Source organism: Streptomyces sp. NPDC034103, assembly GCF_055575395.1.
In genome coordinates this window covers 226,810-283,246 of record NZ_JBVISS010000007.1, presented here as the reverse complement: position 1 = coordinate 283,246, position 56,437 = coordinate 226,810, and the positions used below count along the sequence as shown (strand labels likewise).

The following is a 56,437-nucleotide window of genomic DNA, read 5'->3' as shown; positions in this document are numbered from 1 at the left end:
GTCGTCTTCAACGTCGCGACCACGGCCATCGCCCTCGTCGCCGTGGTGACCTCCGTGGTGTTCAGCGCGCGGCAGGCCCGCATCGCCCACCACGCCAACCACATATCGGTGGTGATCGACCTGCTCGCGGAGTTCCGGTCCGCCGAGTTCCACGAGCAGCACGACTACGTGTGCCTGCGGCTGGGGGCGGAGCAGGACCCGGCGGACGGTGTGCGCGGGCTGCCCGACGAGGCCAAGCAGGCCTTCTTCGGCGTCGTGTACTACTACCAGTCCTTCGCCAACCTCGCCGTCTTCGGGCTGCTCGACGACACCCTGCTGGTGACGATCCTGCGCACCCGGATCATCTCGGTGTGGAAGGCGGTCCGGCCGTTCGTGGAGCGGGAACGGCAGCTGCGAGGCGAGGCGGGCGGCGGCAACTACATGACGATATTCGAGGAACTGGCCCGCCTGGCGGAGGAGCTGCCGGCCGACCACGTCCGCGACCGCATGAGTGAGATCCGGCGCCGCCGCTCACGCCTGGGACTGATGAGCTGAGTCCCGCCCGGACAGCTGCACGACCAGCAGCACGACCCCGCTCAGCACGAACACCCTGAGCGCCGCGTCCAGCCCGTTCCAGTCCTCCGACTGCCACATCGAGAACCACTCCCCGCCGATCGCGATGAACCCGGCACCGAAGAGCAGCATCACCATCAGCAGGCCGTACGTGGAGAACCGGCGCGCCCGTGCGTCGTCGCGCCGGAACCACAGCCAGGTGCCGTAGCACAGCACCAGCGCGGAGAGGGTCTCCCACACGATGATCGCGACGTACGCGGTGTCCTGAAGTGCCTGGCTGGTGATCGCCCGCCACATCAGGTCGTCGTCCTTGAACGTGGTGTCCATCGCGAGCACATGCCGCACGAACGCCTGGTTGGTGCCGAAGTCGGTGATGTTCCCGAAGGCGACCAGGGCCATGTAGAGGGCGACGGTCGCCGTGAGCAGGGTGCCGGCGAGGTGGAGTGCGCTGCGTGAGGATGTCGTGGCCATGGCGACCATTTTTCCCGGCGGGGCCCGCGGTACGCCGCCCCCATCGAGCCAGAATGTCCACCGCGTTCGCATACAGTGCTGAGCGTCGTACGTACGGACGGTCGCCGTGGGAGGTCTAGTGGGTGCGACAGCCGGGGCCGTGTGGGGGCGGGTCGAGCAGCAGGACTTCCGCAGCCGGGTGCGCGGGGCGCTGCTCGGGGTCGCCGTCGGGGACGCGCTGGGCGCGCCGGTGGACGGGCTCGCCCTGGCGGAGATCCGCGCGGAGTACGGCTCCGAGGGCCTGGTCGACCTGGGGTTCGGGTACGGCCGGCGCGGCACCATCAGTCATCTCACGCAGCTCACCCTCTTCTCCGTCGACGGGCTGATCCGCGCCCAGGTGCGGCGGGACACCGGCGCCTGGCACCCGCCGACCGATCTGCACCGGGCGTATCTGCGGTGGGCCGCCACCCAGCGGGACTGGGGGCCCGACGAGCGGCGCAAGGACGACGGGTGGCTGGCCCGGGAGGAGTGGCTGTACGCCCGGCGCGACCCCGCCCGTGCGCTGCTCGTCGGGTTGGGCGACGAGCACATGGGGACGCTGGAGGTGCCCAAGAACCCCGGTGAGGCGGGTCCGGAGGCGGCCGCGCGGTCCGCGCCGTTCGGGCTGCTCGTCGGGTGGGAGCCGGAGCTCGTCGTCCAGCTCGCGGTGGAGTGCGCGGCGCAGACGCACGGGCACCCGGTCGGGTACCTGTCCGCCGGGGCGTACGCCGTGATCGTGCACGCGCTGGCCCGTGGCGACAGCCTCGACGGGGCCGTGCAGCGGGCGCTGGCGCTGCTGGCCGCCCGGCCGGGGCACCAGACCGTCTCGGATGCCCTCCAGCACGCCCTGGGTGCCGTACGGCAGGGCATTCCCACGCCGGAGCGGGTCGAGGAGCTCATGGGGGAGGCGACGACCGCCGAGGGGCTGCTCGCGGTGGCCGTGTACTGCGCCCTCGTCGGGGAGGACGTCCGCCACGGGCTCTGCCTCGCCGTGAACCACGCCGGCCCCTCCGCCGCGGCCGGCGCCCTCGCCGGCGGCCTGCTCGGCGTCCTGCACGGCGAGACCGCCCTGCCGCCGGCCTGGCTGGCCGAGCTGGAGGGGCGGCCGACGATCCTGGCGCTGGCCGACGACTTCGCCATGGAGATGACCCAGGGCCCCGCGCTGCACGGCCCGGCGGGCGCGGCCCCGGGGTGGCTGGCCCGGTATCCGCGGGCCTGAGCGCCCCGGTGCCGGGCCCGCGTGAGATCGACGCCGAGCCGCGGGAGCCCCGGGACCGGTCCGCCCCCGGGGCTCATGCGGTCCGTCAGTCCTTCACCGCCGTACGGCCCACCGCGTCCTCCACGCCGCCCGCGGGCGTCGGGATCGCGGCCGCCGCGGAGCCCGTTCCGTCGTCGTCCGTGTTGATCTTCTCGATGATCGCGAGGCGTTCCGGGGTGTCCTCCGGCTTGAGGAAGCCGATGAGGATGTAGAGCACCAGGGACACCGCGAGCGGGATGGAGACCTGGTACTGCAACGGGACGCCGCCGTCGACGTTCCAGTTGATCGGGTAGTTGACCAGCCAGAAGGCGAACAGGCCCAGCGACCAGCTGGTGAGCGCGGCCGTCGGGCCCGAGCGGCGGAAGGGGCGGAGCAGGCCCAGCATCATCGGGATGGCCATCGGGCCCATCAGCCCGGCCACCCACTTGATGACGACCGTGATGATGTCCTTGAAGGCGGGCGAGTTGACCTGGGTCGCCGCCGCCATCGACAGCCCGAGGAAGACCACCGTCGCGACCCGGGCCACCCGCAGCCCCTGGCCCTCGCTCCACGTCCGGGCGCGCTGCCACACCACCGGGACGCAGTCACGGGTGAAGACGGCCGCGATGGCGTTGGCGTCGGAGGAGCACATCGCCATGGTGTGGGAGAAGAACCCGACGATCACCAGGCCCAGCAGACCGTGCGGAAGGAGCTGTTCGGTCATCAGGCCGTAGGAGTCGGAGCCGTCCGGCTTCTGGGACTCCACCAGCAGCGGGGACATCCACATCGGGAAGAACAGGACCACCGGCCACACCAGCCACAGGATCGCCGACAGCCGCGCCGAGCGCTCGGCCTCGTGGGCGCTCGCCGTGGCCATGTAGCGCTGGGCCTGGTTGAGCATGCCGCCGTTGTACTCGAAGAGCTTGATGAACAGGAACGCGAGGAGGAAGACGGTGCCGTAGGGGCCGACCAGCTGCTCACCGTGCCCCTCCAGCTCCGGGCGGTCCCAGGCCTCGAGGAAGCCGATGCCCTTGTCGTTCAGCTCCGCGACCACGGCGATGAACATCGCGACACCGGCGAGGAGTTGGATGACGAACTGGCCCAACTCGGTCAGCGCGTCCGCCCACAGGCCGCCGATCGTGCAGTAGACGGCGGTGATGGTGCCGGTGATGAGGATGCCCTGGTTCAGGGAGATGCCGGTGAACACGGACAGCAGGGTCGCGATCGCGGCCCACTTCGCGCCGACGTCCACGATCTTCAGCAGCATGCCGGACCAGGCCAGCGCCTGCTGGGTCTTGAGGTCGTAGCGGTTCTTCAGGTACTCCAGCGGGGAGGCCACGTGGAGACGTGAGCGCAGCCGGTTGATGCGCGGCGCGAACAGCTTCGAACCGATCGCGATGCCGAGCGCGATGGGGAAGGACCACGTCACGAAGGAGGTGACGCCGTAGGTGTACGCGATGCCCGCGTACCCGGTGAACATCACCGCGCTGTAGCCCGACATGTGGTGCGAGATGCCGGAGAGCCACCAGGGCATCTTTCCGCCGGCGGTGAAGAAGTCGCTGACGTTGTCCACGCGTTTGTGCGACCACACGCCGATCGCGACCATCACGCCGAAATAGCCGATGAGCACGGCCCAGTCGAGACCGTTCATGTGCGTCCTCCCAGGGGTTCGACCCGGCGCTCATCGTGGGTGCTGTCGCGTGAACACGACAAGTGAGCGGAAGGTCAAGGGGAGGTAAAAGTATTCGGCATGATGGCCTTGGTTCATCCATGTGAACTCAACGCATCAGCTCCCCGGCGTTGACCAGCAGTGATTGCCCCGTGATCGCCCGCGCCCGATCCGACGCCAGGAACACCGCCGCGTCCGCCACATCCCCGTCCGTGGCGAGATCGGGCAGGGCCATGCGCTCGGTGAGCCTGCTGAGGACCTCCGGCTCGCCCACGCCCTCGGTCTGGGCGGTGAACCGCACGTACGCCCGCACCGGCGGCCCCCACATCCAGCCCGGCAGCACGGTGTTGACCCGGATGCGGTGCGGGCCGAGCTCCCGGGCCAGGGAGTACATCGCGCTCGTCAGCGCCCCCTTGGAGGCCGCGTACGCCGCCTGCCGCACCTGCGAGGGAGCGGCCACGGCCGACTGCGTCCCGATGAAGACGACCGAGCCGCCACCCGCCCTCAGCGCCGGCAGGCACGCCCGGGTCATCCGCAGCGAGCCCAGCAGGTTCACGTCGATCACCGACTGCCAGGTCGTGAAGTCCGCGTCCTCCAGGCCCCCGAAGTAGCCGTCCCAGGCGGCCACATGGACCACCGCGTCGATCCGCCCGAACCGCTCGGCCGCCAACTCGGCCAGCGCCACGCACTGTCGCTCGTCGGTGATGTCCGTCGGCCGGTACGCCGTGTGCGCCCCGTCCGGGTCGATCTCGCCCGCGCTCTTGGCGAGGTTGGCCTCGGTGCGCGCCCCCAGCACGGCGTTCCCGCCGTCCCGTACGACGGCCGCGGCGACCTGGTGGCCGAGTCCGGCGCCGACGCCCGACACGACGACCGTCTTGCCCGCGAGCAGTGACATATGGGCCCTCCCTGGCTCTGGCGCTCTATCTGACGGGGCGTCAGAGTATGGGCGAGCCACCCAGGAAGGGGAAGAGCATGAGCGAGGAGACCCGCAGTCAGACCTACGCCGAACTGGCCGCCGTGGGCCCGTACGGCGTCCGCCCCGGCCACGCGCTCATCACCATGGTCGAGCCGCACCCGGGCCACGAGTACGCCTACAACCGCTGGTACGAGGACGACCACTACTACGCCGGCGCGATGGCGATGCCCTGGATGTACGCCGGGCGCCGCTGGGTCGCCACCCGGGACCTCCAACTCCTGCGCTACCCCGAGAAGTCGGCGGTCGCGCAACCGGTCACCACCGGGTGCTACCTCTCGACGTACTGGATCACCGAGGGCCGCTACGACGACCACATGAAGTGGACCGTCGGCATCAACAAGCGCCTCAACCGGGACGCCCGGGTCTACCAGGACCGCACCCACGTCTTCACGGCCTTCCAGGACCACGAGACGACCGTGTACCGGGACGGGGCGGTGGGCCCCCGCGACTTCCACGCCCTCGACCATCCCTACGCGGGGCTGGTCGTCGAGGTGATCGACGCCGAATCCGCAGAGCGGCGGGCCGAGTTGCTCCAGTGGCTGCGAACGCGGCACCTGCCCCGGCGGGTCGCGGGGTCGCCGGTGGCGATGGTGACGGTCTTCCGGCCCACACCGCTGCCGGGGGACCGGATGACCTATGTGAAGCAGGTCGAGGGCGTCGACACCCGGCTGACGCTGCTGTGGTTCCTGGAGGCCGATCCGCGGGACTGCTGGGAGGCGTACTTCACGGGGCTGGCGGAACCGGTCGAGGCGGCGGGACTGGGGAGGGTGGAACTGGTGGCGCCGTTCATCCCGACGCTGCCCGGCACGGACACGTACGTGGACCGGCTGCGGTAGACCCGCTCCCGGGCACAAGCCGAGCCCCCTCGGCAAGGACGGCGAGCTCGACGAGAGGGCTCTTCGGTGGTGCTTGTGGAGTTGTGTAGTGCTGTTCGATCACTCGATCGGCTAAGCCTTCACCGAGCCGACGAAGGCGTTCCACGCGTCCGCGGGGAAGGCCAGTGTGGGGCCGTTCTGGACCTTGGAGTCCCGGACGGCCATCGCCGACAGGACAGGGGACTTGATCTCCACGCACGCGCCATTGCCCTGGGAGTACGAGGACTTGACCCACTTGTCCGCGGCGCCCTGCTTGATTGCCATTTTCGCTCCGATAGCCAGTTGCTGAGTTGCTGTCGCCGTGGCGTGCGGGTGTCTAGATCCGCACGGCACGGGTTTGCGCCAAGGTTGTTATCCGATGGCGTGATCGACGCTACTCGCCAACATCGGGCAGCGGAGGGAGTATTCACCCGGGCGGGTGGCATATTCCAGTGGGGTCTTCCATCACTGGCAGGCGAAGGTGTACCTTTCGGCGCCCTGCCTCGCGGAGTGGCTCAGCGTGCGTAGTCCTTGGCGATGCTCGAGATGAACTCGCGGCTTTGGTCCACATTCAGGGCCTGTGCCCGCAGATGCTCGTACATGACGCTGTACTTCTGCACGTCCTGCGCCTTCTCCAGGTAGAGGTCGCTCGTCACGCCCTCGATGTAGACCACGCTGGAATCGGCGGCGTCGGGGAACTCCAGGATCGCGTACTGCCCGCTGACCCCCGGGTGCGCGCCCATCGTGAACGGGATCATCTGCACCGTGACGTGCGGCAGCTGCGACATCTCGATCAGATGCTCCAACTGCTCGATCATCACCTGCCGGTTGCCGACCTCGCGGCGCAGCGCCGCCTCGTCCAGGACCGCCCACAGCCGGAGCGGGTTCTCGGCGGCGGAGACACGTTCCTGCCGGCGCAGCCGCACCTGGACGCGCTTGTCGATGTCGGTCGTCGTCGCCTCGGGCAGCGCGCCCGAGATCAGCGACTCCGCGTAGGTACGGGTCTGGAGGAGACCGGGGACCACCTGGGGGTCGTACACGCGCAGGCTCGCGGCGTCCGTCTCCAGCCCGATGTAGACGCTGTACGGGATGTCGCCGAAGGAGTGCCACCACCCCTGCTGGCGGCTGTCCTTGGCCATCTGCATCAGGGAGTCGACGATCCGGTGGTCCTCGACCTCGTACACCCCGCACAGGTCGCGGACGTCGCGCTGGCTGATGCTGCGCCGGCCGTTCTCCAGCCGGCTGATCTTCGACTGCGAGACCAGAAGCCGCTCGGCCACCTCTTCGGCCGTCATGCCCTTGAGTTCACGGAGCCGGCGCAACTCCTGGCCGAGCCGGCGTCGCCTGACGGTGGGATTGACATTGGACGCCACGGGACGTGCACCTCCGGCTGCGTGCCATCAAGAACTGCCACTATGCGTATCTGCTGTTGAGCAGACTGCCACCAAGGTGCTTTCTACCGCTGGCAAACCGTGGATATGCGCAGCACAGACGCCAGTTCGCCATGATCGAAAGGCGGTTGGGGCCCGCGGGGCACAAAAAGCCGCGCGGGGCGGCGAGGCCGTGGTGTCGTCCGGACACACGGTCCCGCCGCCCCGCGCGGACCAGCGGCTCCCGTCACCGGGTCTGGGGTACGCCGGAGCTGCGTGTGGTGCGGTGGTGCCTGTACTGCGGCTCTGTGGTCGCTCGTGTCGTGGTGCCGCGGCTCAGTGGGCCACGACACGCGCCATGGAACCGCGGTGCGGCTGCACCGGAACGCCGCGAGCGGGCTCCGCTGCCTGCCTGACGCCTGGTCCGGCCGGACGGCCGGCCGGGGCCGGGCTGCGGCGGGGCTGTGCCGCCACGCCGTTCTGGACGTCCATCACGGCGTGCGCGACGAGACCGCCCATGGGGTCGTGCCTGATCAGGTCCCGCAGCCGGGACCTCGAGGAGCGACCCTCGTTGCCCGGATACAGGTGCTTGCCGAGGCCGACCGCGTGCGCCAGGGCGGCGAGCGCCGCGGTCCGCGGGTCCGGTGGCACACCGGTACGGATCGCGGAGTCCAGTCGGGCTCTGATCTCCCGGCTGATCTCGGTCTGACTCGCCTGGTAGCGAGTCGTCGGCAGTACTCCGCACATCTGGCCCGCCACGGCATGCACCATGCCGCACCGCTCCAGATGCGAGAGGTAGGTCTGGCGGAGCCCAAGACGCGGCCCGCCGATCCAGTGGACGGCTCGCACCGGAGCGCCACGCCTTCGCAGCAACTCCAACGCGCAGTCCAGTGTCGGATCTCCAGTCGGCCGTGGGGACACCACGGCGATACGATCCCCGTCAGGGGCTATCCGTCCGGCCAGCGCCAGCTCCACTAGCTGTGCTCCGGCCAGACCGAGGTCGAGCGACTGCGGCTGTGCGGTGGTACCCGTGGCCGGGTCCAACGCCAGCAGCAGAAGCTCCTCCGGAAGTGTTCTGCGGCTCCTGCCCATCCATGCCTCCCCGCGTGGATGAAAGACAGGGTGACCCCTCTCACATTGGTCTGTCGAGGGTGCGTGACCTGTTTGTAGTGGAACCAGTAGGTATGTCGTTCTCGTCTACCGCAGGAGCCAAGCCCTCACAGCGGGACACTGGTACATGGTTCGGACAGCGCGGGGGAGCACTGTCAGGGCACGGCGGTTCAGACGGTCCACGGTTTAGGAGGCATCGGTGGCGGGCGAGTCCCCCGACAGGTCGAAGCAGCGCGAGTCGTCGGCAGAACCGACGTCGGGGAGCGCGAGTCCGGTTCCCGAGGCCCGGAGTGAGGTACGCGACCCCCGCCTGGCGGTCGCCCGCGACACGGACCGGCCCACACCGCGCCGCAACGTCGACACGGCCACGCGGGTCTTCTCGACCCAGGACGTGGCAAAGGCCCGCGCGGCAGCGGAGCCGGTCCCCGCGGAGCAGCCGGTGGAGGAGCCCGCGGAGGCCGCGGAGGCCGCCGACGCGGGCGGGGACGCCGGGGGCGCGCGTGACGCCGACGCGGCGGAGGGCACCGGGGCGCGTGACGCCGGGGGCGCCGGAAGCGGCGGGGTGCGTGACGCCGGGGGCTCCGAGGGTGCCGGAAGGGCTACGGCGGGTGACGCGGCGGACGCCGAGAGGGCCGGAGCGGCCGGGGTGCGTGGCGCCGGGGACGCCGAGGGCTCGCGTGACGCGGCCGAGGGCGCTGACGGCTCGCGTGACGCTGACGCGGCCGGGGGCGCCGGAAGGGCCGGGGTGCGTGGCGCCGGGGGCTCCGAGGGTGCCGCAGGGGCTACGGCGGGTGACGCGGCGGACGCCGAGAGGGCCGGAGGGGCCGCAGTGCGTGACGCCGGGGACGCTGAGGGTTCGCGTGACGCGGCCGAGGGCGCTGACGGCTCGCGTGACGCTGACGGGGCCGGGGGCGCCGGAAGGGCCGGGGCGCGTGACGCCGGGGACTCTGAGGGTGCCGCAAGGGCCGGGGCGGGTGCTGCCGGGGGCGCCGAGGGTGCCGACGGCTCGCGTGACGCCGATGCGGCCGTGACGGGTGACGCCGGGGACACCGCGGGGGCAAGCCGCTCGCGCCCCGCCGATGCCCCCAGGGGTGCCGGAGGGGCCGCCGCGGGCGGCTCCTGGGGTGCCAAGGCTGAACCGGCGGGTGACGCCCGGTTGCGTGCCGCGGTGGCCGCCTGGGTGCGGACCGGCGACCCGGCGCCGACGTCGGACCCGCGCGCCGAGGCCGTTGTCGCCGAGACCGCTGAGCGACCGGACAACGCCGTGAAGCCCGACGCGGACGCGGAGCCCGAGGCCCGGGTGACCGACGCGGTGGCGGAGTCCGCCGAGCCCGAGGACCGGGTGGCCGACGCCGTGAGGCCCGATGCTGACGCCGAGCCCGAGGACCGCGTGGCCGAGTCTGCCGAGCCCGAGGACCGGGTCGCGGACGCCGTGAGGCCCGACATGGACGCGGAGCCCGAGGACCGCGTGGCGGACGCCGTGAGGCCCGACGCGGCCCCCGAGCCCGAGGACCGCGTGGCCGACGCCGTGCCGGAGCCCGCAGACAAGGCGGCCGACGCCGAGGACGCCGCCCCCGACCACACCACCGCCACCGCTCCCGCCGAGCCGGACGACGAACACCCGGAGTCCGGCAAGCAGCCCGCCGACTCCGCCGAGACGGCGCCCCCCGGCAGGGCGAACACCACACCCACCGGCGAGCCGGCCACATCGACGGACAAGCCCGCAGAACCGACCGCCAAGCCCGGCACCGCGGCCGACAAGTCCGCCGCCCCCGCCGACAAGCCCGGCACCGCGACGGACGAGCCCGGCACCGCGGCCGACAAGTCCGCGGCACCCGCCGCCAAGCCCGGCACCGCGACGGACGAGCCCGGCACCGCGGCCGACAAGTCCGCGGCACCCGCCGACAAGCCCGCGGCACCCGCCGCCGACTCCGGCACCGCGGCTGACAAGCCCGCCGCCCCCGCCAAGCCCCCCACCGACACCCCCACCTCCACCCTCACCCCCCGGGTCACCCCCGCGCCGCAAGCCGCCGACGGCGGGGACGCCCCGCAGGGGCCACCCGCAGACGACGACGAGAGCCGCACGGGTGGTGCGGGTGGGGGCGACGGGAAGCGCGACGGCGCAGCCGAGGCGCCCGTGGACCAGCCCACCACCATGCTCAAGCTGCCGCCCACCCAGAGCCCAGCTCAGAGCCCAGCTCAGAGCCCCGCGCAGGGCCCGCGTCCCGCCGAGCACCCCGCCGAGCGGACCAGCAAGTTCGTCGCGCTGAAGCCCGACATGACCGCCGCCGTCCCGCAGGTCGGCCCCGAGCGGACCACCCAGCAGCCCCTGCCGCCGAAGCCGCCGCTGGATCTGCTGGCCGAGCTCACCAACACCCCGCCGCCCCCGGAGACCCCGCTCCGCACCACCGTCCGCCGGGTCAAGATCTGGACGCCGCTCGTCCTGCTCGTCCTGGTCGTGTTTGCGGTCGTGCAGTCCATGCGCCCGCTCCCGGCGCCGACCCTGGAGCTGACCGCGAAGGACAGCTACTCCTTCGACGGCGGCAAGGTCGACATCCCGTGGCCGGCCGACGGACAGGCCGCCCTCGACGTCCAGGGCATCGGCAGCTTCGGCTCCTCCGGTGAGCAGAAGTCCGTGCCGATCGCCAGTGTCGCCAAGGTCATGACGGCGTACCTCGTCCTGCGCGACCACCCGCTGAAGAGCGGCGCCGCCGGTCCGAAGATCAAGATCGACCAGGCCGCGCAGCAGCAGGGCGAGAACGCCGGCCAGGAGTCGACCGTGAAGGTGACCGCCGGTGACTCGATCACCCAGCGCGAGGCGCTGGAGAGCATCCTGATCGCGTCCGCGAACAATGTGGCCCGGCTCCTGGCCCGCTGGGACGCCGGCTCGGAGAAGGAGTTCGTCGAGAAGATGAACGCCGCCGCCGAGGACCTCGGGATGACGAACACGACGTACACCGACCCCTCCGGGCTGAACAACACCACCGTCTCCACCGCCGTGGACCAGGTGAAGCTCGCCAAGAAGGCGATGGAGTACCCCGCGTTCCGCGAGGTCGCCGCGATGATGTCGTACGACGACTACAAGGGTGAGAACCACTCCAACTGGAACCAGCTCGTCGGCAAGAACAACGTCGTCGGCATCAAGACCGGCACCACCACCTCCGCCCTCGGCAACCTCGTCTTCGCCGCGAAGAAGGACGTGAACGGGGAGACCCGGACGATCGTCGGCGCCGTCGTCCGGCAGCCCGCCGGTGGCGTGGAGAACACCATCCTCAGCGCCGCGCTGACCGCGGGCGACCAGCTCATCCGGGCGGCACAGGACGCGCTGAAGTCCTCGACGATCATCAAGAAGGGCGAGGTCGTCGGGTACGTCGACGACGGTCTCGGCGGCCGGACCCCCGTGATCGCCACCAAGGACGTCACGGCCGTCGGCTGGTCGGGGCTCACCGTCAAGCTGACGTTCGCTGGCGACGACGTACCGCACACCGCCAAGGCCGGCACCAAGGTGGGCACGCTCACCGTGGGTGACGCCTCCGCCGGTGCGGTGAAGGTGCCGGTCGCGCTTCAGGAGGACCTCGTCGAGCCGGGCTTCGCGGCCAAGCTCACGCGCATCACCTGACCCGTACGGCGGCGACCGGCGCGTACGGCTGAACCGTGGCGAGAGGTCGTGGGCACCTCGTCACCCGGGTACCCGTCAGGGCGCCCGTCGGTGACGGGGGCCCTGACGCTCGGGCGAGGCCGAGAGCGGGGGAGCGTGCTAGCGTCACGAATCGGGGCAGGTCGCCGGTCCCGGTGACGCGGCCGTGAACCTGGCCGGAACGGGACGGGGCCGAGAAAAGAAGACGGGACACGGGGAGTGCCTGAAGGTGGCCACAGCCGAGCCGACACGCGCCGACGACGCCGATCCGGACCCGGGAGCGGGCCCGCGAATACGGGTGCCCGCGCCGCGTGACGGCGCGGAGCGCGAGAGCGCTCCCGCCCAGCAGCGACAGCAGTCGGCGGCGTACACCGCCTTCCTCGCTCTGCGTGAGCGGCTGCTGAGACACCCCGTCCTGTCGATCACCGCGCTCTCCGGTGTCCTGCACATCGTCTGGTTCTTCACCTTCGCCAACAGCGGCGGCGACCTCGCCGCCCAGGACGCCTGGGCCGAGTTCGTCGGCCGGCACCCGGACTCGGCGTACAACCTGGCCTGGTACGGCGGGATGCACCCGGTGTCGTACAGCGTGGTGTCGCCGTATCTGATGTCGGTCCTCGGGGTCCGTACGACGATGATGATCGCGGGGACGATCTCCGCCGGGCTGCTCACGATGGTCCTCATCCGCAGCAGGTCGGTGAAGAACCCGTTGTGGGCGGCGCTCGCCGGGGTCTTCGCGTTCCTGTGCAACGCCGCCTCCGGGCGGGTGACCTTCGGTCTGGGCACGGTGTTCGCGCTCGGCGCGGTCGCCGTCGTGTTCTGCTGGCCGCACCGCTGGCGCTACAAGCGGTGGGCGAAGGCGCTGTGCGCGGCGCCGCTGGCCGCGCTCGCCACGATGGCCTCGCCAGTGGCGGGACTCTTCGTCGGGCTGGTGGCCGCGGCGCTGTTCCTCCAGAAGCGGCGCCCGGGCGCCTGGGCGCTGGGACTCGCGCCGAGTGCCGTGGTGGCGGTCTCGGCGTGGCTGTTCCCGTTCTCGGGCACCCAGCCCATGAAGATCGGCTCGGTGATCCTGCCGTTCCTGTACGGCGTGCTGGTCTGCGTGCTCGTCCCCAAGGGGTGGAAGACGGTCCGGCTGACGGCCGGGGTCTACGCGCTCGGGGTCCTGCTCGTCTGGCTGATCAGCTCCCAGATCGGCACCAACATCTCCCGGCTGCCCATGCTGTTCGCCGGGGTCACGCTGGTGGCGGCGCTGCCCTACGCCGTCCCGCGCAGCCGCAAGTGGTACGCGATCGCCCTGTCCATCGCCGTGTTCACCGGCTGGATCGGCTTCAAGTCGGTCGATGACGTCGTCCACACCACCCCGGCCGCCTCCTGGGCCCGCGAACTGGCCCCGCTCGTCAACGAGCTCCAGGAGGTCGGCGCCGAGAAGGGCCGCGTCGAGGTCGTCCCGGCCGCCTCCCACCGCGAGGCCTCCGCCCTCGCCCCCTACGTCAACCTCGCCCGCGGCTGGAACCGCCAGGCCGACATCAAGCGCAACCCGCTCTTCTACGACGACACGCTGAACTCGGCGAACTACCACGAGTGGCTCAAGCGCTGGGCCGTGCACTTCGTGGTCCTGCCGAAGGACGAGCCCGACGACGGCGGGGAGCGCGAGCGGGCGCTGGTGCAGCGCGGGATGCCGTATCTGAAGCAGATCTGGGGGGACGCCAACTGGCAGCTGTTCCAGGTGACCGACCCGACGCCCCTCGCCGAGCCCAACGCGGTCGTCGACCGGGCCGCGCAGGGTGAGATGACCCTCCAGGTCAGGGAGCCGGGCCGGATCCTCATCCGGATCCCCTACTCGCCGTGGCTGAGCATCGTCGACGCCGACGGCAAGAGCCTGGAGGGCCCCCAGGAGACGGAGGCGTCCAGGGACCGGGCCGACGGCGAGCCGAAGACGTACGACAACGTCAACGGCTGCCTGACGGAGACCGAGGAGGACGTCCACGGCGACCGGTGGACCGAGCTGCTGGCCCCGAAGGCGGGCACGTACCGGCTGGCGGCGCCGTACCAGCTGCCGCGGGGCACGCCCTGCCCGGACGAGCTGAAGTAGCTACCTGACCGGGAACGCCACGTCGCACACCGCGTCGTCCGGTCCCGCCGCGTCCCAGTCGGCGAAGTAGATCTCCCGGCAGGGCCCCGCCTGTTCGAGGCCCTGCCCGGCGATCCACTGCTCGACCGCCTCGAACGCGGCCAGGATCTGCGGGTGGGCGACCTGGGCCTTGGTGATGCGGGTGTACGCGAACCGCTGGGCCGGGTCGACCCGCAGCGCGGTCCCCCGGGTCCGCCCCGGCCCGTCCGCCCAGGCCCGTGCCGCGCTCTCGTCGGCGACCGGTACGCAGGCCTCGACGGGGCCGTCGCTCTCCATGGACACCTCGGCGCGGTAGACGACGAACGGCGGCGCGCTCACGCCCCCGCACTCCCGCGAGGCCGCCACCAGGCGATCCAGGGCCGCGCCGATCCACGTCGGCAGCTCGTCCGCCAGGATGTGCCGCTTCTCGGTGATCACCACCCGCTCCGGCAGTTCCACCGTCTCCACCACGAACTTCCCGTACATCTCGGAGCTCCTCCCCGACAGTCGTCCACGGAGGTACTCGGCGAGCGTCCGCTGTCCCGCCACCCGCGCCTCGACGTCCGCCCAGTACGTGGCGAGCCGCTCGGCGCCCTCGACGCCCCCCGCCTCGACCACCTCGGCGATCCGGGCCAACGGCATGTCCAGCTGCCGGAGCAGCGCCACGAGCCGGGCGCGCTCGGCCTGCTCGGCGCGGTAGTAGCGGTAGCCGCTGACCTCGTCCACGTGGGCCGGGGACAGCAGGCCGAGCCGGTCGTACAGCCGCAGGGCCTTGGCCGACAGGCGGGAGCGGGCGGCGAACGCGCCGATGGTGAGCAGGTCGTCGGTCACCGGTTCATCCTCCGTCACCGGACGGCGATGTCCGCCCGGTGACGGGAGGTTCGGCTCTGCCCCAGGGGCAAGGTCAAGCGGCGAGCTGCGCCTCGACGGCGGCGACCAGCTCGGCGGCCTCCGGCTCGGTCTGCGGCGAGAAGCGGGCCACGACCGTGCCGTCGCGGCCGATGAGGAACTTCTCGAAGTTCCAGCGGATGTCGCCGCTGTGCCCCTCGGCGTCAGCGAAGCCGACCAGTCGCTCGTAGAGCGGGTGCCGGTCGTCCCCGTTCACGTCGACCTTCTCGGTCATCGGGAAGCTCACGCCGTACGTCGCCGAGCAGAACTCCGCGATCTCCTCGGCGCTGCCGGGCTCCTGCCCGAGGAACTGGTTGCAGGGCACCCCGAGGACGGTGAAGCCCTTCTCGGCGTACTCCTTCTGGAGCTTCTCCAGGCCCGTGTACTGCGGGGTGAGCCCGCACTTGGAGGCCACGTTCACGACGAGGACGGCCTGGCCGGCGTACTGGGAGAGGTCGGCGGCGCCGCCCTGGAGGGTGTTGATCTCGACGGAGAGGGGGGAGCTGCTGTCAGAAAGCGTCATAAGCGGATGCTAGGCGCTCCGCTGGGCGCAGCCGAACGAAGGTCGCATTACGGCTGCGGGCCGTCCGTGGCTGGTCGCGCCGTTCCCCGCGCCCCTTTGGGGCGCGGGCTGGCACCCGGCGCCTCGACCAGCACGTCTCCCGCCGCGGTCCGCTCGTACAGCACTGACCGACCGGCCCGCCGCCGCTCCACCAGCCCCGCGTCCAGCAGCACCCGCAGATGGCGGCCGACCGAGCCGAGTGACTGGCCGGTGACGGCGACGAGCTGGGTGGTGCTCATGGGGGAGCCGAGCAGCGTGAGCACCGTCGCCCGCGCGGGCCCGACCAGCGCGCCGAGCCCCGCCGGGACCGGCCGCCGGTCGTGGTCCTCGGCGAGCACCCCGGAGCACGGGTAGACCACGGCGTATCGCTCCCGCCCCTCCCACGACACCCAGCCGCGTCCCGTCGTCACCGGGACGAAGGCCAGCTCGGCGCCGGGGGCGATCTCGCGGGGCGGGTACGCGTGCAGGTTGACCTGGAAGCGGCTCTCCCCGAGCCAGCGGGTCCAGGGCCGCAGCGAGTCCAGTACGGCGACCCAACCGCCCTGGCTCACCCGCGCGGTCCGGGCCATCACGTCGGCCTCCAGGACCCGGCGCCGACGGTCCCAGTACGGCCGTACGGTCTCCTCCCAGACGTAGGTGAGCAGCGCGGTCGCCCGCTCGGGCAGGTCGTCCCGCTCCAGGACGGCGGGGAGCGGCCCGGCCAGGGAGACGCGCAGGTGGGCGCGGGCCGCGTCGGGGGCGGTGGCGCGGACCCGGGCCACCGTCTCCTCGAAGGGCTCCCCGGCGCGCGGGGTGGGGCAGACGAAGTCGGCGATCCAGGACCGCAGCGCGGCGTCGACGAGCGGCCCGGTCACCGGGTCGGCGGCGAGGAGCGCGCGGTAGCCGGGCAGGTGCGCGCGCAGCCAGGTCTCCTCGCCCGGGTGGGTACCGGTCGCCCGGTGCAGCAGCCACAGGTTCGCGAAGGTCTCGGCGAACGGCGAGACCAGGAAGCGGCTGCGGGCGAGGGTGTCGGCGCCGATCAGCCACTGGCCCATGCGTCCCAAGTCCCTTCCGGCGCGCCCCCGATGAGGCCGTACGACCTTTCGCGTGTCGGCGAAAGACTAACGACCGGCCGGTGATCGCTCCGAGACTCCCGTCCATGCGCAGCTACCGCGACCTGTTCCGCACCCCGGAGTTCACCCCCTTCTTCCTCTCCTACGCCGCCTTCAACGCGGCCCTGACGATCGGCGGGCTGTCGCTCGCCACGCTGGTCCACCGGGCCACCGGGTCGCCGCTGCTGACGGCGCTGAGCATGTTCGGACCCCAACTGGCGCAGGTGCTGGGCGCGACCTTCCTGCTCTCCGGCGCCGACCGGTTGCGGCCCCGGGCGACCCTGGCCGGCACGGGACTCGCCTTCGCGGCCCTCACGGCGGTGCTGGCGCTGCCCGGGCTGCCGGTCTGGGCGGTCTTCGCGGTGGTCTTGGTACAGGGCCTGATCGCGTCACTGGGCGGGGGAGTGACCGGCGGACTGCTGAACGAGATCCTCCCCAAGTCCGGCTTCGTGCTGGGGCGTTCGATGTTCAACATGGCCTCGGGCCTGATGCAGGTGCTGGGTTTCGCGATGGGCGGCGCGCTCCTGGCACTGCTGTCCCCGCGCACCTGCCTGCTGCTCGCGGCGGCCCTGTACGCCGCCGAGGCGCTGGGCTACCGCCTGGGCCTGACCGACCGCCCGGCCCGCGCCAAGGGCCGCCTCTCGGTACGGGCGACCTGGCGCAGCAACGCCTTCCTGTGGTCCTCGCGCCCGCGCCGGCTCACCTATCTCGGCCTGTGGATCCCCAACGGCCTGGTCGTCGGCTGCGACGCCCTCTACGTCTCCTACGCTCCCGACGCCGCCGGCGTGCTGTTCGCGAGCGGGGCGCTGGGCATGTTCGCCGGTGACGTGTGGGTGGGCCGCTTCGTACGCCCCGCGCTGCGCCCCCGGCTGGCCACCCCACTGCTCCTGCTGCTGGCGACGCCCTACCTGCTCTTCGCGTTCCACCCACCGGTCGCTGTCGCGGCCCTGGCGGTATGCCTCTCCAACATCGGCTTCGCCGCGAGCCTGGTCCAGCAGGAACGCCTGATGTCCCTCACCCCGGACGACATGGCGGGCCACGCGCTCGGGTTGCGGTCCGCCGGGATGCTCACCATGCAGGGCGTGGCCGCGGCGCTGGCGGGCACGGTGGCCCAACTGACGTCCCCGGCAACGGGGATGACGGTGATGGCGACGGGGTCGATCGCGGTGACGCTGGCCCTAGCGGCGGCCGGCAAGCGTGAGGAACGACGTCCAGGTGTCGGGCGTGACGGTGAGGGCGGGGCCGTCGGTGTGCTTGGAGTCGCGGATGTGGATGGTGTGGGGTGAGGTGGCGACTTCGAGGCAGTTACCGCCCTGCTCGGTGCTGTAGCTGGACTTGAACCACTCAAGTGCGGTGCTCATCGCTCTCCTAGCAGACGATCCAACAGGTCTCTGGACTCCTGGGGGTTGAGAGCCTGTGACCGCAGCATCGCATATTTGAGTTCCAGGACGGACACCTCGTCGGGGTCGGCGATCATCCAGCCTTTGCGCTGGCCCTCGACGTAGGCGAGGTGCTGGTGGTCGAGAGTCTCGATGAGAACGAAGGGGCCGGAGAGTCCGGCGTGGAAGTCCCGGCCCACTGGCATGACCTGGATCGTGATCCCTGGCAGGACGGCCCACTCACGCAGGCGCCGCAGCTGTCCGCGGCGCACCTCGTCCCCACCCAGCCGATCCATGAGAGTCATCTCGGAGAGGATGAAGGTCGCGGTCGGTGGGACCTTTCGGGTCAGGACCTCCTGACGCTCGATGCGCGCCGTGACACGCTGCTCGATCTCGCCCTCGGTCAAGGCGGGCACCTCGTTCAGGAAGACCGCACGGGCGTACGCCGGGGTCTGCAGGAGGCCCGGCACGGCCTGGTTCTCGAACGACGACAGCGCCAACGCCTCCCGCTCCAGGTCGATGTACTGCTCCGCCCACCGCGGGAACAGGTCGACCTCGGGCATGTTCGCCAGCGCCACGCCCAACGCGCCCTTGGTGTCCAGGAATCCGTCCAGCAGCGCCGCCAGGTCCTCCTTCAGCGTCCGTCTGCCCTGCTCGATCGACGCGATGGTCTCCTCGTCCACACCCACCCGCTCGGCGAGCGCCACCTGCGTCAGTCCGGCCGCCCGCCGGAACGTACCGACGAGACTCCCGACCATCTTCACGGCGGACGCGTTCTTCCTCATCCGCGAGCTGCGGCTCTTGTTGCTCATGCGGAGGAACTGCCCATCAGAGGACGTACGTTCACCGGTTGTCACCCGTACAAGAATTTTGTACGGGCTCAACGGGGGCGAAGGGCCCGGGCGTGGGCCAGATTGCGGCGGGCGACCTGGGTGTTGGGGTGGGCGTCGCCGAGGACGTGCTCGGCCTGGGCGAGGACGGTTTCCAGGAGGGAGATGCCTCGTTCCAGGTCTCCGGCGTTGGTATATGCGCGGGCGAGCTCGTGGCGGGCGGTCGGGATGTGCACGAACTCGGCGTCCGCCATCTCATGTCCCCCGGCGTTCTGTTTCACGGTCCCGGTATCTCTTCCTGCCGGGGCGGCCAGCCCGGAATCACGTAAGCCGACTGGAAGTTGGCCACCAGCCAGTCACGGCCCACCCTCCTCATCAGCAACGGGAAACCCTGCGTGGACTCGTCGGCCGGAGCCAACACCACGATCTCGTAGTCGAGGCCGACGCGCCGAGGCGGCCCGGGGACGGCCCAGGTGTCCGGATCCCACCCGGCGTAGTGAGCGCGCAGCGCCTCGATCCTGCCGTCCAGCATCGGCTTGGCGAGCTCACGACTCGGCTTCGGCTGGGCCAGGGCCCTCGCCAGCAGGTCCCGGTCCTCTCCCTGGACCACGGGGTGTTCCGCGTTGGCGATGATCCAGTCCTGGGCGAGCGCCAGCCTGAGGTTGTCGTCGAGTCTCTTCCAGACCTCGGCCGCCTTCCATTTCCGGCGCAGGAGGTTCAGCCAGCTCTGAGCGGCGGCCACGGGTCCGTGCTCGCCGTAGTGCGTGTTCCATTCCGCGGACACGATGTCCTTCAAACCCAAGGAGCACGCGCGCAGATCGGTGTGGTGCGTGTTGTCGAGCACCCACTGGAAAGACCCCAACGCCTGGCCCAGGTCGCCGAGTCGGTGACTGAGAACCCCGAGAAGGTACACAGCCTGGGCCTGTTGTTCCCCGCGCAGCCGGGCGCAGGCGTGCCGGAGCTGGCGCAGGGCGTCCTCCACGTTTCCCTCCCGCGCCTTGGCGAGTGCCGCCGCGATCTCCGGGGGTGAGGTGACATCCTTGAACTGGCCGGGGGAGTCGGCTGCGGAGGAGAGGGAACCGAGGGCGGCGGGAACGGCGGCGGGGCTGGCGTGCAGGACTCTTACGAGCTTCCAGAAGTCGGCGTCCTCGCCCTCGCCGATCACGTACGAGGTGGTCAGATTCAGCGGTGTCGGGATCAGCCACTGGTCCTCCCGCCGGAGGACCACGGGCAGGAACTTCGCCTTGTCCTGCCGCCCGTGATACAGGTCCGCCGTGATCCATGTCCCCTCCCACCGGACGCCGGACCCGACCCCCAGCGGAGACTCTCCGTTGAACCGCTCCCGGTAGTTCGCCGTCACCACGACCAGCACGAAGTCGGCCTTGTCCAGCTCCCGCCGCATCCAGGTCGGCCATGAGCCGGGCGGCCGGTGCTCCTCGAACTGGTCGATCCAGGCGTCGACACCGGCCTCGCGCAGCCGGTTGGTGAGGGCCAGCACCGCTTTCTGGTGTCCCTCACTGTCGTGCGAGTACGAGATGAGCACACGGACTTCGGGAACGGGCACGGCCATGAGGTCAATGTAGGGGTCGCGCAAACGCGGAGGGAACGGAATCTCCCACTCCGTGCGGTTCCGTTGCGACAGGCACTCTTGACAGGCTGCGTACTGTTTCGCGACGTTTGAGCCTCACCGCACTCTGTGCGCGTGGCAGGACGCGGTAGACGCGTCGTGGGGGGAACTGGGGGGAGCGGTCGCCCATGCGATCCACGAGCAACTCCATGAGAAACCGGATCACGATCCACAGACCCGAGGAGCTGGGCGGAGAGCTCCGTGCGGCCTGGCACCGGGTGGCGGACGAGTCGCCCGACTTCGGAAACCCGTTCCTGGCACCGGAGTTCGCGGCCGGGGTCGGAAAGTACCGCGGCGGGGCGCGGGTGGCGGTGCTGCACGAGCACGGGGAGCCCGTCGGCTTCTTCCCGTACGAACGCAACGCCCTCGGCGTCGGCCGGGCCATCGGTCTCGGCCTCTCCGACTGCCAGGCGCTCGTCCACCGGCCCGGAGTCACCTGGGACATGGGGGAGTTGCTGCGGGCCTGCGGGCTGTCGGTCTTCGAGTTCGACCACCTGGTCGACGAGCAGAAGCCGCTGGGCCGGTATGTCACCGGGTCCTTCGCCTCCCCGGTCGTCGACCTCAAGGCCGCCGACGGCGACTATCCGCAGTGGCTGCGCGGCACCTACCCGGGACTGGCCAAGACGGTCCTGAAGAAGGAACGCCGACTGGCCCGCGATCATGGGCAGTTGCGGTTCGTGTTCGACGAGCGGGACCCGCGGGCGCTGCGGCAGCTGATGCGGTGGAAGTCGGCCCAGTACCGCCGCACCGGCCGCATGGACCGCTTCGCACGGCCCTGGATCGTCGCCCTCACCGACCACCTCTTCCAGATGCGCGAGGAGCACCTCACCGGCGTCCTGTCGGTCGTCTACGCCGGTGACCGGCCGGTCGCCGCCCACTTCGGCCCCACCTCGCGAACCGTGTTCGCCGCCTGGTTCACGGCGTACGACCCCGAACTGCGCTACTACTCACCGGGGTTGCTCATGCACCTGCGGATGGCGGAGGCGGCGGGACGGCGGGGCGTGCGCGTGATGGACCTGGGGCGCGGCGACAAGGAGTACAAGGACTGGCTCAAGACGCGGGAACTGCGCGTCGGCGAGGGCTTCGCCTACCGGCCCCACCCGGTCGCGGCGGCCCACCGGCTGTGGCGCAGACCGGTCCGGGGCCTCAGGAACACGGTGCTGGCGCACCCGCGGCTGCGGGAACCGGCCGACCGCCTGCTGAAGACGGTCGGCGCGCTGCGCGCGAAGACGCCCTGAGCGTCGCCTCGTACGGCATCTGAGAGCGCGAGACAGCTGCCGGGTGCCTCTTCGGAGATCCCTTCCACGGGACTCCGCCCCTCCATCACTCCTTGCGGGAAGAGGTGACGATGCCGTACGGATCGCGGCTCGCCGCGACGATGACGCGGCGGCTCGGACGGGAATGCGTCTACACGCCCTCGGCGCGACTGGCCCTCTATCTGGCCCTGCGGCGCTGGTGCCGCCCCGGCGCCAGGGTCCTGATGTCCCCGGTGAACGACGACGTGATCCTCTTCGTCGTCCTGGCGGCCGGCCTGCGCCCGGTCCAGGCCCCGGTGTCCCCCTGGGACGGCAACATCGACCCGGCGGCCGTCCCCGAGTCCACCTGGCGCGAGGTGGACGCCGTCCTGACCACGAGCCTGTACGGGATGCCGGACCGTATCATCCAACTCCGGGACCGGTGCGCACAGTTGGGCATCCCGCTCATCGAGGACGCGGCGCACGCGATCGGCACGCACGTGGACGGACAGCCGATCGGCACCTTCGGCACGGCCGCGGCCTTCAGCCTGTCCAAGCACGTGGCGGCGATGGCGGGCGGCTTCCTCGCGGTCGAGGACGCCCGCACGAGACGGGAGTTGGAGCTCCTGCGGGACGACCTGCTCACCCCCGCGCGGCTCACGGCGGACCTGGCCGCCGGCCTGCGCCCCCTGGCCCGCTCCACGGTCCGCGCCCTGCACCTCGTGCGCCCCACCTGGCGCACCATGCAACGCCTGGGCCTGATGGAACGCGACGACTTCCGGATGGCCCTGCACGCCCCGCGGCTGTCCCTCAGCGCGCACGAGGCCCCGAGCCTCCTGCCGTACGACCCCTGGATCCGCGTGGACCTGCACGACTACCGCGCCCGCCACGGACGCCTGCTCCGGGCGGGCCTGAACCTGCGCCTGAACCTGCTGGACGACAACCTCTCCCACCGCCGCCAGGGGGTGACCCTGCTGTCCGGCACCCCCTGGGCGTCCCCGGCGCTCCGGGACCGGGCGGCCCACCACGGCCCCCTCCCGCTCTTCCGGGTACCGCTCCTGGTGGAGGGCCGCGACGAGCTGGTGGAACGCCTGGTGGGCCACGGGATCGTCACCGGGTACATCTACGACCCGCCTCTGGACGACTACGCGGGCGCGGAGTTCGTGGAACCCTCCCCGGATCCGGGGCCCGCCCGCTGGTTCGCCTCCCATGTCCTGCCGGCGGACCCGCTGCTGGCCCGCATGGTCACCAAGGCCCTGACGAAGGAGCGGGTGGCCACCGCCCGCCCGCCGGCCCCGGCGCCCCCGAAGGCCGTCCCGGACACGACCCCGCCGGCGCCCCTCGGCCAGTGAGCGGGTCTCAGGCAGGACGGGGCACGATGCTCACCGCGCGGTAGTCGTACCCGTCCTGCTGGAAGCCGGGGGCCTCCCACTCCAACTCGACCTGCTGGCCGGGGGAGAGGGTGCGAAAGCCGGGGCTCTGGATGTCGGCGTAGTGCCCGGAGCAGCCGCCCGGGGTCTCGGGGCTGTCGAGCACGCCCCAGCCCTCCTCGTCCCGCCACTCACGGACCGTCGCGATCACCCTGCGGGGAACCCTCCGCGACCTGGTTCCCATCAGCGTACGTCGACGTAGTCGCCGGTGGCCTTGACCGCGGCGGTGGTGGTCGTACCGCCGAAGTTCCAGCGCCAGTAGCCGTCCTGGGAGGCCGTGACGGTCGCGCGCAGCTTGCCGGTGCCGTCCGTCGTGACTGTCTTGACCGTGGTGTACGTGCTGCTGTTCTTCGGGCGGAACTGGAGCTTGACCGGCTGCGAGGTGTAGCCGGCGTAGACGTACCGGTCCCAGTCGGCGCGGGCCAGCTTGCCGGTGACGGCGATGCTCCTGCCCTTGGTGACGGGCTCGGGCGAGGCGTCGACACCGAGGGTGGCGCGGCGCTTGACGGGGTGGGTGCCCCGCTCGCCGCCGTAGTAGTCGCCGTCCTTGGCCTGGAACTGGACGTACACGTCCCAGGGGCCCGCGAGGGTGTTGCGGGGCAGGTCGATGTCCTTCTCCAGCCGCACGGTGAGCTTGCAGCTGGACGTGGTCGAGCTGGTGGCGGTGCACGTGGGCACGCCGTGGAAGGACCAGTAGTCGTCGCCCTTCTCGCGCTCGATCGCCAGGAACGCGAGGTCCTTGCTGATGCCGGAGTCGTCCGAGACGGTCACCGCGATCGTGAACGACTCCGTGCGGGAGGTACCGAACACGATGGACCTGCCACCGTTGACAGACACCTTCTCGATCACCACCCCCGTCTCCGCCGCGTACGCCGCAGGCGCGGTGAGGGCGGTGCCGGAAAGGAGGAGGGCGCCGCCGAGAGCGGCGCCCAGGACTGCTGTACGCATGGATCCCCATCTTGCCTCGTGCCGGCCGCGGACCCTGGAACCCCCCAGGTCACGGGCACGGCGGGTGCGGCGAGGATACGGCATCCGCGCGTACCGCGGTCGTCCGTCAGCCGGGGGCCACGGCGCGGCCGGTCTGCGGGGAGATCATCCCGGCGCACAGACCGCGGGCGGCCAGTCCGCGGGCGATCCGGGGGACCGCGGCGAGGGAGTTGGCGGACCAGTCGTGCATGAGGATGACCTGCCCGTTGGTCAGCCGTCCGGCCGCCGCCACGATGGCGTCCGTACTGGCCCCGTTCCAGTCCTGCGAGTCGACCTGCCACAGGACCTCGGTCAGCCCGTACCTGGCCTCCACCGCCCGGACGGTGGCGTTGGTCTCGCCGTACGGTGGCCGGAACAGCCGGGGTGTGCCGCCGCCCGCGTTCGCGATCGCCTGCTGGGTGCGGGAGATCTCGGAGTCGATCGTCGCCTGGCTCTGCTGGGTGAGGTGCGGGTGGGTGTAGCTGTGGTTGCCGACCCACATCCCGGCGCTGACCTGGGCGCGTACCTGGGCCGGGTTGGCGGCGGCGTACTGGCCCTCGTTGAACATGGTGGCCCGCAGCCCGTTCTGCCGCAGCGCGTTCAGCAGGGCCGGGGTGTTGCCGGACGGGCCGTCGTCGTACGTGAGACCGACGTAGCCGGTGCAGGCGGCGGCCCGCGCGGGTCCGGCTGCATGGGCGGGTTCGGCGTGGACGGCTTCGGCGTGGACGGTGAGGGTGCCGGCGGCGACGGTCGCGAGGACCGCGAGCCGGGCGGCGAGAGAGCGGGAGGAGAGCCGGGTGCGGGTCGGCCGGCTCATGCGGCTCATGCGGCTCATGCTCAGGCCACCGTGATGCTGGAGCTGCCGCTGCTCTGGTAGCCCTCCGTCGCCATGATCATGTAGTAGCGGAAGCTGCCGAGCGTCATCCCGGCCCGCGCCCAGGCGTCGAAGTGGTTGCCGGTGGTGATGGACCCGCCGGTCCGCCGGGACTGCCGGACGCTCCAGTACTGGTTGAAGGTGCGGGTGCCCTCCACGGACGGGGCGTTGTAGCGGGTGGTCTGGTAGATGTCGTACGTGCCGCCGTCGCTGGTGACGCTGCCCTTGTACGTCCCCGTCGGCCGGTAGGTCCCCCAGTTGTCGACGATGTAGTACTCGACCAGCGGGCCCGAGGTCCAGCCGTACAGACACAGGTAGGCGTTCCCGGACGGGCTGAAGGACCCGGAGTAACTCACGGTCCTGCGGCTGCCGTTGGCCCACCCCTTGCCGGCGACGAAGTTGCCGGTGTTGCGCCACGAGGTGCGGTAGGAGCCACCGGAGGCGAGCGTCATGGAGACGGTGCCCGGGGCGTCGGTCCAGAACGAGTAGTAGTACCCGTTGTTCGTGCCGGTCTGGTTCGTGGTGACGACGGTGTCCGCGTGCGCGGTACCCGGCAAGGCCACCCCGGTCGCGACGGCCAGCGCCGTGGTCCCGACACCGCTGACGAACGTCCTGCGACTGATGCGGTTCATGTCGTTCATGTGCCTGCCTCCTCGTGGTCGAGTAGCGCGGTCATCGGCAGTTTTGGAGTGTCCCTGTCAGCTGTCAACGGTTTCGGCAATTGTTTCGAAACATTCGGATGCGGGTGGGGGTGAGGTGGGGCTCAACCTCCCAGCTCGCAGGGCACTTTGCGGGCGTGCCTCGTAGCCAAGTTGGACGGGTGTCCGTACGCAAGATCATCTGATGGATCGAATCTTTACGAATGTTTCGAAGCGCTTCCGATGATGCTGTTTCTGTAACCGATCCTGTTCGGACCGTTGACACCTTGCACACCTACCCCTACTGTCACGCCAATCTTGCGAACGTGTGACGGTATTTCGAACGTTCGCCGTTGAACCCTGTGTGCACGGCTCTGCCTGGAGTCCGGTCTGACCAGCCGTCACCCCCTCAATGACGAGAGGCACAAGGAACCATCACCATGCTCAATCGAAGAGCCGTCCTGGCCGGAGCGGCGTCCCTCGCCCTGACCCTGTCCGCCTGCGGCAAGGAGAACGAGGGCAGTGCCGGGAGCGGCTCGGGGGGCGGCACCGTCGGGATCGCCATGCCGACCCGGGCCTCCGACCGCTGGCTCATGGACGGCAAGAGCGTCGTCGACCGCCTGAAGGACATGGGCTACAAGAGCAAGCTGGTCTACGGCGACGACGACCCCAAGGCGCAGGTCGCGCAGATCGGGCAGTTGGTCAAGGACGGCGTCGACGCGCTGATCATCGCGGCGATCGACAACAAGTCGCTGAACGCTGTGCTCCAGCAGGCCGCCGACGCGAAGATCCCGGTGATCTCCTACGACCGGCTCATCCTCGGCACCAAGAACGTCGACTACTACGTCTCGTTCGACAACGAGATGGTCGGCCGGATGCAGGCCCGCCACATCATCAAGAAGCTCGGCCTGGAGGACGGCAAGGGCCCGTTCGCCATCGAGCTGTTCGCCGGCTCGCCCGACGACAACAACACCAAGTACTTCTTCGACGGTTCGATGGCGCTGCTGCAACCCTTCCTGGAGAACAAGCAGTTGGTCGTCCCGTCCGGCGAGACCGAGCTCGAGCAGATCACCACCCTGCGCTGGGACGGGCCCACCGCGGAGAAGCGCATGACCGGCCTCCTCGCCAAGTGGTACCGCGACCGGCGGCTCGACGCGGTCCTCTCGCCGTACGACGGCATCTCGCGCGGCATCCTGACCGCGGTCACCTCCGACGGCTACGGCACCGGCGCCAAGCCGCTGCCGATCGTCACCGGCCAGGACGCCGAGCTGGAGTCGGTGAAGTCGATCATCGCGGGCCAGCAGTCCCAGACCGTCTTCAAGGACGTCCGCCGGCTCGCCACCGCCGCCGCGGAGGTCGTCGACGACGTCCTCAGCGACCGGGACCCGTGGGTGGACAGCGCGGTCGCCTACAAGAACGGCGTCAAGGCCGTTCCCGCGGTCCTGCTCCAGCCGACGAGCGTCGACAAGTCCAACTACGACATCCTGGTCAAGGACGAGTACTTCACGGCGGACGAGCTCAAGTAGCGGCACGATCGACGACACCGCGCGCACGGGCCCCGGACCGGGATCGGTCCGGGGCCCGTGCGCGCGGTGCCAGGGGGCTGTCGCGGCTCCCCTCCGTCTCAGGCCCCCGCTGCCGTGGGCTCAGGCGGGTCCGTGCGGGTACGAGACCCTCTGCGGCTCGGCCGCCTCGGACACGGGACGCTCCTCGGACAGGTCGAAGAGGTTGCCCCGCTCGACCACGCACAGGGCCCAGATGATGAACCCCGACAGGGCGATCATCACGACCGACCAGACCGGGTAGTACGGCAGGGAGAGGAAGTTGGCGATGATGACGAATCCGGCGATGACCACGCCGGCGACACGCGCCCACGTCGCGGTCTTGAGCAGGCCGATGCTGACGATCACGGCGACCACGCCCAGAGCGAGGTGCACCCAGCCCCAGCCGGTCAGGTCGAACTCGAACACGTAGTTGCGCGTCGTGACGAAGATGTCGTCCTCGGCGATCGCCATGATGCCCCGGAAGATGTCGAGCAGGCCGACGAGGAAGAGCATCACGGCCGCGAAGGCCGTCAGGCCACCGGCCCATTCCTGCTTCGCCGTGTGTGCCGGAGCGGTGTGTGTCGCGGTCATCTCGCGCCTCGTTTCGTGTGATCCGGATGCTCAGCGTTGGGCGGCCCGGGCAGGGGAGCCCGCGGGCTCCGCCGGGCCGTGGCCGGCCAGGACCAGGTCCTTGGCCCTGCGGAACTCGTCGTCCGTGATGTCGCCGCGGGCGCGGATCTCGGACAGCTTGGCGAGTTCGTCGATGCTGCTCGGTCGGCTCTCGGCCGCGGTCTGCCGGATGTAGCTCTTGAACTCCTCCTGCTGCGCGCGCGCCTGGGCGACCTCCCGGTGGCCCATGTTCTTGCCGCGGGCGATCACGTAGACGAAGACGCCCAGGAAGGGCAGCAGGACGGTGAACGCCAGCCAGCCGGCCTTCGCCCAGCCGCTCAGGTCGTCGTCACGGAAGACGTCGACGACCACGCGGAAGAGGAGGACGAACCACATGATCCACAGGAAGAACAGGAGCATGCTCCAGAAGACGCTCAGCAGGGGATAGTCGTACGCCAGGTACGTCTGCGCGCTCATGTCTCTCCTCCGTCCCGGGCGTCGCCCGGCCGCGGTTGCGTGCTGTCCTCAGCGTGAACACCGCGGGGCCAGGTCGTCCTCACCCGATGCGGGTGAGTGTGCGGCGGTCCGGCGGCCCCGCCCGGAGCCCTCCGGCGCCGGATCAGCCGTCGCCCTCGCCACGGCCGCGTCGTGGAGCCGCCGTCCGGTACCAGGCGCTGGAGGCGATGTACTCGCCGACAGCCAGACCGGAGACGGCCACCAGGAAGACGGCGATCAGCCAGGAGAGGAACGTGAAGACCGGACCCAGGGGGCCGAACTCGGCCAGGCTGCGCTCCATGGCCGTGGGCACCAGCAGACGGGCGGACAGGCTCAGCAGGACCGTGCCGGTGCCGGCCAGCAGGGCGCCCGGCAGCAGGCCCCGCCAGCCGATCCTGCCGCCCAGCAGCAGATGCTGGGACCACCACCACAGCAGGGTCGTCGAGCACAGGGACAGCACCAGTCCGGTCACCGCGCCGACACCGAGCCCACCGCGCAGGGGCGCCTGGAGCAGCAGGAAGGCCAGCCAGACGAGCAGCCACAGCAGCCAGCGCCAGACCGCGGTCCGCACCGGGGCACGCGGCAGGTGCCAGCACCGCTCGCACACCGCCTGAAGCGCCCGGCTGAACGCCGTGGCCGACACCAGTGTCACCACCACGCCGACGGCGCCGGTGGTGCTCCGTGTCGTGCCCGTGGCCGAGAAGACCTCACGCAGCTCCTCCAGGGTCTCGCCGCGCACCCCCAGAACCGCCCGGAGAGAGTCGGCCAGCAGATCCTGCACTCCGGCGGGGGCGAACGCGGCCACGGTCATCAGCAGCGGGAGCGCCGTGAGGAACGCCTGTGCCGCGAGGCGCACGGCGCCCTCCACGACGTTGAGTGCCGACAGGCGGGACAGCACCCGGGCAGCGGCCCGGGACCGCAGCACCGCCGCGCCCCGCGCCGCCGTGCGTCCGCGGGACGCGGGCCGGGGTCCGGCTCTCCTGACCATGGCTCACGGAGCCGTCCGTCCCGCCGCGACGTGGGCCGGTTCGGCGGTCGCGGCGAGGGTCGCCAGGAGGAGCAGTACGGCCACGGCGATGCCGAGGACCAGGGCCACGGCCGCGACCGTGGGGTGGTTCCAGAGCACGAGGGTCAGCGCTCCCGCCGCGATGACGCCACCGACGGTCCATGCCCGGTGGTCCGACAGCCAGCGGCCCGTGGACCCGGTGTGCACTCCGGCGCGGCGCAGTCCTCGGCCGGCGGCCGTGGTGCTCCGGTCCGCCGCCGCACGGACGGCACGGGCGGGGCGTCCGGGACCGTACAGGTACGCGATCAGTGCCGTGATCACAGCGATGACCAGCAGGGTGCGCGTGCTGTCGCGCAGGAAGCGGAGGAACGTGTCGAAGATCGCGGCGGCCGCGTCGGTGGGCAGCGCGTCGGGCGGGACCGAGTCCAGATAGACCCGTCTGACGACGGCGAACGCGACGAGCAGGACCACCATCATCACGCCGACCCCGATCGAGGTGATCATCAGCATCACCCGGTGTGCCGGAGCGGTCCACACGGCGAGGGCGGCGAGTGCGACGGTCAGCACGGGCAGCCAGGTGCCGAGGACGTCCAGCAGCCGCATCGCGTCCTGGGCCTTGCCCAGCTTATCCGTCTCGAACAGCGTGATCGTCCGGTCGCTGTCCGGGATGGCGGCCGCCTTGTCGAACCCCGCGTCGACGAGCCGCTGTCGTACCTGGTCGACGACCTCTCCCACATCCAGCCGGACGGTCTCGCCGTCGGCGCTCACGGCGCCCTCGCGATCTCCGGTGAGCATGTTCACCACCGCTGCGTGCGAGCGCCGGTTGGCGCCCTCCCACACCTGCTGGAAGGCGTCGCCGGTGATCACGCGGGTGATGACACGGTCGACGACGGCGCGGACCGCGTTGCGCAGCGGACCCTCCAGGGACTCGGCGCCCTGCACGGCGCGGGGCGGTGCCCCGGAGTCCTGGAGGGCCTTGACGAGGGAGTCCGTCACCGCCTCGATGTCCGCGTTGGCCACCACCCGGTCGGTGAGCCGGTTGATGACCACCTCCTGCACGGCGGGCTCGGAGGCCAGCGGCGCCACGGTCTGCACGTACCGGTCGGTGTCGGTGACCGTGTCCTCGACCCAGGCCGCGACGACGGCCAGCGGAGCGAGCAGCAGGGTCAGCAGGAGGAGGACCGAGGAACCGGCCTGGCGCAGCCGCCGGTGGCGCACCGTCGCGTGCCGGCGCAGTCTCTCGTACTCCGCTCGTTCCTCGACGGTCATGGCGTGTTCCTGGTGCGGGGATCCGCCGGGGTTCGCCGGATCCGGGGTCGCGGCCGGGTTCATGGATGCTCCCTTTCCGGTGTGCCGCTCCGGCCGTGACGGCCGCCGCTCGGGAGGGCGAGGAGGCGACCGCGGGTTCCGGTGCGTGTGCCGCGCCCGCCACGAGCGGCGGGCGCGCTGTGTCAGGCGGCGGCGGAGTGCGGGCCCGCGAGGAGCGTCTTGCGAAGGGCGGCCCGCCACGCGAGGGCGACCGCCGCCTCGCCCAGGGCGAGCAGGACCAGCCACAGGCCGAGCAGCCGGGTCAGGGCGCGGGCCGACCCGGTCGGCAGCGCGAGCACCACGACGCCCGCGGCGACGGCGAGCACCGCGGCGCCCAGGACGACGCCGCGGTGCGGCAGGTCCTTGGTGGCGAGGGCCGTGTAGAGGGTGAGGATGCCGGACACCAGCCAGACGAGCCCGACGATGAGTGAGAGCGCGGCGATCGTCTGGAGCGGGTGGCGCAGGCACAGCACCCCGGCGAGGACGTACAGCACGGACAGGAGTAGTCCCGGGAGCCGTTCGTGCCCGCCGCGGGCGAAGACGTCCACGAACCGGAACGCCCCGCTCACCAGCAGGTGCAGACCGATCAGGACGGCCAGGACGTGCAGGGTCGCCTCCGGCCAGGCCAGTATCAGGACACCCAGCACCAGCGTCGCGACCGCCGAGGCCAGCAGCCAGGTCCAGGAGCGACCGAGCCGCTCCAGTGTCCGCGCCGGGTCGCCCATGGGTTCGGGGGCCGCCCCGTCGGGCTCGTGTTCTCGTCCGGTGCGCGATGCCGGACCACGCGACATGGTCATGGCTCCTCCTCGCGGTGATCGGGCGGTCGCTCCGGACGGCCGACGGGGCGGTGCTTGAGGGGCGGCGTGGAGGGACCGGAACCGCTCCAGGGTCACGCCGGTCGCCGGGGCGCCGGATCACCCATCACGGGTGATCGGCGGACGGTCGCCGGAGCGGGACGAGGAGACACGGCGCGGCGATGCGAGCACGGTCAGCCCGGACCGTGTCGGTCCACGCGGCACGCCGCCCGTCCCTCACTCCGGCAGCCGCCGTACCTCCACCACGCACAGTCCCAGTGACTGGCAGCGTGCCAGCAGCCCGTACAGGTGGGCCTCGTCCACGACGGGGCCGAACAGGACGGTCTGGCCGGCCATCACCACATGGCCCAGCTCCGGAAAGGCCTTGACCAGCGTTTCCGACAGGTGTCCCTCTACTCGGATCTCGTAGTGCATGAGCTGTTCTCCCCCATGCAGTGCAGGGACTGGTGGACCGTGGACCGTGCCCTTACCCCTGCGATCGTCCGCTTCCGTGCCCCTTTGGGCCTCACCCGGTACAGGTGACCGTCGCCCGGAGCCCGGAGCCCGGACTCAGGGATCAGTGGGTCAGTTTGCGCCACCCAGAACACCACGCCGGTGAGCAGGAGCAGCAGCACCAGCTCGGCGCGGGGAAACGCACCCAGGGAGCCCGCGCCGATCACCACGGAGGCCGCCAGCAGGGAGCCGTAGACGCCGCCCGTGTAGTCCGTGCGGACCCGCCGCCCACCGCGGGCGGCGGCCGGGTCGGTCCTGATCCTCGGCATGGGTGTCTTCCTCCCTCGTCAGCGCGCCGATCCGGTCGCCCCGGCCGCGGCGTCGGCATCCGGCCGCCGTGGACGGCTGTCCCGGGCGGTCGGCAGGTGGGGTGTGACCAGGAAACTGGCGAGCGCGACACCGCCGGTGGCCAGGATCGCCGCCTTCAGACCGGCGAGCTGGGCCGAGGCGTAGGAGTCGGTGACGGCCTCGACCTGGGACGGCGGCAACCCGGCGCGCTCCGCCGCCGAGCGCACCTGTTCGGTGGAAACGAAGGTGATCCCGGCGTCCAGGGCGACACCGACCTCGTCACGGGTCTGCGCGGACAACTGCGGATCGTCGCCCACCCGCGTGGTGAAGGCGTGCGCCAGCGCACCGATCAGGATGGACCCGATGAGCGCGGTGCCCAGCGCCGAGCCCAGGTTCTGTGCCGTGAACTGAAGTCCTCCGGCCTCGCTGCGTTCGTCCTCGCCGACGCCGGACTGGACGACATTGCTCAGCTGCGAGGCGAGCAGGCCCACGCCCACGCCCAGCAGGGCCATGGCACCGGCGAACTGCGCGTCGTCGATGACGGGGTCGATGGTGGCCAGCAGCCAGACCACGGACGCGGTCAGGACCGTGAGCGCCAGCCGGACCACCCGGCGCGGCCCCATCACCCGCCCCAGCGAGGACGCGGACAGGGAGGTCACGAGCATGGTGGCGGAGACCGGCAGCAGACGCAGGCCCGTCTCGAAGGCGTCGAACCCCTGCACCACCTGGAGGTACAGCGGAATGGTGAAGAACAGTCCCAGCAGGATGAGGTTCTGGCTCAGCAGCGTCAGCAGGCCCGACCGCAGCACCGGCCGTCCCAGCAACGACAGGTGCACCAGGGGGTCGGCGCCCTTCTCCTCCCGCCGCCGCTCCCAGGACCGGAACACGGACAGGACGGCCACCCCGGCGCCGACGACGAACAGCGTCGGGGCGAAACCGAGGACGGTGAAGGGAGGGTTGCGGGGCTGCACCCAGCCCCAGGTGCTGCTCTGCAGCACCCCGAGCACACCCAGGCCCAGTCCGGCCGCGGAAAGCACCGCGCCGACCCCGTCCAGGCGCGGGCGCGGGCCGGTCGGGGCGGGTGTCGTGATCACCCCGCGGCACAGCAGGACCACCGCGACGACCACGACCTCGCCGGCGAAGACCAGCCGCCAGGTCAGGTACGTCGTCACCCAGCCGCCCAGCAGCGGGCCGACCGCGATCCCGGCCCCGGCCAGACCGCCGATGACCGCGTAGGCGATGGCCCGGTCCCGGTCGCGGTACGACTCAGCGACAAGGGCGGCCATGGCCGGCAGCACCATGGCGGCGCCGAGGCCCTCGATGACGGACCAGCCCAGCGTGAGGACCCACAGGGTGGGCGCCACGGCGGTCAGGGCCGATCCGACGCCGTAGACGACGAGTCCCAGGAGGAACATGCGGCGACGGCCCAGGATGTCCCCGAACCTGCCGCCGATGATCATGAAGGCCGCCATCACCAGCGCGTACAGGGTGATGACGGCCTGGATGGCGGTCACCTCCGTGTCGAAGTCCTCGACCAGCTGGCTGATGGACACGTTCATGACGGACGTGTCCAGGACCATCAGGAACTGGGCCGTACCGAGGACCATGAGAGCCCGCCAGCGCTTCACGCCGTTCACCTCGCCGAGTTCGCAGTGCTGTTCAGGCGGCGGCGTCCATCTGCCGGTCGAGGGAGAGCGCGGCCGTGATCAGTGCGAGGTGGGTGAACGCCTGCGGGAAGTTGCCGAGCTGCTCGCCGGTGGGACCGACCTCCTCCGCGAACAGACCGGCGTGATTGGCGTACGTGAGCATCTTGTCGAAGGCGTACCGGGCCGGTCCGAGCCGTCCCGCCCGGGCCAGGGCGTCCACGTAGAGGAAGCTGCACAGCGAGAACGTGCCCTCGCTGCCGCGCAGTCCGTCCGGGGAGGCCTCGGGGTCGTAGCGGTAGACGAGGCTGTCGGAGACGAGTTCCTGTTCCATCGCGTCCAGGGTGGACAGCCAGCGGGGGTCGTTCGGCGCGATGAAACCGACGGAGGGCATGAGCAGCAGGGACGCGTCGAGAGTGACGTCGTCGTAGTGCTGGACGAAGGCCCGGCGCTCGGCGCTCCAGCCGCGCTCCATGACCTGACGCAGGATGTCGTCCCGTGCCGCGGTCCATCCCACGAGGTCGGCGGGACGGGCGAAGTCGCGGGCCATCCGTATGCCCCGGTCGAAGGCCGCCCAGCACATCAGGCGGCTGTAGGTGAAGTCCTTCTGCCCGCCGCGCGTCTCCCAGATCCCCTCGTCGGGCTGGTCCCACGCCTTGACCAGCCAGTCGAGCACACCGGCCAGGGACTGCCAGCCGTCGTACGGCGGCACCACGGCGGAGTCCTCCGCCCCGTGGGACAGAGCGAGAACGGCTTCGCCGTAGATGTCGAGCTGGAGCTGGCCGGCCGCGCCGTTTCCCACCCGTACCGGTGCGGAACCCTCGTAGCCCTCCAGATGGTCCAGGACCTCCTCCGGCAGGTCCGGGTCGCCGTCGATCCGGTACATGATCTGCAGGGGCTCACCACTGACCGTGCGCTTCGCGCGGACCCGGTCACCCAGCCAGCCGCGGAAGGCGTGTGCTTCCTCCAGGTAGCCGAGGTCCAGCAGCGCACCCACCGACATCGAGCCGTCCCGGACCCAGGTGTACCGGTAGTCCCAGTTGCGGCCGCCGCCGATCTGCTCAGGCAGTCCCATGGTGGGGGCCGCGACGGGCGCTCCGGTGGGCGCGTAGATGAGCAGCTTGAGGGTGATGGCCGCCCGGTTCACCATGTCCTGCCAGCGTCCGCGGTACTGGCTGCGGCGGACCCAGGCGTGCCAGAAGTCGCGCGTCTCCTCGAAGAGCGCCAGCACCCGCGCCTCGCTCAGCGGGGGCGGGAGGGCCTCGCCCGGTTCACCGAGAGTCAGCACGACGGCGGCGAAGTCGCCCGGCCCGAGGGACACCTCGCCGCGGACGTCGTCGCCGTCACCGTTCCACGCCACCGGGCCGAGCGTCTGGAGCGTGGCCCGTGAGCCGGGTGCGTCGAAGCGGATGGCGTCCTCGGCGAGGTCGAGCCGGTGGCCGGCACGGCCGTAGTCGAAGCGGGGGCGGCAGTGCAGGGTGAACCGGACCCGGCCACGGGTCACCCGCAGGATGCGGACCAGCCGGTGCCGTGCCGCGGGTGTCCGCGGGTGCTCCACCGGCATGAAGTCGACCACCTCGCCGACGCCGTCCTCCGCGAGGAAGCGCGTCACCAGCACGGCGGTGTCCTGCAGGTACAGCTGGACCGGCGGCCGGGGGGTGTCGGCGCGGACACCGAAGTGCCCGCCACGCTCGTGGTCGAGCAGCGAGGCGAAGACACTGGGCGAGTCGAACCGGGGGGTGCACAGCCAGTCGACCGTGCCCTCGGCGGAGATCAGTGCGGCGGTCTGCAGGTCACCGACCATCCCGTGATCGGCGATCGGGGGATAGGGTCGCATGATCTCTCCTTCCGGCGTCGTCCCGGTCGCCGTGCGGTGCCCGGTGCATGCCCACCATGGCCACGCCGGGCGGGGCTCGCCTCCCCCGCCGCGGGTGAGTCGGACCGAGGGCACACGGTGAGCTGATCGCGGGCAGGACGCCGGCGGGGAGCGGGGGAGTCACAGCAGCCGCAGGTCGCGCGCGCGACGCACCGCCTCGCCGCGCCGGTTCACCGCGAGCTTCCGGTAGACGCTCTTGAGGTGCGTCTTCACCGTGTTCACCGATACGTAGAGGTCGGCGGCGATCTCCTCGGTCGACATCATCCGGGCCAGCCGTTGCAGGACGTCGCGCTCGCGTCCGCTCAGTTCCACCGCCACCAGCTCAGCGGACGGCGCTTGCGGCCCGGACCGCTCGCCGTCGCCGCGTGGGGGCGGGCCGGGCGTCAGCCAGCCCGCTGCCAGCCCGCGCAGCGGGGGCGTGGCAAGGAAGGGCCGGAGCCACGGTCCGGCATCCAGGAACGGCCGCCGCAGCCGCTCGCGCCGGGCGTCGAGGAGCGCCTGCGCCACCAGCCTCCGGGCGGCGGCGGTGTCCCCCGCCCCGGCCGCGGCCTGCGCCCTCACCAACGCCGCCCTGACAGCCACCGCCGGACCCGTCGCGACCTGGGTGCGGATGCTGTCGAGCAGCTCGATGGCCGCCCCGGGGCGTCCTGCGGTGAGCTGGATCGCCGCGGCCTCGACGGCACACGCCGGCTGGTCGCCGGAGACGCCCTCGAGCATCTCGGCGGCTTCGTCCGGCCGCCCTTCGGCCAGGTGGGCGGCGGAGGCGATGAGCGCCTCATGGCCTGCCACCCAGGGTGAGGCCACGGCCGCGGCGACGGCCGGGTCCGCGGCCTCGACGGCGGCTCGCGCCTTGCCCCTGACCAACAGGAGGCGAGCTGTGGCGAGGGCGCGCCCCGCTGTCGCCACCGGGTCGCGCGTCTCCGACGGGAGGTGCGCCGTTTCGTCGAGGAGGGCCTGGGCGCGGCCCAGTTCGTGGCGCTCGACGGCCACCGCGGCCAGGACCAGCTGTCCGATACCGGAGCCGGACGGCTGGGGCAGGCCGACCCGCTCCGCATCGGCCACCGCCACCAGGGCCTTGCGCTCCGCCCGGCTGAGCCAGCCGTGCAGGTAGTCGATCAGGGCCAGATGCGCCCACGACTCCTCCCGGGGCAACGCGGTGGCCGCCGCGCGGGGAGGTTCCGCCACGGTGGCCAGCGCGGCGCGCGCGTCCTCGAACCGTCCGGCCCACAGCCGCGCCGACCCCAGGTGGGTCAGCAGCAGAGCGGGAAGTTCGGGATGCTTGTGCAGGAGGTCCTCCGGCACCTCCCGCCGCAGCGCCTCGGACGCCGCGGCCGCCCGCTCGGCCCGTGGGGGACATCCCGTCAGCCGGGCGGCCAGCGCCTCCAGCAGCGCACAGCTCAGCCGGGCGGCCGCCCGGCTGAGTGTGTCGCCCGACAGATGCTCCTCCGCGTGGCGCAGGCTCGTCAGACCATGATCGAGGTCGAACCGGGACAGGTCGCGGGCCGCCCGCACCAGGTCCGTAGCGGGGCTCCTGGCCCCGGGCTCCATGTTGGAGAACAACTGGACCAGATCGTCTGACCGCAGGCTGGTGAAGAGCTGTCCGATCGCCAGGTCGTCGACCAGGGCGTCCGCCGTGAAATCCCAGTCTCCGGCCGCGGCGCCGTGGGCGAGTGTCTCGGGCAGGAATCCCTGCGGCCGCAGCCAGCGCGCGGCCCGCCGGTGGAGTTCCGGTTCCAGGCCGGGCAGGCGCTCGCGCAGATGGGCCCGGAGTATCTCCCGGAACAGCGGATGGAGCTGATACCAGGAGTGCCCGAGGTGCTCGACGAACGCGTTGTCGCGGTGCAGCCCGGCGAGGATGGGTCCGGCGTCGGCTCTGAGGGCCAGGGCGTTGGCGAGCTCGGGACAGAAACGCTCCAGGACGCTGACGCGCAGCAGGAGGTCCTGCGTCTCCGCCGGCTGGCCCTTGAGGACCTCGGCCAGCAGGAAGTCGGCGACCGTGGTGCGGTCCGCCTCGAACTCCTTGAGGTAGAGCTCCGGGTCGGCGCTCTCCCGCGCCGCCAGGGCCGACAGCCGCAGACCGGCGGCCCAGCCCCGGGTGCGGTCCACCAGGGCGCCCGCGGCGTCGACCGGGAGGCTCAGACCGTGCAGCTCCAGCAGCGCGAGGGCCTCCTCGGGGGTGAAGGCCAACTCGGCGGCACGGATCTCCGTCAGCTCACCGGCCGTCCGGTAGCGGTGCAGCGGAAGCAGGGGTTCGGTGCGCGTGACGAGCACGAGGTGCAGGCCGTGCCCGGCGTGGCGCAGGACGAACTCCAGCTGCTCCGCCACCTCCGGGGCGGTCACGCGGTTGTACTCGTCCAGCACGAGGACCACGGGCCGGTCGCGCTCGCTCAGTTCGGCGGCGAGGGTCGCCAGCAGTTTCTGGTCCACCCCGGCCGCGTCCGCGGGAGCGCCGACCACGTCGGACACCGGCGCACCGCAACCGCGCAGGGCTTGCAGGACGTAGGCCCAGAAGACCCCGGGACGCCGGTCCCCCTCCTCGACGGCGAGCCAGGCGACCGGCAGCCGCAGTCCGGCCGCCCAGTCGGCGGCCAGCAGGGTCTTGCCGGCGCCGGCCGGCCCGTTGACCAGGGTCAACGGTGTACGCGAAGCCTGGTCGAGGTGCTGGAGGAGCCGCCGGCGCCGCAGGAACGTCGTGGGCCGCGCGGGCACGGCGAACCGCATGCGCAGGAACGGGTCTCCCAGGGGATCGGTGGACGGCACGGCCGGAACGATCGGAACGGTCGGTCCTCGGGTGTTGTCGCGGGCCTCGGCCACGGCGTCTCACCATCCTCGCGGGCTGGGGGCCGGCATGCGGGTCAGCCCCGGACCTGTTCCCCCGGCGGAGCGGGCCGGAAAGGGCCGAGCACGTCCCGGCCCGGCTGGATGACGCCGTAGCTGCTCTCCGGCACCTCGTTCCAGGCGCCGGGGAGGTCGCCCAGCGGTTCCGACACGACCAGGCGGGTCTCGTCGGAGATGTCCCGCAGGAATGCCGCGTCCGGATGGAGCGCGCGCAGGGTGTCCACCTTGGTGCTGAAGTACAACGACCGTGAGCGGCCCTCGGTGGAGTATCGGAAGGCCCACAGGCGCTCGCCGTCGGCCACCGCGAGGGTCATCTGCAGGGGGTCGGGGATGCCGTGGTTCTGCCCCGCCTCCTCGACCAGGCCCGCCATGCGCGCCACGGCACCGGGAGGATCCTCCGTCAGGCCGAAGGTGAGGGCCAGGAAGAACATGAGCTCGGAGTCGGTAGAACCCTCGATGTCGGCATACAGGGCCGGATCGACGGCCAGAGCGAGATCCCGCCTCAGCCGGTGGAAGTCCCTGATCGCCCCGTTGTGCATCCACATCCAGCGCCCCCTGCGGAAGGGGTGCGAGTTGGTCTGCTGGACGGCGGTCCCGGTCGAGGCCCTGATGTGGGCGAAGAACAGACCCGAGCGCACGTGGTGGGCGACCTCCAGCAGGTTGCGGTTGTTCCAGGCGGGTCCGACGTCCCGCAGCACCGCCGGGGTGTCCGTGTCCGGCGTGTACCAGCCGATCCCGAAGCCGTCGCCGTTGGTGGTCTCCACCCCCATCCGGGAGTGCAGGCTCTGGTCGATCAAGGAGTGCTCCGTCTGGAACAGGACCTGACTGAGAAGGATGGGCGTACCCGAGTAGGCGATCCAGCGGCACATGGTGGGCCCGGTTTCTTGGGTCGGGACGGGACGGGACGGGAGCGGTGGCGCCGACGACCTGGTCGGGCGGCCGGCCACGGTTCGGGAGGCCCGCGCGCCCGGCGGGTCAGGCCGGTGCCTGGCCGCGCGCCCGCCCGGCGGGTCAGGCCGGTGCCCACAGACACCAGGCGGGGGGTCGCGGGGGCGTCCATGGGTTAGCCGGGGCAGGACAACCGTTCACTCGTCCACGGTAGGAGCCGGGGGAACCGAGCGCATGTTGGACCGAGCGGGTGACCCCGGCCGTGCGCTCGCCCCCACGGCCCCGCACCCCACGAGGTGCCCCCCCCCCCCGCACACGAACGGCCCCGGACGAGAGTCCGAGGCCGAACGGAGGTGCCCCGGCAGGTGCTGATTCCCTTGGGCGGAACGCGCGGCGAGCCACTTGATCCGGCTCATGCCGCCCTGCATCGGGCAGTCCGCTCACGTGGCGCCGACCGCCAAGCACTGCATGGTCAGACCTGGCCGAGGTCGACCTCCACCGGGAAGGGGGCCGCGACCTTGAGGACGCCGGTGAAGACGTCTCCGTCCCGGTAGGTCTTCGTCGCGGGGTCGAGAACGTAGGTGTACACGAGAGGAACGCCTGTCACGGCCTGCTCGATCCGCCAGTAGAAGGCAATGCCTGCCTTGGCGTACTGGTCGACCTTCACGATCCGGTCGGTGGTCTCCGAGCCCGGCGACACCACCTCGGCGACCAGCAGCACGTGTTCAGGGCGAGTGGGGGTGATGTCGATCGTGTCTGCGCGGTACACGATGACGTCCGGGCGGCGATTGGTGAGCGGGACGTCCTGAAGCCGGACGTCGAAGTCCGTGTCCGCGTTCCACTCCGGGCCCGCGGCGGCATCCAGGGCGTTCGCCAGAATCCGAGCCAGCCGGTTGTGCCGCTTGGACGCGCTCGGACTCACGACGACCATCCCGTCCACGACCTCGATACCGGCGCACTGCTCCTCGGACCAGGAGTCGTACTCCTCCGCCGTGATCTGCTCATGCATCCATGCCGGGGCCACCATCTCGGCCGTCATGAAGCACCTCCCGGACACTGTGCTGCGGGCCCGATCCCGCTGGATTCAGCGTACTGTCTGCCATCCGTCCGGAACGCTGATCTCGCTCACGCCCCCTCCCCGTCGGCCGGCATCCGCGTAGTAGTCGAGGCTGCTGCATGGGCGCTCATCGTCCTGGTGTGCGCCCCTGGCGCGCGCCCAGCGCATCAAGTGGACCCTCCGCGCACTCTGCCCTGGTCCCCTGACAACTGCTTCTCTGGAACAGCTGATTCGCACGGATCAGAAGCAGATCAAAGTGGTGCGGAGAAGGAGAGGAGCGCCCTTGACGCCGCAGTCCCCATCCCAGGGCCTGGAGGGGTGGCCCGCCCGCAGCTTCCTCGGTGGCCTGTCGGAACCTGTCCGTACCAAGCTGCTCGGGATCGGTACCCGCTGCCGTTACCTGTCCGAGGACATCCTGATCCGCGAGGGCGATTTCTCCAACCATGTGGTGCTCTTGCGCTCCGGATTCGTCAAGGTCACCGCTCGCCTGGACAACGGCCACGAGGCGTTGCTCGCCATCCGGGTCGGAGGGGACATAGTCGGCGAGATGGCCGCCATGGACGACGGTGCGCCGAGGTCGGCCACGGTCACCGCCTGCGGAGAGATCGTCGCCAGCATCGTCCGCGAGTCCGACCTCCGGGTGTTCCTCGAAGCCCACCCCGAGGCGGCGCGCGCGGTCAACCGGATCGTCGTGCAGCGGCTGCGCTGGTCGAACCAACGGCGAGTGGAGTTCGGGGGGTATCCGGTCAAGGTGCGGCTTGCTCGCGTGCTCGCCGAGCTGGCGACCTCGTACGGGCATCCGGTGCCGCGTGGGCTGGTCATAGGGGTCGACCTCACCCAGCCGGAACTGGCCGCGCTCACCGGCTCGGCGGAGGTCACCATCCACAAGGCGCTCGCCGAACTGCGCAGAGACGAACTCATCACCACCGGCTACCGCCGCACCACTGTCCTCGATGTGAACCGGCTGCGGGAAATCGCCCAGCTGCCCGCGGCCGTTCCGTAACAGGGGCGTCGCCCGCACCGCCTGCCGAAAACCGTATTTCTACGACCCACTCGGTGTTCCCCGCCTCCGGGCGCACAGTTGACGCCCGACCTCGTTCGACCAAGGCAGACGGGTGACCGAGTCCATGACATCGCAATCGCATTCGCCTTCACATTCGCAGGAGATCATCACACGGCATCTGTGCATGGCCGCCGACGTGGAGAAGTACAGCCGCCTCGACACCCCGAGCCAGGAGGCCTTCCAAGCCGACCTGGTGCGGGTGCTGGAAGAGGCGGCGGTGCTCAGCGGCCTGGACCGCACGGCCTGGGAACGCCAGCCGCAAGGCGATCAGGAATTCGCCGTCCTGCCGCTCGAAACCCAGGAACCGGTGGTACTTGGCGCCTTTGTACGGAACCTGGCCGTCCGGCTCGGCGAGCGCAACGCCAACCGCGCCGAAGAAGAGCGGATGAGGCTCCGGCTCGCCATCGACTTCGGCGTGGCCCGCACGGCCGCTCTCGGCTACAGCGGGCCCGCCCCCGTCTCCGTGGCCCGCTATCTCAACGCGCCCCAGCTGAAGCGCGTGCTGGAGGCCCTCGGCTCGACCGATCTCGCCTTGATCGTCTCCGACCGGATCTACCAGGACGTGGTCCGGCTTCGAGGCGAGGGCCAGGGCCTGGATCCGAGCCGGTACGTCAGGGTGCACGTTCACCAGAAGGAGTTCAGCGGCTACGGCTGGATCCACGTACCGGAGCACGGCCGGGAGGAGCTGGAGCCGCTCGTGGCCGACCCGGAGCCGGAGGAGGCCGCGGCCCCCGCGCCCACCAACGTGGTGAAGAAGAACAAGGGCGGCGTCTTCCACTTCGGCAGCGGCGACGCGGCCAGGACCATGCACAAGAAGTACTACGGGTGATGGTGCGTGAGACATGGACGACAAGACCGAACCCGTGAACGAACACATGGACCCGCTTCCGGCTGAGCCGTCCGCCGACGAGGAGGAGGCCGCGTCCACACCCGCCGGCACGGAGGCGACCGACGAACAGGTCGATCACATCCGGCAGTTGCGGGAACGCGGCCTGGCGCAGACCGTCGTCGACGGGGGAGTCAAGGCGAGAGCCGTCGGCTTCGGCAGCGGTGACGCGGCCGGGACGATCTACAAGAACTACTACGGCACTCCGGCCGTCGACCCTGTCGACGGCCGGGTCCCGGAGGACGACCTGGACCGGCTGCGCGAGCTGTACGTGGCACCGGCCACGCACACCGCTCTGGTCGACCACCTGACCAGACACGGGGTCGCGGTGCTGCGTGGGGCCCCCGGCTCGGGGCGTTACACCACGGCACTGCTCGCCGTGCGGCAGGCGATGGACACCGGCGTCGTCGTCCTGGACTCGCAGGCGGGCGTGCGTCGGCTGGTGACCGACGAAAGAGGCCTTCAGCCGAGCCGGGGCCACGTCATCGAGGGCGACGGCACGGAGTGGGCGAACGAACTGCGCCCGCAGTTGCTCATACGGCTGCGAGCAGCGACGTACGGCCGTTCCCCACTGGTGATCATCGTCGACGACCACGTTCCGGTCGGAGGTCTGACCGGGCACGTGGTCGAGCACGAGGTGGCGGACGGGACACCGTTCCAGGTGCTGGAGCGGCATCTGACGGTGCTGCTCGCCGACCGGCCGCTGGACTGCCGCAAACTGCTGGAGCACGACGGCCTGCGGGAGGACCTGCGCGGGCGCAGGTCCATGGCCGAGGTCGCCGGGCTGGCCGGTCAGCTGGCGCGGCGGGTGCGTGACGGCGACGACATCGACCAGATCGTGCAGGGGCTGGGAGCCGAGCTGCGGGCCAAGGCGGTGAGGCTCCTCGGACCGCCGCAGAAGAATGCGGCCGACGGGGCAGGAAGGCAGCAGCTGTCCCTGTGGTCGCACGCGTTCCTGCTGGCCTGTGTGGTGCTCGACGGGACGACGCTGAGCCGGGTCAGCCGGGAGTCCCACAGGCTTGCGGAGCTGCTGCACGGGGTGCGCTCACCCTCCTCGGTCCCGGCGATGCCGCTGTTCGAGGAGAGCGTGCGGGACTGGCTCGACCACTCCGACGTGGAGTTCACCGACCGGACCGGGCAACCGGTCGGGGCCCGGCACCCGGAGTGCCTGGTGCGGGTCAGCCAGCCCGGTCTCGGTGAGGCGGTCCTGGAGGTGCTGTGGCATGACCACAGCGGGGCCCGCGGCCCCCTGCTGGAGTGGCTGGACAGCCTCGTCGTCCGGGGCGAGGAGGACATCCGGGTGTCCGCCGCTCAGACGGTCGGTCTGCTGGCGACCTTCGACTGGGCCTACGTACACGAGGAACTGCTCGTACGTTGGGCATCCGAACGAGGGGAACACGCCGAACGGCGGTGGTTCGCGGCGGCCTGGGCGCTGGAACGGGCGGTGACCGATCCGCTGCTCGCCCCCCGGGTTCAGCGCCTGCTGTCGCGCTGGTCCCAGCGCCGTGACTTCCAGGCGTGTGCCCAAGCCGCGTACGGCACGCGGATCGGGGCGAAGTTCCCCGCGGAGGCGCTGAGCAGTCTGGAGCGGATCGCCGGGGCGGGGACGAGGAGCGTGTGGGCCGCGGTACGGGAGATCTACGCGGCCGGATCACGAGCCCAGGTGCTGGAGCGGCTGGCCCAGTGGTCGGCCTCGTCACGCCACTGGCTGCGCGACGACGCGGCGAAGTGTTTCCAGGGGCTCAGCAGATTCCGTGGTGAGCGAGCGGTCACCGCCTTCCTCAAGGAGCCGGGGTCCCGTGAGCACCTGCTGCTGCTGAGCCGGCGGACGCTGCTCAGCAGCAGCCGTACACACCGCCAGTGCGGCTGGAACTGCATGCGGCTGTGGGTGGAGCGGGCCGGGGACGAACCGGGCCTCGACGAGCTGGTGACCGAGTTCTTCGCCGAGTTGCCCGAGCCGGACGTCGAGGGCGACCGGCTGCGTGAGCGGCTGCTGTTCCACCTGCGGCTGTGGGGTCATCAACTCCCCGATGGCGACACGGCGCTGCATATCAAGTCCCTTCTGGAGGAGAGGTGGTCGATGTGACCAGCACATCGCGTCGTGGCCCGTTCGCCTGGCTGCGAGGTCTGTTCGGCGGCCGACCGGAGCAAAGAACGCCCTTCGAAGCCGTGACGGTCGAGGTGCCGGAGATCACGTCGGTGCATCGCAACTCGATCGTGAGGTTCGAAACCCCCGCCAAGGGCGACGGGTTCGGCTTCCAGGTCGAGATCCGCTGCGACTGGTGCGCCGAGGGGCGCGTCGACGACCAGACGCTCGGCCGTGCCCTCGACGGCTATCAGGCGGTCATGCCCCAACGACTCACGGAGCGAGTCCGTGACATCGCCCGCCGCTACGAGCCGTTCCGTGCCGAGGAGGCCGAGCGCGCCGTCAACGACCACCTGAGGGAGGGGGAATGCTTCGAGAACGGGCTGGTGAGCTGTCGTACCGTCGCCTATCTCCAGCCCGCGCCGGAGGTACTGGAACAGCAGCGCAAGGCGGCCCTGGAACTCCAGGACATCGAGCACCGGTACGCGAAGTCCGAGCTCCAGGTACGGCTGCTGAGCGAGGTCGCCGAGAAGTGGCGGGCGTTCCTCGCCGGCGGGTTGGCCGGGGTACCGCAGAACGACGACGCGCTCGCCTGGCTGACGCCATGGGCGGTGCTGCTGGCCGAGCAGCCGGACAAGGCGGCCACCGAGGTCGGCGAGATGTTCCGGCAGCGACAGCACCAGGTCGACACGTTCGTCAAGCTCCTGGAGAAGCAGTCGAAGGCGTACCAGGCGCAGGATCTCTTCGAGTTCGTCGCCACCAACGAGCGTCAACTCGGCCATGCGATGCGGTTGTTCGGCCTGCCTCTGCCGGGCGAGCTGGACTCCGGAGGAGAGCCCGCGGAGCCGCTGCCCCGGGCACGGCCGGCCCGGGGCTGAGGCAGCGGTGCGCGGGGATCAGGGCAGCAGCGGACCGGTGAGGAAGGACAGCCCGGCCGTCACCGCCATCAGCCCCGTCCAGACGACACCCCTGGCGATGTACCGGTGCTTGGTCATCACCACCTGGGCGAGCACCGGGATCAGTTGCCAGATCTCCCTGCGTTCACCGGCCTCGTCCGCCGGCGGAGCGGTGCCGTCGGCGACGGCCAGCAACGGCAGACTGAACCTGTTGGGGGTGGGCGGCGGCCCCAGGCGGGGGCGGAGGGCCTGGACCACGCAGTACACGGCGGGCAGGAACGTCGCCACCTGCAGCAACAGCAGGACCACCGCGGCCCAGGCGCCGGGCCCGCCCCGCTCCCACGCCTCGCGCATCACGCCGCCCTGCGGTACAGCCGTGGCCATCAGCCCCGCTTGAACGGCACCGAGGATGCCGACCTTGGTGTCGGCGAACTGGGCCGACGCGTGGAGTGACGTGTAAACGGTCAGCCCCGACTGGAGAGCGGCACCTTTCTCTTCTCCCGCGGTGGCGTTTCCGGCGGACGGATCGGAACTGGGCACGGAGAACCTCCTGGCACCGAATGGTCGAGGACCTCCAGTAACTCCTCTGTTTCCACCGGAGAACAGTCACAAATGTGCATTTCCCTGTATTGGAGACCCCAGTGAGCCTCTTGACCCCGCCACGCCTCAGCCGGCTCCTCGCCGGGGCGCTGGCGCTGACCGCCGTCCTGGCGGGCAGCGGCTGCGGTGCGTTCGACACGCCCGAAGCGCGGCCCTGCGCATGGCTGGACCGTAGCTCCGACGGCGCGAACGACACCCAGGAGCGGACCATCGTGCTCGTGGACCGCAGCCCGTCCGCCCGGCCGGACCGGACCACCCCGCCGGGAGACCGGGTGCCGGACTGGGCGGCCACTGTGCTGGCCGCTCGGGAACTCGCGCCCTCGGCATTGGAGGGCGGTACCCTGTCCGCCGCCGGCTTCGACGGCACCAGGGCCACCGTCAGCTGGGCGGTGGACCGTACATTCGTCACACCCGTGAAGGGCAACGGCACGCTGAAGAAGGACCGGCGCGACGGCCGGCGCGACTGTCTGAGGCAACGGCTGCGGCAGCTGGCCGCCGAAGGGCCGGGCACCGGCCGGACCGATGTGCTCGGCGCGCTCGCCGCGGCCGGCGACCAGCTCGGCTCGCAGGGGGGCCGCCGCCGGATCGTCGTGGCGACCGACGGACTGACGAACACCGGCTGCGCCGATCTGCGCTCCGCCGGGTTCGACGGCACGGCGGAGATCAAGGCGGCGGTGGAGCGCTGTCGCAAGGCAGGCGAACTGCCCGATCTGACGGGCACCGAGGTGACCCTCGTGGGCATAGGCCATGCTGCCCGGGGCGAGGCGCCGTCCTCTCCGCAGACCGCCTGGCTGACCACCTTCTGGAGCAAGGTGTGCGACGCGACCGGCGCCTCCTCCTGCGAGGTGGCCGCCACCGCCCGGGTCCGCCAGGCGGGAAGGAACACCTGGGCCGGCAAGACGGAACCGGAGGTGACTTTCCCGGCCGTCGCGGAGCAGCGGTCCGGGCGGACCACCACGATCATCCTGCCCGGCTCCGTACTGTTCGCGACCGACAGCGCGGAGCTGTCCCCGTCGGCACAGAGCGCGCTGGACGACGCCGCCCGGCGCATCGACGACCTCGATCCCGTCTCGGTCGCCGTCTCCGGCCATACCGACTCACGCGGCAGCGAACAGCACGGCAGGCAGCTTTCGCTGGCCCGCGCGCTGGCCGTCCGGTCCGCCCTCGCCGAGCGCGGGACCGCGGTGGCGTCCGCCCGTGGCTACTCCGACGACCGGCCCAGCTGCACTCCTGAGTACCACGACGGCGTACCGGACTACGCGGCCATGGCGTGCAACCGCCGTGTGGAAATCACCGTGACGGTGCGCCGCTGACCGACCCGACTCCGCCCGCAGCCGTTCGAGAAGCACATCGCAGAAAAGGACGTCGTCCATGTCCCAGACCCATCGAGGCATCCCCTGCCACCACGGCTGTGGATGCGACATCCGACACCTGGTGAAAAGCGCGGAACACGGTCCGGAACGGGACCCGGAACACCTGGACAACGGTGAGATGCGGATGCTGCTGCGCGCGGCCCGCGAGGTCGCCGAGCTCGTCGGCCACAACCGCGAGCAACTCGCCGCTGCCCGGGCCCGTACGATCGACGCCCACGCACGGACCGAGGAGGCGGTGCAGTCGCTGGCTCGTTTCGAGGCCGCAGCCTCTCTCCGGACGAGCCGAGTGGCCCACGAGGCAGTCGAATCCCGCCACGCGGAGGACGGCGCCCACGACCGGCGCCGCCGCGAGATGTGGATACGGGTCCTGCGCTGGCCGGTCATCGCCGCCATGGCCCTGTTCGACGCGTGGTACTTCATGCGGGTCTTCCAGTACCTCACCACCAGTGAGGAGACGGTCTCACTGGCCGAGCAGACGGTCTCCTTCCTGCCCGGTGTCGTCCTTGCCCTGGCCCTGATGCTGTCCGGCCACGCGATCGCGGCCCCGCTGCACCGGGTACGCGAGTGGCTGCACGCTCTGCGCGACCGCCCGGGACTGTCCTTGCTCGGTTCGCTCGCCCTGCCTGTCCTCTACCTGGCCGCCGTGTTGTCCACGGTCACCGTGTGGGCGGTACTGAGGGCCCGTGACACGGGAACGGAGGAGGTCGAGGGCGCCCGCTACGCGCCCGGCTGGGTCGCCGTACTGATGCTGGTGCTCGCGATCACCGCCGTGGCGATGAAGGTCCTCGCCCACAACCCCTACGCGGACAGCGCGGCCGAGGCCCGCCGTGGCCTGCTGCGGGCCAGGCTGACGTATGCCTGGCTGGTACGGCGAGTCGGCGATGCCTTGCGCGAGCATGAGCGGGCGTGGAGCGACCTGTGCGCGCTACGCGATGAATTGGCCTCGCAAGTACGCCTGGAGAGCATGCGCGTCTGGGAGGCGGCCATCCTTACCGCCCGCATGGTCCACGGACAGGCCGGCCACCTCCCGCCCGCCCCGGCCGCCTCGCCGGGCGGAGTGGAGGCGCAGGCGCCGACAGCCGCGTGGATGGCGCCGCTCTTCTCCGGCGTGGTCGAGCCCCCACCCGAGCTCGGCCCCTTGGTCGAAGCCCACCGAATCGCCGTCACCTGCGCCCCCACCGAGCTGCGCGCCCGTCGCACCGAGCTGATCAGCCGCATCGACTGTCAACTCGGCCCGGTATGACGCCGGCCGGGAACAGCCGCGGGAGCCCGCGTCGACTCCGCGTCAGCCTGATAGGTGTCCGGCCGGGGTGCTGCGGTTCCTGACCGCATCCGCGTCTTGGAGACGGCCTCTCCGAGAAGACCTCCCCGAGAACGCCGCACTCGAAGCGGAGCCCGAGCCCGACGATGCGGAGGATCCCGACCGAAGCGCGTGCCGGATGGTGCTGATCTTTAGGCAGAAATACCGGAGCCTGGCGATCCGTCCGCTCACGCAAACGGCCCCGGACGAGGAGTCCGGGGCCGACTAAAACCCCTCCCTAGGGGAGAAACCCCAGGCCAGAGCGGTAACGCGTTGTGCCCCCGGCAGGATTCGAACCTGCGACACCCGCTTTAGGAGAGCGGTGCTCTATCCCCTGAGCTACGAAGGCGAGGGTGTGGCGTGCGTGATGCCACCGGCGACAGTGTAGCGGGTGGTGTGGGGGCCGTGGCCGGCGTCGGGGGGCTGTGGGCGGGGCGTCAGTTCGGCTTGGGCGGGGTTGAGGTGTCGATGGCGAGGGAGATCGCCAGGGTGCCCAGGACCGTGCCCATGGCGTAGCGCTGGACCCTGAGCCAGGAGGGGCGGCGGGCCAGGAAGACGGCGATCGCGCCGGCCGCGAGGACGAGGCAGAGGTTGACCGCGACGCTGACCACGATCTGGACCGAGCCCAGGAGCAGGCCCTGGAGGAGGACGTGGCCGCGGTCCAGGTCGATGAACTGGGGGATGAGCGAGACGTACATGATGGCGATCTTCGGGTTCAGGAGGTTCGTCATCAGGCCCATCGTGAACAGCCTGCGTGGCGAGTCGGGCGGTACGTCCTGCGGTGCGAAGACGGAGACCCCGCCCGGCCTCAGGGCGTTCCAGGCCAGGTAGGCGAGGTAGGCCGCGCCCGCGAGCTTGACCGTGAGGTACAGCTCCGGCACCGCGGCGAAGACGACCGACAGGCCCAGGTTCGCGGCGAGCAGGTAGACCATGAAGCCCAGCGCGACGCCGCCGAGGGAGACCAGGCCCGCCCGTCTGCCCTGGGTGATGCTGCGGGAGACGAGGTAGATCATGTTCGGGCCGGGCGTGAGCACCATGCCCAGCGCCACCACCGTCACGCCGATCAGCCCACTCGGTTCGATCATGAGAGCCCCCGTCCCGCTGCCGCCGCTGTATTGCTCGGAGCTTAGGACTGTCGATTGGCTCGGTGCAATCTTATATTGCGCTCGGTGCAATGCCGTGGTTGGGTGGAGGGTCGTGAACGACTATCAGAACGTCGCCGACGCCGTCGCCGCGGAGATCAGGTCCGGCGCCCTGCGCCCCGGCGACCGCCTCCCCCCGCAGCGCGCCTTCGCCCGGCAGCACGGCATCGCCGGCTCCACCGCCGCCCGCGTGTACCGCGAACTGGGGCGCCGGGGCCTGACGGTGGGCGAGGTGGGGCGCGGCACCTTCGTCCGCGCGGTGCCCGCCGAGTCCGCGGTGTCCGCCCCCGCCCTCACCGAGCCCGCCGAGGGGGGCCGTATCGACCTGGAGCTCAACTATCCGGTCGTACCCGAGCAGAACGCGCTCCTCGCCGACGCGCTCGGCGGGCTGCTGCGGCCCGACGTCCTCGGACACGCCCTGCGGCCGGTCGGCACCGTCGGCTTCCCGGCCGCGCGGGAGTCCGCCGTCGACACGCTCACCCGCGGCGGCTGGCGCCCGGACCCGGCCCAGGTCCTCTTCGCGGGCAACGGACGACAGGCGATCTCGGCCGTCGTCAGCGCCCTGGTGCCGCCGGGCGGCCGGCTCGGCGTCGAGGAGCTGACGTACCCCGCCGTCAAGGCCATCGCCTCGGGTCTCGGCATCACCCTGGTCCCGCTCGCCATGGACGAGTCCGGACTGGTCCCGCAGGCCGTGGCCGAGGCCCACGCGGCGGCTCCGCTGCACGCCGTCTACGTCCAGCCGAGGCTGCACAACCCGCTCTCGCTCACCATGCCCGCCGAGCGGGTCCAGCGGCTCGCCGAGGTGCTGAACCGGCTGGGGATCGTCGCGGTGGAGGACACCATCTGGGCCTTTCTCCAGGACGACTTGCCGCCCCTCGCCGCCTACGCGCCCGAGCGGACGGTGCTGGTCGACAGCCTCTCCAAGCGGGTCGCCCCCGGTCTGACGCTCGGCTTTGTGGTGGCGCCGGACGCGCTGACGACCGGGATCGTCTCCGCCCTGCGGTCGGGCGGCTGGGCCCCGGCCCGCTTCGCCCTGGAGGTCACGCACCGCTGGCAGCAGGACGGCGTCGTCAAGGCGCTGGTCGCGGCCAAGCAGCGGGAGGCGGTGGCCCGGCAGCGGATCGCGGCCCGCTGTCTCGAGGGGTTCGACGTGCGGGGCGAGCAGCGCTCCTACCACTGCTGGTGGCGGCTGCCGCGGCCGTGGCGCGCGGACACCTTCGTCGCCGCGGCCGCCCGGCACGGCATCGGGGTGGTGCCCGCCGCCGCGTTCACCACGCCCGACCACCACGCCCCGAACGCCGTCCGGCTCGGCCTCGCCACACCCCCGCCGGAGGTGCTGGCCCGGGCCCTCGGCACCCTCGCCGAACTCGCCCGCTCCACACCGGAGGAACTCGTCACCGGCTGACCCCGGCGGCGCCCGAACTTCCCGTCGCCGTCGCCGTCGCGTTCACCGTCGCGGACATGCGGCCCGCCGCGCCTGTCTGCCGGCCCGTACGTGACCAGGTGCGCACCGCCGACCGGCCCCGGCCCATGAACAGGGGCGCACCCCAGCCCCCCACCCCCCGCTCACACCACCGGCACCCGCGTGAACCGCGCCGCCACCCGCAGCTCCCCCTCGATCCGGGCCGCCGTCTCCCTCAGTTCGGGCAGGAGGTCGCGGACGCACTCCGCGGTGGTCCGGCGGGTGGTGTGCATCGCGGTGTTCAGCGCCGCCACCACCGTTCCGCTGCGGTCGCGCACCGGGACGGCGATCGAGCGCAGCCCCTCCTCCAACTCCTCGTCGACGAGGGCGTATCCCTGCGCACGGACGTCGTCGAGCACCCGGGTGAGCGCCTCGGGGTCCGTCAGGGTGTGGGAGGTCAGCGGGCGCAGCTCGCCGAACTCCCGCTGTGGGGCGGGGAGTCCGGCCAGCAGGACGCGGCCCATGGAGGTGGCGTACGCGGGCAGCCGGGTGCCGACGGCGAGGTTCACGCTCATCACGCGCTGGGTGGCCACCCGGGCCGTGTACTGGATCTCGTGCCCCGAGACGCCGGGGGCCGTGAGCACCGCCAGGGACGCCGACTCGTGGATGCGCGCGGCCAGTTCCGCGAGGTGCGGTGTGGCGATCCGGGGCAGCGACGTCCGTGACAGCGGCGGGAAGCCCAGGGACAGCACCCGCGGTGTGAGCGTGAACGTGCGGTGCGGGGTCGCCGTCACCAGTCCCAGGTGCTCGTAGGTGATCAGCGCTCGGCGCGCGGTCGCCCGCGCCAGGCCCGTCGCCTTGGCCACCTCGGTCAGGGTCAGGGAGGCCCGGCCCTCGCCGAAGGCGGTCAGCACCGTCAGTCCGCGGGCCAGGGACTCGATGAACTCCCGGCCCAGTTCCTGTTTGGACGCCCCGGTCCACAGGGCCAGATCGCAGGGCGGCGGCTCCGTGTCGCCGGACGGCGCCTCCCGCAACTCCCGCTCCATGTCCGCCACCGCCGCCCGCAGCCGCGGCAGCAGCGTCTCGCGCAGGCCCGCCGCGGTGTGCCGGCTGGTGTGGCTCACGACGCTCGCCGCGCACGCGATCCGGCCGGTACGGGGGTCCCGTACCGGAACCGAGACGGCCACCAGGCCCGGCTCGATCAACTGGTCGTCCAGCGCCCAGTCGTCCGCGCCCGCCTGCCGTACCCGCCGTTCGAACTGCGCGGCGGGGGCGGCCTGTTCGCGCGGGGGTACGGCGGGAAAGCCGCGGTCCTCGGGGTCCGCCGCCCGGCGGGCGCGCCAGCCGGCCCAGTCGGTGGCCGTCCACTCCGTCGCGAACAGGGCGCCCGGCGCGGTGCGTTCGGCCGGGAGCAGGTCGCCGATGCGGAAGCTCAGGGACATCGCGCGGCGGCGGGTGTTCTGGTGGATGAAGCGGATGCCGTCGCGGTCGGCGACCGCGAGGGACACCGACTCGTCCAGTTCGTCGGCGAGTCGGTCGGCCCGGGCGTCCAGCAGTGCCGGCAGCCGCAGGGCCGCCAGATAGGCGTTGCCGAGCTCCATCAGCCGGGGGGTCAGGACCACGTCACGGCCGTCGACGCGGACGTGTCCCATCCGGGCCAGGGTCGAGGTGATGCGGTCGATCGTGGAGCGGGCGAGGCCGGTCGCGCGTTCCAGGGCGCTCGGGCTGAGGGTGCCGCCCGCCTCGGTCAGTTCCCGCAGCACGGCGACGCCGCGGATCAGCGGGGTGACCGCCTCGGCCGGTGCGGCGGCGGAGCCGGCCGAAGCCAGGGCGGCCGGGTGGTCCGTGGTGGTCTTCGCGGGCATCGGTTCTCCGGTACGGCGGTCGCGGGAAGGCCTACCGTAATCCCGGTCCGCCCCGGCCACTCACCCCCGCGTCACCCGCACCCGGCAATCCCCGGCCGGATCCCGGCGCCCCGGCCCGCGCACCCGGTAGCCCCCGGCCGGATCCCGGCGCCCCGCCCACCACCTCCGCGTCACCCGCACCCGGCAATCCCCGGCCGGATCCCCGCGCCCCGCCCACCACCTCCGCGTCACCCGCACCCGGCAATCCCCGGCCGGATCCCCGTACCCCGCCCACTCACCTCCGCGTCACCCGCACCCGGTAGTCCTCCGCCGGATCCGTCCCCATCACGCTGATCCGGATGCCCTTCCTCCGGTCCTCGAAGTCCTCGCCGGGGGTGAAGGGCGCGTCGGAGAGTTCCGCGTGGACGTTGGGGCTGCGGGTGCAGCCGCCGCTGTCGCGCTCGGAGTCGTAGACCGAGACCGGGCCCATGCCGGTGTCCACGTCCGCGTCGACCCGGTAGACCAGCACGCCCGGCCGGCACACCGCCTCGTCGTTGCCGTCGCGGGTGCGCAGCTCGACGGCGTATCCGGTGCGGCCGCTGACCGGCACGAAGAGCAGTTTGGGGCCGCCGGAGCGGGCCAGCGGGGTCAGCGTGTACTCGGTGGTGCCCGGCGTGGTCACACAGCTGACCTGGGAGGGGTCCAGCCAGCCCAGCTTCCACTTGTGCCAGCCGAGCAGGTCGTTGTTGGCGCCCCAGTCCTCGCTCATGATGTCCCAGTGGCCGACCGCGCCGCCGCCCTCGGCGGTGTAGAGGTCGGGCAGGCCGAAGACATGGCCGTTCTCGTGCGGCAGCACCCGGTAACCGGTGCGCGGGAAGGAACCGGAGCCGTCGTCCTGGCGGGAGTACACGAAGGACGCGTTGGCCACCGGCACCCCGTCGGCCACCGGCGCGTCCGGGTTCCCGGCGAAGGTCACCGACAGGACGGTGTCCAGCGCGGAGGGCCCGGCGTTCGGGGTGACCAGCACGTTCAGGAAGTCGTACGAGCGGAAGTCCACCTTCGGGTCGGCGGCGGCCACGATGTCCCGGACCAGCTCCCGGTAGCCGGGGTCGAAGGGGGCGCCGCGCTCTATGCCGTAGGAGCCGAAGGACTTCGGCATGCGCAGCCAGCCGGGGACCGGGGTCTCGGCGCGGTAGTCGAGACGGCCGTAGGAACTGGTGCGGAACCAGTCGCGGGTCTGCGGGAAGAACTCCTCGAAGCGGTCGAGCGCGCGGCCGCGGCCCGGGGCGTCCGAGAAGTCGATCATCAGGGTGAGGGCGCGGACCGTGCCGGTGGAGCGGGAGTAGCCGCCGGGGGTGGGCACGCCCTCCGACATCTGGACGGCGGTGCCGCCGCGGATCATGCAGGGGCCGTGGGCGGAGGTGCGGGCCGGCGCGACGGGGCCGGCTCCCGCGGGCGCGGGCGGGGGAGCGAGGTGCTCGGTGCCGGCCGAGGTGCAGACGCCGAGGGTCAGCGCGGTGACGGAGGCGAGGGAGGCGAGGCGGCGCGGTCGTATCCGGCTGGTCTGCTGCATGCACGGCCCTCTTCCGTCCCCGGCAGCCGCAGGTCCACGGGCTGCACCCTTCCGATCACCCTGTGTCGCGGGTGGGGTGGGCGCTCGCTGGAGAGGCCGAACGTGGGTTTCTCTCCGACCGTCTTGTGATTCAGGTCACATGAAATCTTTCCCTCAACCCGAAATAACCGGGGAGCGTCTCCCCGTTTAGACCTGTGTCCGCGCGAAACGGGGAAGCCTTCCCCGGATCGCCAACCCCCTGTCCGAGGAGTACGCCGTGACCGCGACCACTGTGCAGAAGAAGGTGACCCGGCCCCGCGCCGACGCCCTGCGCAACCGGGAGCGCATCGTCACCGCCGCCCGGGAGATGTTCACCGAGTTCGGCCCCGAGGTGCCGCTCGACGAGATCGCCCGCCGCGCCGGCGTCGGCAACGCCACGGTGTACCGCAACTTCCCCGACCGGGACGCGCTCGTCCGCGAGGTCGTCTGCTCCGTCATGGACCGGACGACGGAGGCGGCCGAGCTCGCGCTCGCCGAGACCGGGGACGCCTTCGAGGCTCTGGAACGCTTCGTGCACACCTCCGCCGACGAACGGGTCAGCGCGTTGTGCCCGATGGTCCAGAGCACCTTCGACCAGAACCACCCCGACCTGGAGGCCGCACGCGTGCGGTGCGAGGAGCTCATCGCGGAGCTCATGGACCGCGCCAAGGCGGCCGGACAGCTCCGCACGGACATCGGCGTCGGGGACCTGACGGTCGCCGTGGCGCAGCTCAGCCGGCCCCTGGCCGGCACCGACTGCCTCAACGTCGACCGGTTCGTCCACCGTCACCTTCAGCTCTTCCTCGACGGGCTGCGGGCCCCCGCCCGCTCGGTCCTGCCGGGCTCGGCCATGACCATGGAGGACCTGCGCCAGGCCTGACCGATTAGTACAGAGCGCCACCGCATCAATTAGTACAGAGCGCCACAGCATCGATTAGTACAGAGCGCCACCGCACCGACCAGTGCGGAGCACGCCACCGCACCGATTAGTCACAGCGCCACCGCACCGATTACTTCAGAGCGCCACAGCAGTCCTTGTCACGACGTTCGACGTTCACCGGCCGTCACCGAAGACGGACCGTCCCCTTGTCACTGCGTTTTTCCGTCACGAAGTCCCGAAGTGGGTACACCCATGTCTGAAACAGCCTCCAAGGCTCCCGGTTCGGTCGCCGGCACCGGCGACCCCAACCGCTGGAAGGCGCTCATCTTCATCGCGCTCGCCCAGCTGATGGTCGTCCTCGACGCGACCATCGTGAACATCGCCCTGCCCTCCGCCCAGACCGACCTGGGCATCTCCGACGGCAACCGGCAGTGGGTCGTGACGGCCTATGCCCTCGCCTTCGGTGGTCTGCTCCTGTTCGGCGGCCGGATAGCCGACCTGTGGGGCCGCAAGAACGCCTTCGTCGTCGGCCTGATCGGCTTCGCCGGTGCCTCCGCGCTCGGTGGCGCGGCCACCAACGAGGCCATGATGTTCGGCGCCCGCGCCCTCCAGGGCGTCTTCGGCGCGCTGCTCGCGCCCGCCGCGCTCTCCCTGCTGGCCGTGATGTTCACGGACGCCAAGGAGCGCGCCAAGGCGTTCGGCATCTACGGCGCCATCGCCGGTGGTGGCGGTGCGGTGGGCTTCATCCTCGGCGGTGTGCTGACCGAGTACATGGACTGGCGCTGGACGTTCTTCGTCAACATCCCGTTCGCCATCGCCGCCGCGCTGGGCGCGTACTTCGTCATCCGTGAGCCCGAGGGCGGCCGCAACCGCAACCCCCTCGACATCCCGGGCGTCCTGCTCTCCACTCTGGGCCTGGTCGCGCTGGTCTACGGCTTCACCCGCGCGGAGTCCGACGGCTGGGGTGACTCGGTGACCATCGGCATGTTCGTCG

49 protein-coding genes, 1 tRNA gene and 2 pseudogenes (2 of these 52 running past the window's edge) are annotated in these 56,437 nt (G+C 71.4%); 18 read left to right on the top strand and 34 right to left on the bottom strand.

Annotated features, from left to right (window positions below):
* On the top strand, positions 1–534 hold the 3' portion of the coding sequence (locus ACZ56U_RS17620) for a DUF4760 domain-containing protein (protein ID WP_469084888.1). Its footprint begins 12 nt before the window's first position; the window shows 534 of its 546 coding nt (coding positions 13–546); its start codon lies beyond the left edge, outside the window; it ends in the stop codon at positions 532–534.
* Here the strand turns inward: ACZ56U_RS17620 and ACZ56U_RS17615 are convergent.
* Positions 511–1,023 (bottom strand): DUF2165 domain-containing protein, encoded by a 513-nt coding sequence (locus ACZ56U_RS17615; protein ID WP_469084887.1) that lies wholly within the window; start codon positions 1,021–1,023, stop codon positions 511–513. The genes ACZ56U_RS17620 and ACZ56U_RS17615 overlap by 24 nt on opposite strands.
* Before the next feature lie 118 nt (positions 1,024–1,141).
* Here ACZ56U_RS17615 and ACZ56U_RS17610 point away from each other — a divergent pair, with 118 nt between their 5' ends.
* Positions 1,142–2,260 carry an ADP-ribosylglycohydrolase family protein gene (locus tag ACZ56U_RS17610; RefSeq protein ID WP_469084886.1) on the top strand — a complete coding sequence of 373 codons (1,119 nt, stop codon included), beginning with the start codon at positions 1,142–1,144 and terminating at the stop codon, positions 2,258–2,260.
* A gap of 85 nt (positions 2,261–2,345) precedes the next feature.
* On the opposite strand, the gene ACZ56U_RS17605 is transcribed toward ACZ56U_RS17610, so the two are convergent.
* Together ACZ56U_RS17605 and ACZ56U_RS17600 are read right to left on the bottom strand one after the other, a co-directional pair.
* Positions 2,346–3,929, bottom strand: a complete 1,584-nt coding sequence (locus ACZ56U_RS17605; RefSeq protein WP_469084885.1) for a sodium:solute symporter family protein — start codon at positions 3,927–3,929, stop codon at positions 2,346–2,348.
* 127 nt (positions 3,930–4,056) lie between these two features.
* On the bottom strand, positions 4,057–4,842 hold the full coding sequence (locus tag ACZ56U_RS17600; RefSeq protein WP_469084884.1) for an SDR family oxidoreductase: 786 nt from the start codon (positions 4,840–4,842) through the stop codon (positions 4,057–4,059).
* A gap of 77 nt (positions 4,843–4,919) precedes the next feature.
* Here ACZ56U_RS17600 and ACZ56U_RS17595 point away from each other — a divergent pair, with 77 nt between their 5' ends.
* Positions 4,920–5,759, top strand: a complete 840-nt coding sequence (locus tag ACZ56U_RS17595) for a hypothetical protein (RefSeq protein ID WP_469084883.1) — start codon at positions 4,920–4,922, stop codon at positions 5,757–5,759.
* Between the two features lie 111 nt (positions 5,760–5,870).
* Here ACZ56U_RS17595 and ACZ56U_RS17590 read toward each other — a convergent pair whose 3' ends face one another.
* The 3 genes from ACZ56U_RS17590 to ACZ56U_RS17580 all read right to left on the bottom strand — a co-directional run bounded on the left by ACZ56U_RS17590 (position 5,871) and on the right by ACZ56U_RS17580 (position 8,239).
* Positions 5,871–6,062 carry a DUF397 domain-containing protein gene (locus tag ACZ56U_RS17590; RefSeq protein WP_469084882.1) on the bottom strand — a complete coding sequence of 64 codons (192 nt, stop codon included), beginning with the start codon at positions 6,060–6,062 and terminating at the stop codon, positions 5,871–5,873.
* A 230-nt stretch (positions 6,063–6,292) separates the two neighbouring features.
* Positions 6,293–7,150 carry a helix-turn-helix domain-containing protein gene (locus tag ACZ56U_RS17585; RefSeq protein WP_469084881.1) on the bottom strand — a complete coding sequence of 286 codons (858 nt, stop codon included), beginning with the start codon at positions 7,148–7,150 and terminating at the stop codon, positions 6,293–6,295.
* Between the two features lie 333 nt (positions 7,151–7,483).
* On the bottom strand, positions 7,484–8,239 hold the full coding sequence (locus ACZ56U_RS17580) for a GOLPH3/VPS74 family protein (RefSeq protein WP_391234282.1): 756 nt from the start codon (positions 8,237–8,239) through the stop codon (positions 7,484–7,486).
* 1,462 nt (positions 8,240–9,701) lie between these two features.
* On the opposite strand from ACZ56U_RS17580, the gene ACZ56U_RS17575 reads away from it, so the two are divergent.
* Together ACZ56U_RS17575 and ACZ56U_RS17570 are read left to right on the top strand one after the other, a co-directional pair.
* Complete coding sequence (locus ACZ56U_RS17575; RefSeq protein WP_469085061.1) at positions 9,702–11,876, top strand: serine hydrolase; 2,175 nt, start codon at positions 9,702–9,704, stop codon at positions 11,874–11,876.
* Positions 11,877–12,123: 247 nt separating this feature from the next.
* Positions 12,124–13,983: an MFS transporter gene (locus ACZ56U_RS17570; RefSeq protein WP_469084880.1), complete on the top strand. Its 1,860-nt coding sequence runs from the start codon at positions 12,124–12,126 to the stop codon at positions 13,981–13,983.
* Here the strand turns inward: ACZ56U_RS17570 and ACZ56U_RS17565 are convergent, their stop codons facing one another.
* The 3 genes from ACZ56U_RS17565 to ACZ56U_RS17555 all read right to left on the bottom strand — a co-directional run bounded on the left by ACZ56U_RS17565 (position 13,984) and on the right by ACZ56U_RS17555 (position 16,485).
* A complete protein-coding gene (locus ACZ56U_RS17565; protein WP_469084879.1) occupies positions 13,984–14,832 on the bottom strand; it encodes a MerR family transcriptional regulator in 849 nt (282 codons plus the stop codon).
* 73 nt (positions 14,833–14,905) lie between these two features.
* A complete protein-coding gene (locus ACZ56U_RS17560) occupies positions 14,906–15,412 on the bottom strand; it encodes a glutathione peroxidase (RefSeq protein ID WP_469084878.1) in 507 nt (168 codons plus the stop codon).
* 47 nt (positions 15,413–15,459) lie between these two features.
* Positions 15,460–16,485, bottom strand: a complete 1,026-nt coding sequence (locus ACZ56U_RS17555) for an ArsR/SmtB family transcription factor (RefSeq protein ID WP_469084877.1) — start codon at positions 16,483–16,485, stop codon at positions 15,460–15,462.
* Positions 16,486–16,589: 104 nt separating this feature from the next.
* Between ACZ56U_RS17555 and ACZ56U_RS17550 the strand changes: the two genes are divergently transcribed.
* Positions 16,590–17,828, top strand: coding sequence for an MFS transporter (locus ACZ56U_RS17550; protein ID WP_469084876.1), 1,239 nt, complete (start codon positions 16,590–16,592; stop codon positions 17,826–17,828).
* Here the strand turns inward: ACZ56U_RS17550 and ACZ56U_RS17545 are convergent.
* The 4 genes and pseudogenes from ACZ56U_RS17545 to ACZ56U_RS17530 all read right to left on the bottom strand — a co-directional run.
* Positions 17,799–17,903 (bottom strand): annotated as a pseudogene (locus ACZ56U_RS17545) (DUF397 domain-containing protein); the annotation flags it as partial. The gene ACZ56U_RS17550 and the pseudogene ACZ56U_RS17545 overlap by 30 nt on opposite strands.
* Positions 17,900–18,733 carry a helix-turn-helix domain-containing protein gene (locus ACZ56U_RS17540; RefSeq protein WP_469084875.1) on the bottom strand — a complete coding sequence of 278 codons (834 nt, stop codon included), beginning with the start codon at positions 18,731–18,733 and terminating at the stop codon, positions 17,900–17,902. The gene ACZ56U_RS17540 and the pseudogene ACZ56U_RS17545, both read right to left, overlap by 4 nt.
* A 68-nt stretch (positions 18,734–18,801) precedes the next feature.
* Entirely contained in the window at positions 18,802–19,032 is a 231-nt protein-coding gene (locus ACZ56U_RS17535) for a tetratricopeptide repeat protein (protein WP_469084874.1), read from the bottom strand.
* Positions 19,029–20,321 carry a toll/interleukin-1 receptor domain-containing protein gene (locus ACZ56U_RS17530; RefSeq protein ID WP_469084873.1) on the bottom strand — a complete coding sequence of 431 codons (1,293 nt, stop codon included), beginning with the start codon at positions 20,319–20,321 and terminating at the stop codon, positions 19,029–19,031. Before ACZ56U_RS17530 ends, ACZ56U_RS17535 begins: the two co-directional genes overlap by 4 nt.
* A 185-nt stretch (positions 20,322–20,506) precedes the next feature.
* Here ACZ56U_RS17530 and ACZ56U_RS17525 point away from each other — a divergent pair, with 185 nt between their 5' ends.
* Together ACZ56U_RS17525 and ACZ56U_RS17520 are read left to right on the top strand one after the other, a co-directional pair.
* Complete coding sequence (locus ACZ56U_RS17525; protein WP_469084872.1) at positions 20,507–21,616, top strand: GNAT family N-acetyltransferase; 1,110 nt, start codon at positions 20,507–20,509, stop codon at positions 21,614–21,616.
* 110 nt (positions 21,617–21,726) lie between these two features.
* Positions 21,727–22,965 carry a DegT/DnrJ/EryC1/StrS family aminotransferase gene (locus tag ACZ56U_RS17520; RefSeq protein ID WP_469084871.1) on the top strand — a complete coding sequence of 413 codons (1,239 nt, stop codon included), beginning with the start codon at positions 21,727–21,729 and terminating at the stop codon, positions 22,963–22,965.
* 7 nt (positions 22,966–22,972) lie between these two features.
* Here the strand turns inward: ACZ56U_RS17520 and ACZ56U_RS17515 are convergent, their stop codons facing one another.
* The 4 genes from ACZ56U_RS17515 to ACZ56U_RS17500 form a co-directional block, all read right to left on the bottom strand.
* Positions 22,973–23,227 carry a S1 domain-containing protein gene (locus ACZ56U_RS17515; RefSeq protein ID WP_469084870.1) on the bottom strand — a complete coding sequence of 85 codons (255 nt, stop codon included), beginning with the start codon at positions 23,225–23,227 and terminating at the stop codon, positions 22,973–22,975.
* The gene (locus ACZ56U_RS17510) at positions 23,227–23,991 is read right to left on the bottom strand and encodes a hypothetical protein (RefSeq protein WP_469084869.1); all 765 of its coding nucleotides are present in this window, start codon (positions 23,989–23,991) and stop codon (positions 23,227–23,229) included. Before ACZ56U_RS17510 ends, ACZ56U_RS17515 begins: the two co-directional genes overlap by 1 nt.
* 106 nt (positions 23,992–24,097) lie before the next feature.
* Positions 24,098–24,826, bottom strand: coding sequence for a polysaccharide deacetylase family protein (locus ACZ56U_RS17505; RefSeq protein WP_469085060.1), 729 nt, complete (start codon positions 24,824–24,826; stop codon positions 24,098–24,100).
* 20 nt (positions 24,827–24,846) lie between these two features.
* Entirely contained in the window at positions 24,847–25,524 is a 678-nt protein-coding gene (locus ACZ56U_RS17500; protein ID WP_469084868.1) for a glycoside hydrolase family 11 protein, read from the bottom strand.
* A 437-nt stretch (positions 25,525–25,961) separates the two neighbouring features.
* Between ACZ56U_RS17500 and ACZ56U_RS17495 the strand changes: the two genes are divergently transcribed.
* Positions 25,962–27,047, top strand: coding sequence for a substrate-binding domain-containing protein (locus ACZ56U_RS17495; RefSeq protein WP_469084867.1), 1,086 nt, complete (start codon positions 25,962–25,964; stop codon positions 27,045–27,047).
* A 120-nt stretch (positions 27,048–27,167) separates the two neighbouring features.
* Here the strand turns inward: ACZ56U_RS17495 and ACZ56U_RS17490 are convergent, their stop codons facing one another.
* The 12 genes and pseudogenes from ACZ56U_RS17490 to ACZ56U_RS17435 all read right to left on the bottom strand — a co-directional run bounded on the left by ACZ56U_RS17490 (position 27,168) and on the right by ACZ56U_RS17435 (position 40,362).
* Complete coding sequence (locus tag ACZ56U_RS17490) at positions 27,168–27,656, bottom strand: DUF7144 family membrane protein (protein WP_469084866.1); 489 nt, start codon at positions 27,654–27,656, stop codon at positions 27,168–27,170.
* Between the two features lie 30 nt (positions 27,657–27,686).
* Positions 27,687–28,151, bottom strand: coding sequence for an SHOCT domain-containing protein (locus tag ACZ56U_RS17485; RefSeq protein ID WP_469084865.1), 465 nt, complete (start codon positions 28,149–28,151; stop codon positions 27,687–27,689).
* Positions 28,152–28,293: 142 nt separating this feature from the next.
* The gene (locus tag ACZ56U_RS17480) at positions 28,294–29,157 is read right to left on the bottom strand and encodes a ribonuclease BN (protein ID WP_469084864.1); all 864 of its coding nucleotides are present in this window, start codon (positions 29,155–29,157) and stop codon (positions 28,294–28,296) included.
* Between the two features lie 3 nt (positions 29,158–29,160).
* Complete coding sequence (locus ACZ56U_RS17475; protein ID WP_469084863.1) at positions 29,161–30,507, bottom strand: hypothetical protein; 1,347 nt, start codon at positions 30,505–30,507, stop codon at positions 29,161–29,163.
* Positions 30,508–30,626: 119 nt separating this feature from the next.
* Positions 30,627–31,280, bottom strand: coding sequence for an HdeD family acid-resistance protein (locus ACZ56U_RS17470; protein WP_469084862.1), 654 nt, complete (start codon positions 31,278–31,280; stop codon positions 30,627–30,629).
* A gap of 234 nt (positions 31,281–31,514) precedes the next feature.
* Positions 31,515–31,712 (bottom strand): hypothetical protein, encoded by a 198-nt coding sequence (locus ACZ56U_RS17465; RefSeq protein ID WP_469084861.1) that lies wholly within the window; start codon positions 31,710–31,712, stop codon positions 31,515–31,517.
* Positions 31,713–31,870: 158 nt separating this feature from the next.
* Positions 31,871–32,059, bottom strand: a pseudogene (locus ACZ56U_RS17460) (hypothetical protein); the annotation flags it as partial.
* 18 nt (positions 32,060–32,077) lie between these two features.
* Complete coding sequence (locus ACZ56U_RS17455; RefSeq protein WP_469084860.1) at positions 32,078–33,715, bottom strand: MFS transporter; 1,638 nt, start codon at positions 33,713–33,715, stop codon at positions 32,078–32,080.
* Between the two features lie 22 nt (positions 33,716–33,737).
* Positions 33,738–35,558, bottom strand: a complete 1,821-nt coding sequence (locus ACZ56U_RS17450) for a glycoside hydrolase family 15 protein (protein ID WP_469084859.1) — start codon at positions 35,556–35,558, stop codon at positions 33,738–33,740.
* 159 nt (positions 35,559–35,717) lie between these two features.
* Positions 35,718–38,318: a winged helix-turn-helix domain-containing protein gene (locus tag ACZ56U_RS17445; RefSeq protein WP_469085059.1), complete on the bottom strand. Its 2,601-nt coding sequence runs from the start codon at positions 38,316–38,318 to the stop codon at positions 35,718–35,720.
* Between the two features lie 134 nt (positions 38,319–38,452).
* The gene (locus ACZ56U_RS17440) at positions 38,453–39,304 is read right to left on the bottom strand and encodes a class II glutamine amidotransferase (protein WP_469084858.1); all 852 of its coding nucleotides are present in this window, start codon (positions 39,302–39,304) and stop codon (positions 38,453–38,455) included.
* Positions 39,305–39,795: 491 nt separating this feature from the next.
* Entirely contained in the window at positions 39,796–40,362 is a 567-nt protein-coding gene (locus tag ACZ56U_RS17435) for a Uma2 family endonuclease (protein WP_469084857.1), read from the bottom strand.
* 301 nt (positions 40,363–40,663) lie between these two features.
* Here ACZ56U_RS17435 and ACZ56U_RS17430 point away from each other — a divergent pair, with 301 nt between their 5' ends.
* The 4 genes from ACZ56U_RS17430 to ACZ56U_RS17415 all read left to right on the top strand — a co-directional run bounded on the left by ACZ56U_RS17430 (position 40,664) and on the right by ACZ56U_RS17415 (position 45,293).
* Positions 40,664–41,383 carry a Crp/Fnr family transcriptional regulator gene (locus tag ACZ56U_RS17430; RefSeq protein WP_469084856.1) on the top strand — a complete coding sequence of 240 codons (720 nt, stop codon included), beginning with the start codon at positions 40,664–40,666 and terminating at the stop codon, positions 41,381–41,383.
* A 184-nt stretch (positions 41,384–41,567) separates the two neighbouring features.
* Positions 41,568–42,272 carry a hypothetical protein gene (locus ACZ56U_RS17425; RefSeq protein ID WP_391452119.1) on the top strand — a complete coding sequence of 235 codons (705 nt, stop codon included), beginning with the start codon at positions 41,568–41,570 and terminating at the stop codon, positions 42,270–42,272.
* A 13-nt stretch (positions 42,273–42,285) separates the two neighbouring features.
* The gene (locus tag ACZ56U_RS17420) at positions 42,286–44,415 is read left to right on the top strand and encodes a hypothetical protein (RefSeq protein ID WP_391452117.1); all 2,130 of its coding nucleotides are present in this window, start codon (positions 42,286–42,288) and stop codon (positions 44,413–44,415) included.
* Positions 44,412–45,293, top strand: coding sequence for a hypothetical protein (locus ACZ56U_RS17415; protein WP_469084855.1), 882 nt, complete (start codon positions 44,412–44,414; stop codon positions 45,291–45,293). The genes ACZ56U_RS17420 and ACZ56U_RS17415 overlap by 4 nt, the downstream gene beginning before the upstream one ends.
* Positions 45,294–45,311: 18 nt before the next feature.
* On the opposite strand, the gene ACZ56U_RS17410 is transcribed toward ACZ56U_RS17415, so the two are convergent.
* Positions 45,312–45,851 carry a Pycsar system effector family protein gene (locus ACZ56U_RS17410; RefSeq protein WP_469084854.1) on the bottom strand — a complete coding sequence of 180 codons (540 nt, stop codon included), beginning with the start codon at positions 45,849–45,851 and terminating at the stop codon, positions 45,312–45,314.
* 101 nt (positions 45,852–45,952) lie between these two features.
* On the opposite strand from ACZ56U_RS17410, the gene ACZ56U_RS17405 reads away from it, so the two are divergent.
* Entirely contained in the window at positions 45,953–47,224 is a 1,272-nt protein-coding gene (locus tag ACZ56U_RS17405) for an OmpA family protein (protein WP_469084853.1), read from the top strand.
* Between the two features lie 58 nt (positions 47,225–47,282).
* Positions 47,283–48,527 carry a hypothetical protein gene (locus ACZ56U_RS17400; RefSeq protein WP_391452109.1) on the top strand — a complete coding sequence of 415 codons (1,245 nt, stop codon included), beginning with the start codon at positions 47,283–47,285 and terminating at the stop codon, positions 48,525–48,527.
* 333 nt (positions 48,528–48,860) lie between these two features.
* Here ACZ56U_RS17400 and ACZ56U_RS17395 read toward each other — a convergent pair.
* Positions 48,861–48,933: transfer RNA gene (locus ACZ56U_RS17395), tRNA-Arg, on the bottom strand.
* Positions 48,934–49,021: 88 nt separating this feature from the next.
* The gene (locus ACZ56U_RS17390) at positions 49,022–49,669 is read right to left on the bottom strand and encodes a LysE family translocator (protein WP_469084852.1); all 648 of its coding nucleotides are present in this window, start codon (positions 49,667–49,669) and stop codon (positions 49,022–49,024) included.
* 112 nt (positions 49,670–49,781) lie between these two features.
* Between ACZ56U_RS17390 and ACZ56U_RS17385 the strand changes: the two genes are divergently transcribed.
* On the top strand, positions 49,782–51,131 hold the full coding sequence (locus ACZ56U_RS17385; RefSeq protein ID WP_469084851.1) for an aminotransferase-like domain-containing protein: 1,350 nt from the start codon (positions 49,782–49,784) through the stop codon (positions 51,129–51,131).
* Positions 51,132–51,292: 161 nt separating this feature from the next.
* Here the strand turns inward: ACZ56U_RS17385 and ACZ56U_RS17380 are convergent, their stop codons facing one another.
* Complete coding sequence (locus tag ACZ56U_RS17380) at positions 51,293–52,993, bottom strand: IclR family transcriptional regulator domain-containing protein (RefSeq protein ID WP_469084850.1); 1,701 nt, start codon at positions 52,991–52,993, stop codon at positions 51,293–51,295.
* 274 nt (positions 52,994–53,267) lie between these two features.
* Complete coding sequence (locus tag ACZ56U_RS17375) at positions 53,268–54,545, bottom strand: M6 family metalloprotease domain-containing protein (protein ID WP_469084849.1); 1,278 nt, start codon at positions 54,543–54,545, stop codon at positions 53,268–53,270.
* Positions 54,546–54,801: 256 nt separating this feature from the next.
* On the opposite strand from ACZ56U_RS17375, the gene ACZ56U_RS17370 reads away from it, so the two are divergent.
* Positions 54,802–55,443 carry a TetR/AcrR family transcriptional regulator gene (locus ACZ56U_RS17370; RefSeq protein WP_391234319.1) on the top strand — a complete coding sequence of 214 codons (642 nt, stop codon included), beginning with the start codon at positions 54,802–54,804 and terminating at the stop codon, positions 55,441–55,443.
* 252 nt (positions 55,444–55,695) lie between these two features.
* Positions 55,696–56,437, top strand: the 5' portion of a protein-coding gene (locus ACZ56U_RS17365) for an MFS transporter (RefSeq protein ID WP_469084848.1). It continues 800 nt past the right edge of the window; the window shows 742 of its 1,542 coding nt (coding positions 1–742); it begins with the start codon at positions 55,696–55,698; the stop codon falls past the right edge of the window.

Coding starts and splice junctions, on each gene's coding strand:
- ACZ56U_RS17445 (WP_469085059.1), bottom strand. CDS start 38,318: ATGCGGTTCGCCGTGCCCGCGCGGCCCACGACGTTCCTGCGGCGCCGG.
- ACZ56U_RS17520 (WP_469084871.1), top strand. CDS start 21,727: ATGCCGTACGGATCGCGGCTCGCCGCGACGATGACGCGGCGGCTCGGA.
- ACZ56U_RS17470 (WP_469084862.1), bottom strand. CDS start 31,280: ATGACCATGTCGCGTGGTCCGGCATCGCGCACCGGACGAGAACACGAG.
- ACZ56U_RS17590 (WP_469084882.1), bottom strand. CDS start 6,062: ATGGCAATCAAGCAGGGCGCCGCGGACAAGTGGGTCAAGTCCTCGTAC.
- ACZ56U_RS17500 (WP_469084868.1), bottom strand. CDS start 25,524: ATGAACGACATGAACCGCATCAGTCGCAGGACGTTCGTCAGCGGTGTC.
- ACZ56U_RS17550 (WP_469084876.1), top strand. CDS start 16,590: ATGCGCAGCTACCGCGACCTGTTCCGCACCCCGGAGTTCACCCCCTTC.
- ACZ56U_RS17600 (WP_469084884.1), bottom strand. CDS start 4,842: ATGTCACTGCTCGCGGGCAAGACGGTCGTCGTGTCGGGCGTCGGCGCC.
- ACZ56U_RS17425 (WP_391452119.1), top strand. CDS start 41,568: ATGGCCGCCGACGTGGAGAAGTACAGCCGCCTCGACACCCCGAGCCAG.
- ACZ56U_RS17505 (WP_469085060.1), bottom strand. CDS start 24,826: ATGAGCCGGCCGACCCGCACCCGGCTCTCCTCCCGCTCTCTCGCCGCC.
- ACZ56U_RS17580 (WP_391234282.1), bottom strand. CDS start 8,239: ATGGGCAGGAGCCGCAGAACACTTCCGGAGGAGCTTCTGCTGCTGGCG.
- ACZ56U_RS17575 (WP_469085061.1), top strand. CDS start 9,702: ATGGACGCGGAGCCCGAGGACCGCGTGGCGGACGCCGTGAGGCCCGAC.
- ACZ56U_RS17390 (WP_469084852.1), bottom strand. CDS start 49,669: ATGATCGAACCGAGTGGGCTGATCGGCGTGACGGTGGTGGCGCTGGGC.
- ACZ56U_RS17510 (WP_469084869.1), bottom strand. CDS start 23,991: ATGCGTACAGCAGTCCTGGGCGCCGCTCTCGGCGGCGCCCTCCTCCTT.
- ACZ56U_RS17605 (WP_469084885.1), bottom strand. CDS start 3,929: ATGAACGGTCTCGACTGGGCCGTGCTCATCGGCTATTTCGGCGTGATG.
- ACZ56U_RS17450 (WP_469084859.1), bottom strand. CDS start 35,558: ATGCGACCCTATCCCCCGATCGCCGATCACGGGATGGTCGGTGACCTG.
- ACZ56U_RS17530 (WP_469084873.1), bottom strand. CDS start 20,321: ATGGCCGTGCCCGTTCCCGAAGTCCGTGTGCTCATCTCGTACTCGCAC.
- ACZ56U_RS17495 (WP_469084867.1), top strand. CDS start 25,962: ATGCTCAATCGAAGAGCCGTCCTGGCCGGAGCGGCGTCCCTCGCCCTG.
- ACZ56U_RS17515 (WP_469084870.1), bottom strand. CDS start 23,227: ATGGGAACCAGGTCGCGGAGGGTTCCCCGCAGGGTGATCGCGACGGTC.
- ACZ56U_RS17485 (WP_469084865.1), bottom strand. CDS start 28,151: ATGAGCGCGCAGACGTACCTGGCGTACGACTATCCCCTGCTGAGCGTC.
- ACZ56U_RS17555 (WP_469084877.1), bottom strand. CDS start 16,485: ATGGGCCAGTGGCTGATCGGCGCCGACACCCTCGCCCGCAGCCGCTTC.
- ACZ56U_RS17525 (WP_469084872.1), top strand. CDS start 20,507: ATGCGATCCACGAGCAACTCCATGAGAAACCGGATCACGATCCACAGA.
- ACZ56U_RS17595 (WP_469084883.1), top strand. CDS start 4,920: ATGAGCGAGGAGACCCGCAGTCAGACCTACGCCGAACTGGCCGCCGTG.
- ACZ56U_RS17440 (WP_469084858.1), bottom strand. CDS start 39,304: ATGTGCCGCTGGATCGCCTACTCGGGTACGCCCATCCTTCTCAGTCAG.
- ACZ56U_RS17435 (WP_469084857.1), bottom strand. CDS start 40,362: ATGACGGCCGAGATGGTGGCCCCGGCATGGATGCATGAGCAGATCACG.
- ACZ56U_RS17615 (WP_469084887.1), bottom strand. CDS start 1,023: ATGGCCACGACATCCTCACGCAGCGCACTCCACCTCGCCGGCACCCTG.
- ACZ56U_RS17375 (WP_469084849.1), bottom strand. CDS start 54,545: ATGCAGCAGACCAGCCGGATACGACCGCGCCGCCTCGCCTCCCTCGCC.
- ACZ56U_RS17490 (WP_469084866.1), bottom strand. CDS start 27,656: ATGACCGCGACACACACCGCTCCGGCACACACGGCGAAGCAGGAATGG.
- ACZ56U_RS17480 (WP_469084864.1), bottom strand. CDS start 29,157: ATGGTCAGGAGAGCCGGACCCCGGCCCGCGTCCCGCGGACGCACGGCG.
- ACZ56U_RS17560 (WP_469084878.1), bottom strand. CDS start 15,412: ATGACGCTTTCTGACAGCAGCTCCCCCCTCTCCGTCGAGATCAACACC.
- ACZ56U_RS17420 (WP_391452117.1), top strand. CDS start 42,286: ATGGACGACAAGACCGAACCCGTGAACGAACACATGGACCCGCTTCCG.
- ACZ56U_RS17400 (WP_391452109.1), top strand. CDS start 47,283: ATGTCCCAGACCCATCGAGGCATCCCCTGCCACCACGGCTGTGGATGC.
- ACZ56U_RS17380 (WP_469084850.1), bottom strand. CDS start 52,993: ATGCCCGCGAAGACCACCACGGACCACCCGGCCGCCCTGGCTTCGGCC.
- ACZ56U_RS17540 (WP_469084875.1), bottom strand. CDS start 18,733: ATGAGCAACAAGAGCCGCAGCTCGCGGATGAGGAAGAACGCGTCCGCC.
- ACZ56U_RS17475 (WP_469084863.1), bottom strand. CDS start 30,507: ATGAACCCGGCCGCGACCCCGGATCCGGCGAACCCCGGCGGATCCCCG.
- ACZ56U_RS17465 (WP_469084861.1), bottom strand. CDS start 31,712: ATGCACTACGAGATCCGAGTAGAGGGACACCTGTCGGAAACGCTGGTC.